Below are 52,823 nucleotides of genomic sequence, written 5' to 3' on the forward strand. Positions count from 1 at the left end.
CTGCGCCGCAAGCCGCTGGAGATCATCCCCGTCGGCCAGCCCTGGATGAGTCGCGAGGACTGGGGTCGCTCGTGGAAGCCGTGGCTGCGCGGCACCGCCTTCGGGTTCCCGTTCGGCGCGCTGCCGGCCGGTGGCGCGGAGCTGCCGACCTTCTTGTCCTATGCGACGGAGAAGAAGCTGACCAAGCACCCCGAGGAGTTCGGCAAGGGCGCGATCGAGGGCGTCGCCGGCCCGGAGGCCGCCAACAACGCCTCGGCCGCCGGCACCCTGGTGCCCCTGCTCGCGCTCGGCCTGCCCACCACCGCGACCGCGGCGATCATGCTGGTCGCGCTCCAGGGCTACGGCTTCCAGACCGGCCCGACGCTGATGGACGACCACCCCAACCTGGTCTGGGGCCTGCTCGCCAGCCTGTTCGTCGCCAACGCGCTGCTGCTCGTCCTGAACCTGCCGATGGCCCCGCTGTGGGCGCGACTGCTGCGGATCCCCCGGCCCTACCTGTACGCCGGCATCCTCTTCTTCGCCTCGCTCGGCGCCTACAGCGTGAACTTCCAGGCCTTCGACCTGGCCCTGCTGCTGGCGATCGGCGTGCTCGGCTTCTTCATGCGCCGCTTCGGTGTCCCGGTGCTGCCGCTGATCATCGGCGTCATCCTCGGCCCGAAGCTGGAGGAGCAGCTGACCACCGCACTGAAGATCTCCCAGGGCGACGTCAGCACCCTGTGGAGCGAGCCGGTCGCCGTCGTGGTCTACGTCGTCATGGCCCTGCTGCTGGTCGCGATGGCCGTCACCGGCCTCCGCAGGCCCGCGGACGCCGCCACCGAGGAGAAGGAGCTGGTCGAGCAGTGAGCATCGTGGTCGCCTACAGCGCGGACCGGTACGGCGCGGCCGCCCTCGAGCACGCCGCCGGTCTCGCCCGCAAGGACCGCACCCGGCTGGTCGTCGTCAACGCGACGCTCGGCGCCAGCCTGGTCGACAGCCGGTTCGCGCACGACGCGGACATCGCCGCGCTGCAGGAGCGGCTCGTCGCGGAGGGCGTCGACGTCGTCGTACGGCACGACGTGGTCTCCGATGTCGCGGATGCCGTCGTCGCCGCGGCCGAAGAGGAGCGGGCCACCCTGATCGTGGTCGGCATCCGGCACCGCACGCCGGTCGGCAAGCTGCTGCTCGGCAGCGTCGCCCAGCGGATCATCCTCGAGGCGCACTGCCCGGTGCTGGCGGTGAAGCCCGCGAGCTGACCGGGCTCACCGCACCGCCGCGACCAGCGTCTCCTGGAGGAAGCCGAGCCACTCGTAGATGTGGTGCGCCTGGGCGCGCGGGTCGTCGTCGGGCAGCTCGTACCAGTAGTCCTCGTCGCCCTCCTCCACCTCGAGGCGGGTGCCGAGGGCGAGGCGAAGGTCGGTGAAGGAGCGCATCCAGACCAGCGCGGTCTCCGGGTCGAGCTCGACGTCGATGGTGAGGTCCTCGCCGGTCGGCTCGGGCGGCAGCCCGGCCTCCTCGAGGACGTCGATGATGCTCACCGCCGCCCGCGCCTTCCCGTCGCGCAGCGCCCCCTCGGTGTAGCGCCGGAACTCGCCGGCCGCCTCGTCGTCGCCCTGGTAGGCGTTCGGGAACAGCCGGCGCAGCACCGGATCCTCGGGCTCGGTGGTCGGCCCGGAGAAGTCGAGCAGCACCTCGAGCGGGTCGCGCTCGGTGGGGGCGACGGCCGACTCGTTGTGCAGCAGCTCGACGAGCTGGCCGGCCAGGGAGCGCAGCAGGTCGGCCTCGAAGACCGAGAAGGTCGCGATGGCGCGCTTGCTCCGGCGGTGCCGGACGAATCCAGAGGTCACTACTCGGCCTTCGAGAGGGTCGCCCACAGGCCGTACTCGTGCATCGCCTGCACGTCGCGCTCCATCTCCTCGCGGGTGCCGCTGCTGACGACGGACCGGCCGTCCTCGTGGACCTCCATCATCAGCTTCTCGGCCTTCTTCTTGCCGTAGCCGAAGTGCTTCTGGAAGACGAAGGTGACGTACGACATCAGGTTCACGGGGTCGTTCCACACCACCGTCACCCAGGGGGTGTCGGCGAGCGTGATCTCGTCCGGGGTGAGGTCCTGCCGGACTCCCGGATCGACCTTCTCCGGGCTCGCGGTCGTCACGGCCCCATCGTGTCACAGGGGGTCAGGAGCACCATTTGTCGGCCAGGGTGGTGACCACGTTGAAGTTCCGGTTGGTGGCCACGACGTTCAGCGTCTTCTCGCACTTGAACGGGTCGACCCCGCCGGCCTGGTAGCCGGGTCCGAGCAGCAGATGCACCGCCCGATGTCGTACGACGGCCGCGTTGGTCTCGTCGCCGCGCGCCTCGAGCTCGGCGACGCGGGTGGGGTCGGGCTCGTCCTTGAGCAGGTAGACGTAGTGCCGCTCCAGGTCGGGGCGGGCGGCCGTCAGCTCGCGCGCGTCGGCGGCGACGACACGCAGCTCGGCGGGCGCGTAGACGATGGTCGGCACCTCGAACCCGGTCCGCTCCCGGTAGGCCGCCTCCAGCGCCGCCTCCACCTTCGCGCGCGAGCGCAGCGACGTCGTCAGCCGGACGTTGCCGGTGTTGATGTGGGTCAGCACGTCGGTGCCGCCGGCCGCCTCGGTCGCGGTGACGATGTCGGCCTTGGCGAACTTGCGAGTGGGACCGAGGTTGATGGCGCGCAGGAAGGCGACGTAGGTCGGCATGGCGCTCATTGTGTCCTGGGTCACCGACGTTCGACTTTTCCATAGGTTTCCTATGTAATAGGCGGCGTGAGCGATGTCGAGGGCCTCAGCAGCGACCTCACCGTGTACGCCGCCCGGCTGGTCCGCCTGGTCCGCCGCGAGTACGCGCCGTCGGCCGGCACCCGGGTGCTCTCGACCCTCGACGAGACCGGGCCGCTCCCCATCACGGCGCTCGCCCAGGTCGACCGCTGCTCGCAGCCGACGATGACCGGCCAGGTCAACCAGCTGGTCGAGGCCGGCTGGGTCACCAAGGACCCCAACCCCGCCGACGCCCGCAGCAGCCTGGTCCGCCTCACCGAGGCCGGCCGGGCCGAGCTGAGGCGGATCCGGCAGCTCAGCGCCGCACTCGTCTCCGAACGGCTCGCGCGTCGCAGCGATCTCTCCACCGACGACCTCGCGACCGCCGTGGCCGTGCTCCAGGCCGTCCTCGAACCCACCACGGAAGGAACATCGTGACCGCCACCGCCGATCCCGGCGCCCACTCCCCCACCCATGCCGCACCGGGCGGCTCGTTCCTGCGTCAGCCGCGCGCGGTGTGGGCGGTCGCCTTCGCCTGCGTCATCGCCTTCATGGGCATCGGCCTGGTCGACCCGATCCTCAAGGAGATCGCGGCCAAGCTCGAGGCGACGCCCAGCCAGGTCTCCCTGCTGTTCACCAGCTACATGGCGGTGATGGGCGTCGCGATGCTGGTCACCGGCGTCGTCTCCACCCGGATCGGCGCCAAGAAGACGCTGCTCACCGGTCTGGTGCTGATCATCGTGTTCGCCGGCCTGGCCGGCATGTCCGGCTCGGTCGGTGCCGTGATCGGCTTCCGCGCCGGCTGGGGCCTCGGCAATGCGCTGTTCATCGCGACCGCCCTCTCCACCATCGTGAGCGCCTCGAAGGGCTCGCTGGCCCAGGCGATCATCCTGTTCGAGGCGGCCCTGGGACTCGGCATCGCGTCCGGCCCACTGGTGGGCGGCCTGCTCGGCGAGCGGTCCTGGCGCGGACCCTTCTTCGGCGTCTCGGTGCTGATGACGATCGCGCTGATCGCGACCGCGGTGTTCCTGCCCGCCACCCCGCCGGCCGCCCGTCGTACGACGCTCGCGGACCCGTTCAAGGCGCTCGCCTACCCCGCGCTCGCCGTGATGGCGGCGGTCGCCGTCTGCTACAACCTGGGCTTCTTCTCGCTGCTCGCCGCCGGCCCGTTCGCGCTGCCGGACGCCGGGATCATGCAGATCGGCTGGATCTTCTTCGGCTGGGGCGTGCTGCTCGCCATCGCGTCGGTCGCGCTCGCGCCGTGGGTCCAGCGCACGGTCGGCACCGTCCCCGCGCTGATCGGCGCGCTCGCCCTCTTCGCCGTCGACCTCGTCGCGATGGCGGTGGGCGCCGACACGAGCACCGTGGTCGTCGTCGGCATCATCGTCGCCGGCGCCTTCCTCGGCGTCATCAACACCCTGGTCACCGAGGCCGTCATGGGCGCGGCCCCGGTCGAGCGGCCGGTCGCCTCGGCGGCGTACTCCTTCGTCCGCTTCACCGGCGGCGCCGTCGGCCCCTACGTCGCCCTCAAGCTCGCCGAGCACCAGGGCTCCGCGGCGCCGTTCTGGTTCGGCGGGATCGCGGTGACGATCGGCGTCGTGGTCCTCGTGGTCGGCGCGCGCACGATCCACACCGCCCTGCACGGCGAGCCCGCCCCGGCCCCGCACTCCCCCGCCGAGGCCGAGGCCGAGGCGCTGGGGGATCTCGCCTGACCGACCCGGCTCAAAAGGACCCTCCAGGCACGCCGACCCGGCGCAAAGCGAACTGCTCCGGAAGTTCGCTTTGCGCCGGGTCGGCGTTGGTTGAACGCTCGGCTGCGCGAGGTGTTCCTCGGCGTACGCCGCTTCGCCGACATCCGCCGGCACGCCGGCATCCCCCGCCAGGTGCTCACCGACCGGCTCGGCACGCTGGTCGAGCAGGGCATCCTGCGCAAGGGGCCCTACCGCGAGGACGGCGCCCGCACCCGCCACGAGTATCGGCTCACCGAGAAGGGCCTCGAGCTCCAGCCCGTCCTGCTCGCGATCAGCCATGGGGGCGACCGGCACCTCGCCGACCCCGGGGGCCCGCCGACCGTGTTCGTCCACCGCGGGTGCGAGGAGCCGGTCCACGTCGAGATCCGCTGCGGCGCCGGCCACCAGGTCGACGACCCGCGCCGGGGCGCCACCCGGCCCGGGCCAGGGGTCCGGCCGCTTCAGGCGCGCGAGCGGGCCAGCAGATAGACGAAGTACGGCGCGCCGATCAGCGCCACGATCAGTCCGGCCGGGATCTGTGCCGGTGCGATGACGGTACGGCCGACCAGGTCGGCCAACCCGAGCAGCACCGCGCCGACGAGCACCGCGACCGGGACCGAGCGGGCGTGCCGGCCGCCGACCAGGGCCCGGGCCAGGTGCGGCGCGACCAAGCCGACGAAGCCGACCACGCCGACCGCGGCCACACTGGTCGCGGCGAGCAGCGCGGCACTCAGCAGGACGACGAGGCGCACCGTCTCCAGACGGACGCCGACCAGTCGCGGCGTGTCCTCGTCGAGCGCGAGCAGGTCGAGCTCGCGGCGCACCAACCAGGCGAGCGGCAGGGCCACGACGAGAACCACCGCGACGGGCAGGACCTGCTCGAAGGTGCGGCCGTAGGTCGTCCCGGACATCCAGGTGTAGATCCGCGGGGTGTCCCAGGGGTTCGAGCGGACGAGCAGGAAGGTGGTGAGCGCGCCGGCGCCGTACCAGGTGCCGATGCCGATGAGCAGCAGCCGGTCGGCGTTCAGTCCCTGCCGCCAGGACAGGCCGTAGACGAGGGCGAAGGAGACCAGCGCGCCGATGACCGCGCCGAGGAGGATCGCGCCGTTGTCGGCGGCCTGCGTGACGCCCACGCCGGTCACGACGACGACCGCGCCGACGCCGGCGCCGCCGGTGATGCCGAGGATCCCGGGCTCGGCGAGGGGGTTGCGGCAGGTCGCCTGGACCAGCGCGCCGGAGAGCGCGAGCGCCGCCCCGCCGAGGACGGCGGCGGCGACCCGCGGCGCCCGCTCGTCGAGCGCGAACTGGATGAGCGGCGCGGCCCGGCCGTCGAGCCACAGGCCCACGTCGCCGGCTTTGAGCCAGGTGTCGCCGGCCAGCAGGCCGAGCAGGGTGACCGCCACGGCCGCCACGCCGACCACGACGAGGACGACGACGAAGCGCAGTCGGGTGCCGACCCGGACCCGCGCCGCCGCCGGCTGCCGAGTCGGTCCCGAGTCGCGGCCGCGCCGGGCGAGCACGATCATCACGAGCGCGCCCATCAGGGTGGTGGTGATGCCGGTCGGGATGGCGATCGCCTTGTCGGCGCCCAGCACGGCCCGGATCAGCGCGTCGGCGAGCACGACGACCACGGCGCCGGTCAGGCCCGCAGCCGGGATCAGCACGGCGTGCCGGTTCAGCGCCGGCGCCATCCGGCCGCACAGCCGCACGATCACGGGCGCGAACAGGCCGACGAAGCCGATCGGGCCGGCGAGGGTCACCGACGCCGCGGTCAGCAGCACGGCGAGCACCGTGCCGGCGGCCCGCGTCGACCGGACGGGTACGCCGAGCACCGCGGCACTGTCGTCGCCGAGGCCCAGCAGGTCGAGCCGGCGGGCCAGGAGCAGCGCCGCGACCGTGCAGACGACCACGACCGGCGCGGCCTGCTGGAACGCGCGCAGCCCGAGCTGGCTCAGTGAGCCGCTCCCCCACGCGAACAGGCTGGTGGTCTCCTCCTGGAACAAGATGAGCAGCGTCGAGGTGGCTGCCTGCAGGGCGAGAGCCACGGCGGAGCCGGCGAGCACGAGCCGGGTCGTCGCCGTACCAGCGCCGCCGGCCAGGCCGAGGACGAGGAGGGCGGCGAGCGAGCCGCCGACGAACGCGGTCAGCCCCGAGGCCCAGATCGGGACGGTGACACCGAACGCGGCGACGACCGTCACCGCGAGGTAGGCGCCGCCGGTGACCGCGAGGGTGTCGGGCGAGGCGAGGGCATTGCGGGCCAGCGACTGGAACAGCGCGCCGGCGACGCCGAGGGCGAAGCCGACCGCGATGCCGGCGGCCAGCCGCGGCACCCGGGAGCCGAGGAGGACGTCGCCCGGGTCGGCGCCGGACCCCGATGTGTCGCGATCGCCGAGCAGCCAGCGCACCAGGTCGCCCGCGCCGACGGAGGAGGTGCCCTGGGTGAGATGCCAGGCGGACACCCCGAGCAGGACGGCGACGAGCAGCAGCAGCGCACTGGTGGCGGTCATGACACCGGCGCGGCCGAGCCGTGGCGTGGGCCCGGGCGGCGCGGCGGTGGTGCGCTGCTGCTGCTCGACGGTCATGGGTGCGCGGCTGCTACCTGGTCAGCAGGTCGACGTACGCGTCGACGACCTGCTCGGCCGAGCGCGGACCGCCGAAGGTCCAGATGCCGGCGGGGAAGGCGAAGGTGCGACCGTCGGCGACGGCGGGGATCTTCTGCCACACGGCGTTCTCGGCGAGCGCGGCGTTGATGTCGCCGTCGGGGTCGACGGTGCCGGTGTGGAAGAAGGTGGCGTCACCGAGCTCGCTCATGCCCTCGATATCGGTCTGGCCCAGGCCGTAGGCCTCGTCGACCTCGCCCGTCCAAGCGTTCTCGAGGCCGAGCTCCTCACCGAGCTCACCCACGAGGGAGCCCTGGCCGAAGGGACGGATCGCGACGTTGCCGCCCTGGATCCAGCCGTCGTAGTAGACGAACCGGCCGGCCGCGTCGGCGACCTGCTCCTTGGCGTCGGCCAGGTGGTCGTTGAAGTCGTCGACGACGACCTTCGCGCGCTCCTCGCGGCCGGTCGCCTGGGCGATCAGGTCGAAGGTGTCGATCATGTTGGCGATCGGGTCCTTCGCGTCGGCGCCCTTGGTGGCGAGCACCGGGACGTCGTACTTCGCGAGCTGCTTGAGGATCTCGTCGTCGGGCGTGTAGGCCTCGACGATGACCAGGTCGGGGTTGGCCCCGAAGAGCGTCTCGAGGTTGGGCTCGCCGCGGGTGCCGACGTCGGTGATGCCGTCGGGCAGCCTCTCGGCCGTGTCCCAGGTGGCGTAGCCCTCGGCGTCGGCGACCGCGACGGGCGTCAGGCACAGCGTCAGCACGTCCTCGACCTGCTGCCACTCGAGGACGGCGACCCGCTCGGCGGGCTTGTCCAGCTCGACGGTGCGGCCGTAGCTGTCGGTCAGCTGCACGGGACCGGTGGCGGTGCTCGTCTCGTCGGCCGAGCAGTCGGCCGAGGCGTTCGCCTTCGGCGCGGCCTTGTCGTCGGCGCCGGTGGCGGTCGTGCCGCAGGCGGCCAGGAGCAGCGGCAGCACCGCCACGGGAGCCAGGGCAGCGATCGGTCGGGTCTTCATCGGGTTCCTCACTGATGGGTGGTCGGACGCTGCCGTCAGCGGCGTCGCTGGTGGTGCCTGCCCTGGGCCTCTACCCGCACCGCGCCCGTGTCCGGGTCGACGAGGCAGCGGATGGGCAGTCCGTACACGGCGGAGAGGTGCTCGGCGGTGAGTACGTCGGCGGGTGCGCCGACAGCATGGACCGTGCCCCGGCACAGCAGCACGACCCGGTCGGCCACGGTGGCGGCATGGTTCAGGTCGTGGAGGACGACGCCGAGCGCCGTACCGTGCCGGTCCGCGAGGTCGCGGACCAGGTCGAGGGTCTCGACCTGGTAGCGCAGGTCGAGGTGGTTGGTGGGCTCGTCGAGGAGGACGACGCCGGTGTCCTGCGCCAGGCAGGTGGCCAGCCAGACCCGCTGGAGCTCACCGCCGGAGAGCTGGTCGACCGGCCGATCGGCCATCTCGGCGATGCCGGTGACGCTCATCGCGTGCTCGATCGCGGCCCGGTCGGCGTCGGTCGTGCCCGCGAACCGGCCCCGGTGGGGGTGACGGCCGAAGGCGACCACGTCGTGGACCTCGAGACCGGACGGGTGCGGTCGCGACTGCGAGAGCAGGGTGACCCGCCGCGCGAACTCCCTCGCGCTCAGCGGCGCCGCGTCGGCCTGGTCGAGCGTGATCCGCCCCTCGGCCACGGGGTGCAGCCGGGCCAGCGAGCGCAGCACGGTCGACTTGCCGCTGCCGTTGGGACCGATCAGCGCGGTCACCTCGCCGGGCGCGAGCCGCACGGAGACACCATGCACCACCGTGCTGCGCTGGTAGCCCAGCACCAGGTCGCGTCCTTCGAGCACCGTCGTCACGGGCAGGTATCCTACCCTAAGTTAGGCCAGCCTTCCCTATTGGCCGGAGTCGACAGAAGTGCATGGATCCCCGGACGTCCGGGGATTCATGCAGCCGGCCCCCGTCACGAGGTCTTGCGGACCGCCCACTCCCGGATCCGCTCGATCCGCTTCTGCAGCTGGTCGGCGCTGGCGACTGCGGCGGCCGGCCCGCCGCACTCCTTGCGCAGCGCGGCGTGGGTGATGCCGTGCGCCTGGCCGGTGCGGTGGTGCCACGACGCGACCAGCGAGTTGAGCTCGCGGCGCAGCAGGCCGAGGTGCTCGTGGGTGGTGACCTCGGCGACGGTGTCGGCCGACCGCTCCTCGACCGCCTCCGGGCGACGGGTACGACGCCGGTCGGCCTGCCGCTGCTGGAGCAGCGCGCTCACCTGGTCGGGCTCGAGCAGGCCGGGGATGCCGAGGAAGTCCATCTCCTCGTCGGAGCCGACGTGGACCTCGCCCTCGTGCCCGAACTGCGCGCCGTCGTACAGCGCATGGTCGAAGCGGGCCTCGGAGCCGAGCGCCTCGAAAGGACCCAGCTCGAGCTCCTCCGAGGCCGACTCGGAGGCGTTGGCCTGGTTCATCAGGTCCTCCTCGGCCGCGAAGATGTCGCCGTCGTCACTGACCTTGCGCTTGAGCACGTGGTCGCGCTGCGCCTCGAGCTCGGCCGCGAAGGACAGCAGGTTGGGCACCGACGGCAAGAAGACCGACGCAATCTCGCCGCGCTTGCGGGCCCGCACGAAGCGGCCGACGGCCTGGGCGAAGAACAGCGGGGTGGAGGTGGTGGTCGCCCAGACGCCGACCGCGAGGCGTGGCACGTCGACGCCCTCGGACACCATCCGGACCGCGACCATCCAGCGCGCGTCGTTCTCGCCGAACGCCGAGATCTTCTTCGAGGACGCCTTCTCGTCGGACAGGACGACGGTCGCGGACTCGCCGCTGATCTGCTTGAGCAGCTTGGCGTAGGCCCGCGCGCTGTCCTGGTCGGACGCGATGACCAGGCCGCCCGCGTCGGGCACGTGGCGGCGCACCTCGGAGAGGCGCTTGTCGGCGGCCGCGAGCACCGACGGCATCCACGAGCCGTTGGGGTCGAGCGCGGTGCGCAGCGCCTGCGAGGTCATGTCCTTGGTGAGCGGCTCCCCCAGCGAGGCGGCGACCTCGTCGCCGGCTCGGGTGCGCCAGCTCATCTGGCCGGAGTAGGCCAGGAACAGCACCGGCCGCACGACGTGGTCGGACAGCGCCTCGGCGTAGCCGTAGGTGTAGTCGGCCACCGAGGTCGGCACACCGTCCGCCCCGGGGGCGTAGGTGACGAACGGGATCGGGTTGATGTCGGAGCGGAACGGCGTACCGGTCAGCGCCAGGCGGCGCGCGGCCGGCTCGAACGCCTCGCGCACCCCCTCACCCCAGGTCAGCGAGTCGCCGGCGTGGTGGATCTCGTCGAGGACGACCAGGGTCTTGAACCGCTCGGTGCGGATCCGCATGGCGAGTGGGTTCACGCCGACCCCGGCGTAGGTGACCGCGACGCCGACGTAGTCGCTGGAGATCTTGCCCGAGCCCGCGGAGTACGTCGGGTCGATCGGGATGCCCGCGCGCGCCGCCGCCTCGGCCCACTGCAGCTTGAGGTGCTCGGTGGGCGCGACGATGATCAGCCGGTCGACCATCCGCCGTCCGAGCAGCTCCGCGGCGACGGTGAGCGCGAAGGTGGTCTTGCCGGCGCCCGGCGTCGCGACGGCCAGGAAGTCACGCGGGTTGCGGGCGAGGTAGTCGGTGAGCGCAGCGGACTGCCAGGCGCGCAGCGACGGCGCCGTGCCCCAGGCTGCCCGCTCCGGCCACGCCGGACCGAGCGAGGTCATGCGTCGGGACCGGATCCTTCCGGGCCCTTGTCGTCCGACAGGCCCTCCCAGATCTCCTTGCAGTCCGGGCAGACCGGGAACTTCTCCGGCGCCCGGCTGGGCACCCAGACCTTCCCGCACAGGGCCACCACCGGCGTACCCATGACCATCGCCTCGGTCAGCTTGTCCTTCTCCACGTAGTGGGAGAAGCGCTCGTGGTCGCCCTCGTCGGTCGGGACGGTACGGCGGTCCTCCCGGACGTCCGTGTCTGTCGAGAATCCGATCGTGGTCACGGGTGCAGTCTAGTGCCCTCCGGAGACATCGACGTTCTCCGGGAGCTCGCGCCACACCAGGACCGCGACCAGCAGCGTGAGCACGGCCCCGGCGAGACCGACCATCCCGAACGCCTCGGTGTACGACGCCAGCGCGGCCGGCTCCACGGCGGTGCCGAGCGCGCCGCCCACCGACTCCACCGCCGCGTCGGGGGCGCCGGACGGGAGCCCGTGGCGGTACACGACGCCGGCGAGGCTGCCGAGCAGGGCGATGCCGAGCACGCCGCCGACCTCGTAGGACATCTCCTCGACTGCGGCTGCCGAGCCGGCCTGGTGGGTGGGCGCGGCGCCCATGATCAGCGCGGACGCCAGGCCCAGGGCCGCCGTGCCGAAGCCGACGAGGAGCAGGGCGAGCGCGATGCCGGCGTACGGCATCGGGTGCGGCAGCAGCCACAGCGTGCCGAGGCCCGCGGCCAGGACGAGCAGGCCGGCGACGACGACATTGCGCGCGCCCAGCCGGGCGGCGACCGATGGCGCCAGCGGCGGGCCGACCAGGCCGCCCAGAGCCATCGGCAACAGGGCGACACCGGCCTTCAGCGGGCTCCAGCCCTGGACCAGCTGCAGCCACTGCGAGCCGACGAACAGCAGCGCCATCATCGCGGTGCTGCTGGCCAGCGCGGTGACCACGCCGGAGCGGAAGACCGGGTTCGCGAAGAGCCGCACGGCGAGCATCGGCTCGTCCTGGCGCAGGCAGCGCCGCACGAAGAGCGCCAGCATCGCGAGGCCGGCGAGGAGCACGACCAGGGTGGCGGCCTCGACGTCGCCCTTGCCGAGGTGCTTGACGCCGTACACCGCCGCCACCATGCCGCCGACCGAGAGCAGCACGCCGACCGCATCGACCCGACCGGGCTGCTCCGAGCGACTCTCCGGCAGGAGCAGGACGCCCGCGGCGAGCGCGACGACCATCAGCGGCACGTTGACCAGGAAGGCGGCATGCCAGCTGAACGCGCTGAGCAGCGCACCGCCGACGATCGGCCCGACCGCGCCACCGACAGCCGCGGTCGCGGCCCACAGGCCGAGCGCGAACGCCCGCTCGCGGGCGTCGGGGAACAGCGCCCGGATCAGCGAGAGCGTGGCCGGCATGATCATCGCGCCGCCGACGCCGAGCAGCGCGCGGACGGCGATCACGTCGCCCGGGCTGCGCGCGATCAGCGCCGCCAGCGAGGCGACGGCGAAGATCGTGAATCCGGTGAGCAGCATCCGGCGCCGGCCCCAGCGGTCGGCGAGCGCCGCGACCGGGACGAGCAGGCCGGCGAGGACCAGCGAGTAGACGTCGACGATCCACAGCTGGGCGAGGGCACCGGCGTGGAGGTCCTCGGTGAGGTCGGGCAGCGCGACGTTCAGGACCGTCATGTCCATCACGACGACGAGCAGGCTGGCCGCGAGCACGGCCAGGCCGCCCCAGCGGCGACGGTCCCGCGCCGCGGCCGCCTGGGGCGCGGAGAGCGTGGTCATCGCACGGCACCGCCGTCGAGGAAGGTGGACCGGACCAGGTCCTGCGCGGCCTTGCGGGCGATGTCGCCGTCGACGAGGGCGTCGCGCGCGGCGACGAGCAGCCCGTAGACGCTGTGGCCCAGCCAGCGGGCGGGCACGTCGGAGCGGAGTACGCCGGCGGCCTGCGCGGCGGCGTACAGCGCGACCTCCTCGTCGAACAGCGCCTGGGCGCGCTCGCGCAGGTCGGGGGCGTTCAGGACGGTAGGGTCGGTCAGCGCGATGCCGAGCTCGTCGGCGTCGATCACGAACTGGCCGAGGATCTCGTCGAGGCAGGCCCGGATCCGCTCCGGGTCGGCGGAGGCGGCCACGTCGGCCACCTCAGCGTCGACGAGCGTCGCGGCCCAGCGCTCGAGCGAGCGGCGGCCGATCTCGTGGAGCAGGTCCTCGCGGCTGGCGAAGTGACGGTGGACGGTCGCGCGGCCCACGCCGGCGGCGGTGGCGATCTGCGCCATCGACGCGGTCGGGTCCGTGGTGAGCAGGCGCTGAGCGGCAGCCAGCACCGTGTCTCGGGTGGTCATGACTCCTCCTAGTTGAGACATTAATGTCTCACATGAGACGATGATGTCTCTATTCGAGGAGGGTGAGTCAGTTGAGCTCCGGGTCCGCCGGGCGGGTGGCATGGAAGGCGAGCTCGCCGGGCTGACGGCGCAGCACCTCGCGCCGCAGGTCGCGGGTGTCGCCGAGGAAGACGTCGTCGACCCGGCTGGGAACGACGTACCAGCTGCCGTCGGCGATCTCGGCCTGGAGCTGGCCGGCGCCCCAGCCGGCGTATCCGGCGAAGATCCGCAGCCGGTCGACGGTGCCGTCGACGAGCTCGCGCGGGGTGTCGAGGTCGAGCAGGCCGACCCGGTCCCACAGCGGCCGGAAGCCGGCGGCCTGCTCGCCACCGGGTGCGGCGAGGGCGACGGCGAGAGCACCGTCGGTGGCGACCGGGCCGCCCTGGAAGAGCACCTCGGGCTCCTCGACCACCTCTCCCCACTCCCCCAGCACCTCGGAGACGGGCAGCGCCGTGGGCCGATTGAGGACGACGCCGAGCGCCCCCTCGTCGTTGACGTCGAGCAGCAGCACGACGGTGTCGACGAAGTTGGGGTCGAGCAGGTCGGGTGACGCCAGCAGCAGGCGTCCGGCGCTCAGCTCGGTCGACATGGCCCCATCATCCCCCCTGCGGACGCAAGGCGACCCCGAGCCCGACGCGAGGCGGGGAGGGAGGACGCGTCGGGCCCGGGGGGCACTCGGGAGGGAACGGGGTCAGGCGGCGACCACGGCGCGCAGCCGCTCGAGGAGGGAGCCACGCACCTCGGGCTCGGCGTACGCCGCGTCGGGGGTGATCACCGGCGTGCCCCGGTGGACCAGACGCGCCCGCTCCTCGAGCTCGGCGCCGATCCGGCTCGCCGCCTCGTCGCCGATGCCGGTGCGGCCGGCCATCACGGCCAGCAGGTGGTGCTCCTTGAAGGAGGCGGCCGCCATGGCCGAGGCCATCGCGTCGTCGAGGGGGTGGGCCCGGTAGTGGTCGATGATCATCCGCACGCCGGGCAGCTCGTGGGCGGTGTTGCTCCACGCGATCTCGACGGCCTCGGCGAGGTCCATCGGCTGGTGGGCGAGCATCCGCTCGATCTGGCCGGACAGCCGGGTGTGCCACTTCAGGGTGAGGGCGGCGAGCAGGTCGAGCTCGTCGTGGAACGCGGCGGACACGCCGTCGACGTCCATGGGCAGCAGGCCGTCGCGGCGCACCGCGGAGGTCGCGATGACGGAGCGGAGGGTCTCGCCCCGGTTGTGAAAGGCCGTCCAGGTCATGGTCAGCACTCCTGTATCGATCGGTGGTCGTCCGGAAACCCGGAGTATCCGACATACCGCTGGTACGTACTATGAGTATGGAGCCGACCATCGGTATGCCCAAGGGCACGACACCGTGATCCCGCCCACCCACCGCAGTGACGGGTGTCACTGCGCGCCTATGCTGAAGCGGTGGCGAAGGCATCGGTGTCGAAACTCGTCCCCAAGGTCCCCGTCCCCGGCGTCCCCGGGGCGTCTCGCCGGGCGGCGTACTCCGCCTCCACCAAGCGGGCCCTGGTCGACGTCGCCGAGCAGCTCTTCGGCGAGTTGGGGTACGCCGCGACCTCGCTCGACGCGATCGTGTCCGGCGCGCGGGTCACCAAGGGCGCGCTCTACCACCACTTCTCGGGCAAGCAGGCGCTCTTCGAGTCGGTCTTCGAGCGGGTCGAGCAGGAGGCCGCGAAGCGGATCCAGAAGTCGCTGCGTGGTCAGAAGGACCCGTGGCGCAAGGCGACCGAGGGGCTGCGCTCCTTCCTCGACGTGGTCCAGGAGGCGTCGTACCGCCGGATCGTGATCCAGGACGGGCCGGCCGTGCTCGGCTACGAGCGCTACCGCGAGCAGGAGGAGCGCTCGACGTTCGCCAATATCGTCGAGATCGTCCGCGCGACCCTCGACGCGGGCTCGTGGGACCTCGAGGAGGACATGCTGCAGACCTTCGCCCGGATCTTCTTCGGCGCGATGTCGTCGGCCGGCGAGTCGGTCGCCACCGCGGCCGACCCCGAGGCGGCCGCCCGCCGCGTCGAGACCGCCATCGGCTTCCTGCTGGCCGGCGTGCAGAGCCTGGTCGAGCAGGGCATCGCGATGCCGAGCGCGCCCGGCCACCACGCCGACACGACGGCCGGCCAGGACTGAGCTGACCGGCCGGTCGCCTCGCAGGTCAGTTGTAGGTGACCGATCCGGTCGACGCGGCGCCCTTGCCGGGCACCAGCTCGAGCCAGGTCTTGCCGGCCGGGACCTCGATCTCGTTGCCGGCGGCGTCCCTGAAGGTCAGCTCCGCCCCCTCGTCGGCCTTCTCCCAGGTGACCTCGACGGCCTGGCCGCCGTGGAAGATGACCGCCTTGCCCTTGCCCTCGAAGTGCGAGACCGGGACCGGGTTGCCGGCCGGGTCGGAGTACGGCGCCAGGCTGGTGCGCACCGTCGCCGCGATCACGGTGTCGGGCTTGAAGACGTCGCCGTCGGCCATGTAGCCGTTCTGCAGCACGTACTTCGAGCCGTCGTAGGTCCAGCGCGAGGTGCGTCCCGCGGAGAGCTTGACGTCGAGCGTGGTCGCGGGCGCGCCCACCGGGAGCGGGGTGTCGCCGAACGGCAGGTAGTCGTCGGGCCGGGTGGCGGTGCCGCGCGCCGAGGCGCCGATCTTCTTCAGGTCGGCCATCACGCTGTGCAGCGAGTCGTGGACGCCGTCGCGAACCCGGACCACGTTGGGGTTGTTCATGTCGAGGAACTTGATGCCGGCCTTGCGCAGGCCGTTGAGCGTCACCGGCGCCGCGCCCGAGGTGATGATGGTGGCGCCCAGCGGCTTGGCGATGCCGACATCGGTGAGCCGCATCGAGCGCACCGGCCCGGCCTGCTCGGGCAGCTTCTGGTAGAAGAACACCGCGAGCCGGGTGATGCCGCCCTCGACCAGCTCCTCGACGACCAGGTCGGCCTTGCCGACGCCGATCTGCGGGTCGCTGGCCGAGGAGTTGTCGATCTTGACGATGTACGCCGGGTGCTTGCGCGCCGGGTCCGCCCCGCCCCGGGTCAGCTCACCGGTCAGCGGCCACGTGGCCGGCGGCGCCGGGGTCTCGCTGGCCGTCGGCGGGGTCTCGCCCCCGCCACTCGACTTCTTCTCGCCGTCGTCACCGCCCCCGCAGCCGGCGAGCGCGAGGCTCAGCACGACGAGCGAGGCGGGCAGGGCACGGCGGAGGATCGAAGGACGCACGCCGCAAGTCTGACCCACCCGCGACCCAGACGACGGAGCCGCCCCCGCGTGTCGCGGGGGCGGCTCGGTCGGGGACGATCAGGTGCCGAGGCTGATGCCGCCGTCGACGTAGAGCGTCTGACCGGTGATGTACGACGCCTCGTCACTCGACAAGAAGGTCACCGCGGCCGCGATGTCCGAGGGGAAGCCGACCCGCTTGACCGGGTTGGCCTCGGCGTTGAGCCGACGGAACTCCTCCACGTCCAGCTTGAGCCGCGCCGCGGTCGCATCGGTCATCTCGGTCGCGATGAACCCCGGAGCGACCGCGTTCACGTTGATCCCGAACGGCCCCAGCTCGATGCCCAGGGTCCGGGTGAAGCCCTGAACCCCCATCTTCGCCGCCGAGTAGTTCGCCTGACCCCGGTTACCGAGTGCGGAGATCGAGGAGATGTTCACGACCTTGCCGTACTTCTGCTCCACGAAGTGCCTCTGCGCGGCCTTGGTCATCAAGAACGCACCCTTCAGATGCACCCCCATGACCAGGTCCCAGTCGTCCTCGGTCATCTTGAACAGCAGATTGTCGCGCGTGATGCCCGCGTTGTTGACCAGGATGTGGATCCCACCCAGCTCGGACACGACCCGCTCCACGGCAGCCTCGACCGAGGCGCCGTCGGACACGTTCGCGCCCACGCCGACGGCCTTCGCGCCCTCGACCAACGACAGCTTCGCCGCCGCCTCCGCAGCGGCAGCCTCGTCGAGGTCGACGATCGCGACCGAGGCACCCTCCTCCGCGTACCGGCTCGCGGTGCCGAACCCGATCCCTCGCGCGGCTCCGGTGATGACGGCGACTCGCCCGTCGAAACGACCCATGGGTGCTGACCTCTCAACTCGGGTAGACGATCGGCCGCAGCCTACGACGCCAGCACGGCGCGCAGGCGGGCGGCATACTCCGCGGACTCCCCCGCGGCGTACTTCGTGCGTGGCCAGAAGAAGCCGCGCAGCCCGTCGCCCTTGGTCCGGGGGACGACGTGCAGGTGCAGGTGCGGCACCGACTGGCTGACCACGTTGTTCATCGCCACGAAGCTGCCCTGCGCGCCGAGACCCGCGACCACCGCGGTCGCGAGACGCTGCGCGGCGCCCAGGAAGCCGTCTCGCTGCCCGGCCGGGAGGTCGGGCAGCGTGACGACGTGGGTCCGGGGCACGAGCAGGACGTGACCCTTGAACACCGGGCGCCGGTCGAGGAACGCGAGCAGGTCGGGCTCGTCGAGGACGACGTCGGCGGCGGTGTCGCCGCCGACGATGGAGCAGAAGACGCAGTCCGCCACGACGCTCACCTCGCGAGCAGGAGGATGCCGCCGACGAGAAGGCCGACGACCTTGACGACCTCGGCGCCGACGTACCACAGGTGGGCCCGTGAGCCCGGCCCGTCGACGCCCTCGGGCGCCGCCAGGACCGCGTCGGAGCGGCGGGTCAGCGCGGGCCGGACGAGCACCAGCTGGACGAGGAGCACCGCGACGGCCAGGCCCAGCGCGAGGCCCGCGCCGCGGCCGGGATCGCCGACGAGCAGCGCGATCACCAGCGCCACGGCGAGGACCAGCTCACAGGCGTTGAGCGCGCGGAACACCAGCCGGCCGATGCCCAGCCCGACCTTGAGCGTCACGCCCGGCGCCCGGAACTTCACCGGCGCCTCGATGAACGAGATCGCCAGCACCATGCCGAGCCAGACGAATGTGACGGCGGCGGCGGTGTCGTGCGAGGCAGGCATGACTGCATCATCCCCCACCCTCCGTTCGGGGGTACGCCGCACCTGCGGCCCCGGGGAGAATGGCCCGGTGGCGTACTGGCACCGAACCGCACCGCACACCCTCACCCCGACCGTGCATGTCGGCGGCGCCTGGGACCGCACGACCCAGCACATCGCCCCCGCGCTCGGCATCCTCGCCCACGAGGTCGAGCGCGACCGTGACGCCCGGCGCTCCGACGGGCTGGTGGTGAGCCGGCTGTCGTACGACATCCTCGGCACGGTGCCGATCGAGCCCCTCGACATCGCCGTGGAGGTGCTCCGGCCGGGGCGCACCATCGAGCTGGTGCAGGCCACGGCGTCGTACGCCGGCCGGTCGGTGGTCGTGCTGCGGGCCTGGCTGGTCGAGCCGCACGACACCACTCCACTCGCCGGCACCGACCTCCCGTCGATCCCCGGTCCGCACGAGATGGAGCCGTGGGACATGGCGGGGCTGTGGCCGGGCGGGTTCATCGCCTCGATCGAGGTGCGGCGCAAGGAACTCGGCCCGGGGCGATCGATGGTCTGGGTCCGCACGCCGCACGAGCTGGTCGCCGACGAGCCGGTCAGCCGGCTGGCCGCGGTCGCCGGGCTGATCGACGTCACCAACGGGATCGCCGTACGCACCGACCCCGCCAAGGTCGCCTTCCCCAACCTCGACCTGACCGCCCACTTCCTGCACGCCCCGGCCGACGGGTGGCTCGGGCTCGACACCACCCAGTCCTACGGTGCCGGCGGGATCGGCGTCACCAGCTCGAAGATGCACGACGAGGACGGCCCGCTCGGCACCATCGCCCAGACCTTGACGGTGCGCCCGTAGATTGCGCCCGTAGATTGGGGGCATGCGCGTCCCCGTCGCCGCCGCGGTCACCGCCGCGGCGAACGCCTGACCCGACAGGACGAGGCGGACCGCGCCTGCAGGTGTGCAGGCGCGGTCCGCCTCGTGAAGGTGGAGCTGCGGGGAATCGAACCCCGGTCCTCGAGCGCCGAGCCAGGTCTTCTCCGGGTGCAGTCCGTGGTGGCGTGTTCTCGGCCCCGACGCTCGCACGAACACGTCGTCGACAGGCCCAGTCAGGTTTGAGTCCCGATCAGCCACCCTGACGGCAGCTGAGCAGCAAGTCTCCTAGATGACGCCTGGGTCCGGGACGGAGACGGATGCCCGGTCAGACGCTTCGATCACCGCTCAGGCGGCGAGAGCGAAGGAACTGCGCTTAGCGTTGGCAGTTATAGGTTTCCAGCGATCGTTTACGAGATGACGCTGGCTTCTCGACCCGCTTCCCCTGGAACAAACGTCCCAAGTCGAAACCGATCAGCCCCTTTTGAGTTGTGTGGGCCCAACACTACCGACACCGGCCGACATTCCCCACCCGGTTTCTCGGAGCCGGGCGGATCAGGGGGTTCGACGTCGCCACCATGACCACCGATCCGGGGGTAGCGGAATCGAGCGCCGGGTGCAGGTTTCCCAAGGGATGCAGAGCTGTCGACGCTTCCCCGTCCAAATTTGAACGGGGAAGCGTCGGTTCTCCTGCATCCCTTGGGAAACCTGCACCCCGGAGCATCACGTCAGGAGCCCGTGAACAAGCCGCTCACCCAGCGGGTGGCGGCGGACCGAGCAGCCGCACGGCGTTGTGCCAGCACACGTCGCGCAGCCAGTCGTCGCCGAGGTCGAGGCGGGCGAGTCCCTCGAGCTGGTGGTGGTAGGGGTACGGGATGGTCGGGAAGTCCGAGCCGAGCAGCACCTTGGGCCGCAGGTCGCGCAGCCGCGGCAGCAGGACGGTCGGGTAGGCGCCGTCGCGGTCGAAGAAGTCGGTGAAGATCATCGTGGTGTCGAGGTGGACGTTCTCGTAGCGCTCGGCGAGCGCGAGGAAGTCCTCGTACTCCGGCGCGCCCAGATGGGCGATGACCAGCCGTAGCCGCGGGAAGCGGCGCAGCAGCCGGGCCACCGAGTCGGGGCCGGTGAACTCGTTTCCGACCGGGCCCGAGCCGGCGTGGACGGTCACCGGCGTGCCGGCATCCTCGAGGACGCCCCAGACCGGGTCCAGCACCGGGTCGTCGGCGACGAACTCGCCCACCTGGAGGTGGATCTTGAAGATCCGTACGCCGTCGGCCACCAGCTCCGCGACGTACGACGCCGCCTCCGGCTCGGGATAGAACGTCGCCGAGCGCAGCACCTCGGGCACACCGGCGGCGAACTCGCGCGACCACTCGTTGAGGTACGACGCGACGCCCGGCTTGTGAGCATAGGGATGGGTCGGGAAGGCCCGGACCCCGAAGTCGCGCAGCAGGGCGACCCGCTCCTGCGGCGAGTGCCGGTACCGGATCGGCCAAGGCCGCCCGATCTTCGGCCCCGCCTCGTCGAACACCGCCCACACGGCGCGCTGGATGTTGGGCGGCAGGAAGTGGGTGTGGACGTCGAACAGTCCGGGCAGCCCGAGCGGCTCCCAGAACGCCCGCACCGCGCCGGCGTCCGCCGCCCGGTCGTCAGTCACTCATCCCCTTGAGCCGGCGACCGATCGCCTCCTGCTTCTCGCGGTCGGCCGTGCGCTCGGCGATCGCCTGCCGCTTGTCCCAGGACTTCTTGCCCTTGGCCAGGCCGATCTCGATCTTGGCCCGGCCCTTGACGAAGTAGAGCGACAGTGGGATGACGGTGTGCCCCTTCTCACTGACCTTGCGCTCGATCTTGTCGATCTCGACGCGGTTGAGGAGCAGCTTGCGCTTGCGGCGCGCGGCGTGGTTGGTCCAGGTGCCCTGGGCGTACTCGGGGATGTGGACACCGTGCAGCCAGGCCTCACCTCCCTCGATGTCGACGAAGCCGTCGACCAGGCTGGCGCGGCCCATCCGCAGCGACTTCACCTCGGTGCCCTGGAGCACCATGCCGGCCTCGAAGGTGTCCTCGATGTGGTAGTCGTGGCGCGCCTTCTTGTTGGACGCGACGAGCTTGCGCCCGTTCGCGTCCTCCTGCTTCGCACCCGACTTCTTGGCCATGCCCCGATTCTCTCAGTACGCCGCAACGGGGTTTGTCAGAGGTAGCCCATCGGGTCGACGGTGTCGCCGTTGCGCATCACGATGAAGTGCAGGTGGCAGCCCGTGGACCAGCCGGTGGAGCCGGAGTACCCGACGACCTGGCCGCGGGCGACCTTCGCGCCCTGCTTCACGGCGTACTTGCTCATGTGGTTGTAGACCAGCACGATGTCGGCGCCGTTGACCTTGCCGATGGCCAGGTAGAGGCGGTTGCCGTAGATCTCGTCGTAGTGCTCATCGATCACGGTGCCGGACTCGCCGGCCCACAGCGCGGCACCGCAGCCGGTGCCGAAGTCGGTGCCGTTGTGCAGGCCCCAGTAGCCGTAGATCGGGTGGATCCGGTAGCCGTACGGCGAGGTGACCGGCCCCGGGCCGGGACGGGCGAGCAGGCCGGCGGTGGCGCCGTTGTAGCTGCCGCCCTGCTTCTTCGACAGCTCGATGATCTTCTGCCGGATCCTCGCCTCGCGCTTCTCCAGACGGCGCAGCGCCTTGCGGTCGGCCTCGCGGGCGGCGACGACCTCCTTGCGCAGGCCCTTGTTGTGGGTGACCAGGTTCGCGACCTCGGTCTCCGTGGCGGCGGCCTGGTCGACCAGGGCCCGCACGGTCGCGACGTTGTCGTCGGCGGCCGACTTGGCGGCCGCGACCTGGTCGCGGGCGGCTCGTACGGCGGCGCGCTGCTCGCGCATCGCGTCCTCGGCGGCGACCAGCGCCACCAGCGCGTCGTGCTGGCGGCCCATGACCAGGTCGTTGGCGGTCTCGCCCATCAGCACGTCCTCGATGTCGCCCGCGTCGGCGTACGCCGAGAGCAGGGCCAGCCGGGTGTCGCCCGCGGTCGCGACGCCGATCACGGTGTCGCGGCTGGCGATGCGCTGGGCGGCGACGTCGGCGCGGGCCTGGGCGAGCGCTGCCCGGGCCGTGGTGAGCTGGGTCTGGGCATCGGCCAGCTGGGTGGCCAGGGTCGCGGCCTGGGCCTGGGCGTCGGCCAGATCGGCCTGAACCGAGGCGAGCCGGGCGCGCGCGCTGCCCAGCCGGGCCTTGGCCTTCTCGAGCCGCTTCGCGATCTTCGCGACCTGCTGGCTGGCCTCGTGGATGTCGCCCTTGACGCTGGCGATCTCACCCTTGACGTGGTTCTGCTTGTCCTTGAGGTCGTCGCGGTCGTCGGCGTGGGCCAGCGGGACGGCCAGCCCGGCCACGGCGACGAGGGTGGCGACGGCGGTCACCAACCACTGGGGATGAGCCCACACGGGCAGCCTGTCGAGGGCACGGCGCAGCCAGGGGGCGCTGGGGAAGAAGCGCACAGTCAGACCAATCAGCGTTCGGGGAAGTGAACTCCTCGACCGTATCCGCCGCGGATCAGACTTTGACGTATTTGCGGGTCAGCAGGAGTGTCGGGATCAGGGTCAGGGCCGGACCGAGCAGCACGATGCCCGGCGGGAACAGCCCGATCAGCGCCTGCGTGTAGTCGTTCCAGTCGACCCACGGCAGGAACGAGACATGGTCGGACAGCGCCTGGTCGACGCCCCAGTGCTGGAACGCCGCCAGGACGCCGGCCGCCAGGGCGACGCCGACGATCGCGGCCACCAGCGACTCGAGCAGGAACGGCAGCGCGATGTAGAGCGTCGAAGCGCCCACCAGCCGCATGATCGCGATCTCGCGGCGCCGGGCCAGGGCCGCCAGCCGGATCGTGTTGGTGACCTGCAGCAGGGCCGCGAACAGCAGGAACCCGGCGCCGATCCACGAGCCGTACTTGAGGACCGTCATGATCCCGAAGATCTGGCCCAGCGCCTTGCGCTGGTCCTTGATGCCGGAGACGCCGTCGAGACCCGCGAGGGCGCTGATGATGCCGTCGGCGCGCTCCGGTGTCTTCAGGGTCACCCAGTACGCCGCCGGCCAGCCCTCGGCCGTCACGATCGGGTCGGGTCCGGTGTACGTCGACTCCGGGAGGGTCTTCTTCGCCTTCTCGAAGCCCTCCTCCTTCGACTGGTAGGCGAAGGAGCGGACCTCGTCGTTGTCGTCGATCTCCTCCTCGATGCGCTGCTGCTGGTCGGCGGTCACCTCACCGCTCGCGCAGTTCGGGCTGTGGGACGGGTCGTCGTCGGTACACAGGTTGACCAGGATCTTGAGCTCGTCGCCGAGGCTGTCGCGGGCGACGGTGGCCTCGCGCTGGACGAGGATGCCGATGCCGGCGAGCGAGAGGGACACGAAGAGCGTGAGGATGACCGCGAGGTGCATCGACAGGTTGCGCCGCAGGCCGGTGCGGAGCTCGGTGAAGACATAGCGAAGCTGCATGAGGAAGGCTCTCTGGATCGGTCCGGATCAGTGCTGGAAGCCGTAGCTGCCGGACGCCTCGTCGCGCACGACCTTGCCGTGGTCGAGCTCGATCACGCGCTTGGTGAACTGGTCGACGATGCCGTGGTCGTGGGTGGCCATCACGACCGTCGTACCGGTCTGGTTGATGTCGCCGAGCAGGTTCATGATGCCGACCGAGGTGGCCGGGTCGAGGTTGCCGGTCGGCTCGTCGGCGATGAGGATCATCGGCCGGTTGACGAAGGCGCGGGCGATGGCCACGCGCTGCTGCTCGCCGCCGGACAGCTCGTCGGGCATCCGGTCGCCCTTGTCCTTGAGCCCGACCAGCTCGAGCGTCTCGGGCACGACCTTGCCGATCTCGCGGCGCGACTTGCCGATCACCTGCTGGGCGAAGGCGACATTCTCGGCGACGGTCTTGTTCGGCAGCAGTCGGAAGTCCTGGAACACGGTCCCGATCTGGCGCCGCAGCCGCGGCACCTTCCAGCCGGCCATCCGGTTGATCTCCTTGCCGGCCACGTGGACCCGGCCGGTGGTCGGGCGCAGCTCGCGCAGCACCAACCGCAGCGCGGTCGACTTGCCGGACCCCGACGTGCCGACGAGGTAGACGAACTCGCCCTTGTCGATGTCGAGGGTGACCTGGTCGAGCGCCGGCCGGCCGGGGCCGGGATAGCGCTTGGTGACCTTCTCGAAGCGAATCACCGACCAGACGGTACGCCACGGCCGAAGCCGACCGGTGGACCCGTCGCCGGTGGGTCGCCCGGGTGTCCGACACGTCACGTCGCGGCATCTGAACACCCCGTCGGTAGGGTGACGTCCGTGCCGACGGTCCTGCGTGCGCTGCTCCTCTCAGCGCTGATCACGGCCGGAACCGTCGCCGTCGGCGTGGCCAGGTCCGGCGACGTGACGCTGACCCGCGAGCCCGCTCCCTACCAGGGCACCCCGCTGGCCGACTTCGACAGTGCGAAGGCCGTCGTACAGCGCGCGCCGTTCTGCGACCTGGTGCCCGCGGCGGCGGTGACGAAGGCGCTCGGCGCGGAGGCGACGCTGGCGGCGTACGACAACGGGGAGCAGTCGGAGGCCTTCCCGGGCGGCGACGTCGCCCACGAGTACGGCTGCCGCTTCTCCCCCGCCGACGCCGGCGTCGTCGGCGAGGCCCGAGGCTGGGTCTTCGCCCCGCCGATCACCGCCGATGCGGCGCAGGCGATGGCCACGGCGTCGGTGACCAGGACCTGCACCGCCCTGCCCGCCGCGCCGGCGTACGGCGCGCCCTCGTCCGGCACGCTCTGTCCCGGTGACGGCGTGCAGACGGTGTCCTTCCGGGGCCTGTTCGGCGACGCGTGGCTGGCCTGCAGCCTCACCCTGCCCGCCGACGTCGCCCAGGACGACCTGGTCGACCGGGCGGGGCGCTGGTGCGTGGCCGTCGCGCAGGCGGCGTCGGTCCCGCTCACCTGAGCGGCCGGGACGATCGTCCCGACCTGACGGCGACCCTTCAGACCCCTGCCCGCGGGAGCCGATGGGGCCCTCATGCAGCACCTCCTGCGCGCGGCGACCGGCCTCGCCGGGCTGGCCCTTGCCGCCGGTGTGCTCGCCCTGCCGCAGGCCGCTGCCGACACCGGTCCCGGCAGGCTGGATCCCTCCCTCGACGTGGCGAGCGACGGCACCCTGTTCGCCGTCGACGCGTGGCAGCCGCCAGCCGCTTCGGCGCCTGCCGCCGAGAGCACCGAGCCCGCGGTCGCCGAGGCCCTCGCCGCCACCGCGGGCGTCGACACCTTCGCCCTGCACAGCCGGCCCGGCGCGGCACGCACCATCTACCTCGACTTCGACGGCGGCAGCCTGCTCGCCACGAACTCCTGGCTCCTCAACGGGCTCAACAGCCTGCTCTTCGGCGGCTGGTCCCTGGACGCGCTGGCCCTGCTGTTCTCCGACGCCGAGCAGACCGTGATCCGCGAGGTCTGGGCCCGGGTCGCCGAGGACTTCGCTCCCTGGGACGTCGACGTCACCACCCAGGAGCCGCGGTACGGCGGCCTGTTCCGCAGCTGGAGCGGCGACCCGACGTACGGCGCTCGGGTGGCGTTCACCAACGACGGCGGCGTGCAGGCCCGGCTGTGCGGCGGCGCGTGCGGCGGCATCGCCTGGATCGGCACCTACGACGAGATCGCCTCCGGCGAGGTCCACAGCCCTGCCTGGGTGTTCCCCTCGGCCCTGGGCCAGAAGGCGAAGTACATGGCCGACGCGGCCGCGCACGAGGCCGGGCACACCCTGGGCCTCACGCACGACGGCACGGTCGGCAGCGGCTACTACACGGGAACGGCGCTGTGGGGACCGATCATGGGCAGTCCCTACTCCTCGGCGGTCACGCAGTGGTCGAAGGGCGACTACGCCGGCGCCGACAACCACGAGGACGACCTGGCGGTGATCGGCGCGCACGGGCTGTCGCTGCGCACCGACGAGGCCGGCAGCACGCCGGCGACGGCCGCCGATCCGACCACGCTGCCCGACGACGGCGGCATCATCTCCAGCCCGGCGGACAGCGACTGGTACGCCCTCACCGACTGCCTCGGCATGCTCAGCGCCACCGCCTCTCCCGCCGCCATCGGGCCGAACCTCGACATCGTCCTCGAGCTGCGCGACGCCACCGGCGCCCTCCTGGCCGCCGGCGCTCCCCAGACCGGCCGCACCACGTCGGGCACGCCCACCGGGATGGGCGCCTCCCTCACCGTCCCCCTCGTCGGCGGCCCGTACTACCTGGCGGTGTCCGGCGGCGGCTCCGATGCCGGAGGGGCCACCGGCTGGTCCACCGGCGGGTACGACGACTACGGCAGCCTGGGCCGCTACCGGGTCTTGATGGCCGGCTGCGCCGGCGGCACCGGAGTGCCCGTCCCACCGGACACCGAGGTCGCCCTCGAGCCGGCCGACGTCGTCCCGTTCCCGGCGTCGCTCGCGCTGCCCATCTCCCGGCCCGGCAGGCCGCACGCGCCCTCGGTGCGCAAGGGCGCCCGCGGCGGCCGGATCACCGTCGGCGCGCGCTGGACCCCGCCCGCCAGCGGCGAGACCATCACCGGCTACGTCCTGCGGGCCCTCCGACTCGACGCCCGCGGCCGGGTCGTCGCGCGCACCAGGACCGCCACCCTGCCCGGTGACACGACCGCCGCCGAGATCCGACTGCCCCGCGCCGGGCGGTGGGTGGTGCGGGTCAAGGCCCGCAACGAGGCCGGGTGGGGTGCGTTCAGCCCGCGCTCGGCGCCGGCCAGGGGACGCTGAGGGCCGGCGCGGCCCGGGTCACGGGAGTCAGCCGACGTCGGCACCCTCAGCGCCGCGGCGCCAGCGGATCCCGGCCTCGAGGAAGCCGTCGATCTCGCCGTCGAAGACGGGCTGGGGGTTGCCGGTCTCGTAGCCGGTACGCAGGTCCTTGACGATCTGGTACGGATTGAGGACGTAGTTGCGCATCTGGTCGCCCCAGCTCGCGGCGACGTCGCCCTTGAGGTCCTTCTTGAGCGCCGCCTCCTCCGCCTTCTTCTTCGCGAGGAGCTTGGCCTTGAGGACGATCATCGCGGCGGCCTTGTTCTGCAGCTGCGACTTCTCGTTCTGGCAGGAGACCACGATGCCGGTGGGGATGTGGGTGAGACGGACCGCGGAGTCGGTCGTGTTGACCGACTGGCCGCCCGGTCCGCCGGAACGGAAGACGTCGGTGCGGATGTCGTTCTCGTCGACCTCGATCTCGTCGGTCTGCTCGAGCTGGGGCACGACCTCGACGGCGGCGAACGACGTCTGGCGACGGCCCTGGTTGTCGAAGGGGCTGATCCGGACCAGGCGGTGGGTGCCGACCTCGACGGAGAGGGTGCCGTAGGCGTACGGCGCGTGGATCGCGAACTCGGCCGACTTGATGCCGGCCTCCTCGGCGTAGGAGACGTCGTAGACCTCGACGGGGTACTTGTTGCGCTCGGCCCAGCGGGTGTACATCCGCATCAGCATCTCGGCGAAGTCCGCGGCGTCGACACCGCCGGCACCCGAGCGGATGGTGACGATGGCCTCGCGCTCGTCGTACTCGCCCGAGAGCAGGGTGCGGACCTCGAGGCCCTCGACGGCGGTCTTGACCCGGCCCAGCTCGGCGTCGGACTCGGCCAGGGTCTCGGCGTCGCCCTCCTCGGCGGCGAGCTCGGCGAGGATGCCGAGGTCCTCGATGCGCTGCTGGAGGCCGCGGAACCGCTCGACCTGGCCCTGCAGCGAGGAGAGCCGGCCGGTGACCCGGGTGGCGTTGGCCTGGTCGTCCCACAGGTCGGGGGCCGCCACCTGCTCACCGAGGTCGGCGATCTCGCGCTCCATCTTGGGCAGGTCGAGAACCTGCTCGATGGTGTGCATCGTCGCAGTCAGCTGCTTGATCTCGGCGTCGTAGTCGGGGCCTGCCACAAGGAGCAAGGTTACGGCGCGGCGCCCGAATCACCGAGCCGGGGCCCCTCAGCCCTTGACGTCGATGGTGGCGAACATCCGCTCGAACATGACATCCGCCTCGGGGTCGTCGCGCGGGAGGGTGAAGTCGACGGTGAAGTAGCGCTCGCCGACGACCGCGCCGATCACGTAGCGGCGGTCGCCGTCGAGGTGGCCCTCGAACACGAAGCAGGTCACGCCGTCGACCACCCGGTCGGCGACCCGCTCGGTCTGGATCCGGTCGTGGGTCCGGTTCCTCGCGAACGTCTCGGCCTCCGCCTCGGTGTCGCTTCCCAGGGGCGCCAGGATGTCGGAGACGAGCACGGACAGGACGCCGCCGGAGGGCAGCCGGCGGATCGCGCCGAGCGTCGTACCGAACGTGGAGAGCTTCCAGTCCGGCGCGTCGACCAGGCGCATGCTGACCCCCTCGACGCCGAGCTCCTGGCCGGTCGCCGGGGTGACCGAGGGGGTCTCCGGGACCGGCGACGGGGCATCGGAGGAGGCATCGGTCGTGCCGGTCGCGCTCGCGGTGGGCGTGCTCCCGCCGGTCGTCGGGTCGTCGTCCGAGCAGCCCGCCAGCGTCAGCACCAGCGCGGCCGCGAGCACGGTCACCGGCACCGGTCGCAGCACCCGAGAGATCATCCCCCACCCTCCAGAACAGGATCGGAGGAACCAGTGTGACATCGTCGTTTGCATCGTCACGTCGCTGGGTAGCCGGTACCCGTCGACCGCTCCTCGGGACCTCGAAGGACTCACCATGACTTTCGGACCATCCGTCATCCCCCTCGTGCCACCCGTGCTCTTCAACCCGGCCTTCCTGGCCGGCATGGAGGCCCTCGAGCTGATCATCGTCGAGGCGCAGGTCACCGCGGTCTACAACACCCTCGACGAGCAGATCAAGGAGCTCCAGGGCGTCACGTTCACCAAGGACGGCGCCGTCCCGGCGACGGCCTACGGCCAGGGGCAGGAGTCGAGCCTCCTCGCGGGCGAGCATGCCCGCGCCCACGGCGTGATCGTCGACTCCCTCGTCGAGATGCGCGACGACCTCGGCGTCTTCCAGGACGCCGTCCTGGCCGCGAAGAACGTGATCGTGGGCGCCGACGAGCAGGCCCAGACCGACCTGCAGAACGCGCTGCTGCGCGCCCAGGGCCTCGACCTCGGCGTCGACAGCGACCCGGATCCCCAGCCCACCGGCAGCACCGGCACCGACGGGGGTGACATCTGATGGCCGGGCAGCATCTCAACGACCTGCTCCGCCGTACCCACGGCATGTCGAGCGACGACGTCCTGACGGCGCAGATCGCCTGGCAGGGCACGTCCGAGGCGCTCGCCAAGATCGGCAGTGCGCTCAACACCGCGAGCCTGGCGATCCCCGAGGGCATCGGCGGCGACGAGACCCGCAACAAGGTGAAGGAGTCCTTCACCCTGGCCGCCGCGCGGGTCGATGAGCGGCAGGCCCAGCTCGCCGACGTCTCGACGGCGCTCACCCATGCGTCCACCGCGATGTACGCCGCCGAGCAGGAGGCCAAGAACCCGCCCGGCGAGCCGGGTGACGCGCCGACGGCCCCCGAGCTGACCAACGACCCCGACAAGGACGCCGAGAACCTGGCGACGTATGCCGACGACCGGTCGATCTACAACGACAAGGTCACCGCCTACGGCGACGCGGACGAGCGGGCCCGCAAGAAGATCAAGACCCTCCTCGAGAAGTACGAGGCCGCGGTCACCGCGTTCCAGAAGATCGAGGGTGAGCCGAAGGGGAAGGGCCCCGGTCCTGGTCCCGGGACCGGGCCCGGGGGCCCCCGCTACCACCTGCCGCCCCGCTCGACGCCGGTCGGCACCTGGATCGGGACCAACCCGGGCGACCCGCCCGGCCCCGACATCGACATCCCGGGTGACCCCGGCGACGAGTGGCCGGGGCCCGGTCACCCCGGCACCGGGCCGGCGTACAACCCGCCGCCGATCGACACGCTCACCCCCGACCTCCCGCCGCTCGACCCCGGTCCGGGCGGGTCCGGCGGCGTCGGCGACCACGGCTTCACGGTCGGTCCCGCCGTTCTCGGCGGCGCGGCTGCCGGCGTCTTCGGCGCTCCCGGCCTGGTCCGCGGCCTGCGCGGCCTGGTCGGCGGTCGCGGTCTCAGCGGCAGCAGCGTCGGCTCGATCGGTGCCAGCACCCGCGCGGGCGGGCCCGGCTCGCTGGGCCGGACCGGCGCCGGCACGCCGGGCAGCCCGGTCGGACGCGGCACCGGCCGCGGCGGCGCGGGTCGGGGTGGGCGCGGTGGCGCCGGCGGCCGCGGCAGCGGTGCGGCGGGTGCGGCCGGCGGTCGCGGCCGGCGCCGCGAGGACGGCAAGGACGGTCAGGACCGCGACCTGTTCGACGACGGCGAGGACTGGATCGACGACGAGGGCGCTGCTCCCGGCGTCCTCGACTGATCCCCGGCATCGCGACGACGGGACGCCCCGGCCCGCCATCGGCGGTCTGGGCCGCGCGCGCCGCGAGGCACGCACTCTGGTGGCGGCTCAACGAATCCGGTCCGTCCAGGTCACTCGGCCTCCGGATCGACCACCGCGGACCCGACCGCGCGCACGGACGCGGTCGCCGGAGCACCGGGGAGGTGCAGCGGCAGCTCGATCGTGGCCACCAGCTCCACGACCAGCCGGTCGCCGTCGACCCGGACCGTCGCCCGGAGCCCCGGATGATGGGCCGCCGCGCCGCTGGCGCGCAGGTAGGACCGGACCGCGGCCTCGGCCTCGGGCCTCGAGATCGCCAGGTCTGCGGTGCCCAGGCCGCCGGCGTACGCGTCGGCGCCCTGGGCCCCCAGGTCGGCCCCCTGGAGCGCGGCGCCGTCGGCGAGGGCGTCGAGGCGCTGGCGGGCGAGGTAGGCGGCGCTGGCATCCACGACGGCGGCGACGAGCAGCAGCACGATCGCCGCGAACCCGAGGACGAGCGGGGTGGAGCTGCCGCGGCTCATCGCCGGGCCACCTCCTGGTAGCGCCCGATGGGGACGCTCTCCTCGGCGTCGAGCGCGAACCGCGGCCGGCCCAGACCGAACAGGTCGGGCAGCAGCGGGAGGTCGACCGCCGAGGAGACCCGGACCGTGATGACCGACGTAGCGGTGTGACAGGTCCTGGGGCGTGGCGTGCAGGTGATCGTCACGTCCACGGGTACGTCGACCAGGCCCTGGTCGGCGAGTGCCTGCCGCGCGACCGCGCCGGCCCGCTGCTCGCCGGCAGCGTCGGTGGGCGCCAGCGCATACGCACGGGCCGCTGCGCGGGCGGCGCCGCTGACCCCGAACGAGCCGCGCTGCACCTCCGAGACCGCGAGCACCACCCACAGCAGCGGCAGCAGGAGCACCAGGCCCGACCACACCAGCTCGACCAGCCCGCTGCCCCGCTGGTCGCCACCCGGTCGGCTCACCGCGGGTCCTCCTCGACGGCCCGGCCGGTGACGGTCAGCCCGACCGCCGGCCCACCGAGGCCCAGCGCCGGCACCTCGGCACGGACCACGATCTCGATGCCCGGAGCACCGTCGAGGAGGACCCGGTGGGCCTCGACGTCCTCGGCGTACCGCGCCGCCAGGGCGTCCGCGATCTGCGCACGGGTCCGGGCGACCCCGTCACCCGGCTCCCGGTCGGCGGTCGCCGCCAGCCGGGCGCCCTCGGACGCCGCGGCGGCAAGGGTCGCCCGGACGTGGAGCACGAGCGCCACCTGGAGGAGCCCGAGCACGAGCGGCACCAGCACCAGGGTCACCAGGGTGACGTCGACCAGGGCCGAGCCGCGGCCCTCAGCACCGCGGGTCACCTGACCGAGTCGAGCGCCGACTGCAGGATCCCGACCAGCTGCGGCTGGGCGATGCCCCACAGGGCCACGCCGATCGAGATCGTCATGATCGTGATCAGCACCCAGCCGGGGACGTCGCCCCGTTGGTGGTGTGGTCGTCTCGTCACGTGCTTCCTTCCGAGATGAGGTGGCGTCAGTAGCTCAGGGACAGCCCGATCAGGCCGGGCCAGAACGCGAAGAGCACCGTCGTGGGCAAGATGAGGAAGACGACCGGGGTCAATATTTACTTGATACTCTCCTGACATGAGCGAGTCAGGCGTCGTCGCGGCGATCTACGGCCGGCAGTCGCACGGCAAGAAGGCCTCCATCGAGCAGCAGTTCGACGCCGCTCGCGCGCTTTGCGCAGAGGAGGGCTGGATCATCGGCCGGACCTACCAGGACGGCACCTCGGCGTCGCGGTTCAGCACGAAGGCCCGCGAGGGCTGGGACCAGCTCCTGGCTGACCTGGCCGCGCGGCGCTGCCAGATCCTCATCCTGTGGGAGTCGTCGCGAGGTGACCGCCGCCTGTCGACCTGGGCCGCGATGCTCGAGCTCGCCCGAGACGTCGGCGTGCGGATCCACGTCGTCTCGCACGAGCGGCTCTACAACCTGGGCAACGCCCGGGACTGGAAGGCGCTGGCCGAGGACGGTACCGACTCTGCATACGAGAGCGAGAAGACCTCGCTGCGCTCGAAGCGCAACACCGACGCTCTCGCCAGGTCGGGCCGGCCGCACGGCATGGTCGCCTACGGCTACCGGCGCGTGCGCGAGTTCGACGAGCACGGACGCATGGTCGACAGCCGCGACGAGATCGTGCCCGCGGAGGCCGACCTCATCCGCGAGGTGGCACGGCGGCTCCTGCGCGGCGAGTCCCTGCGGTCCGTCACCCGGTCCCTGAACGAGGCGGGGAAGGTGTCGCCGAAGGGGCATCCGTGGTCGAGCACCCAGCTGCGCCAGGTCATGCTCCGCGATCGCAACGCCGGCCTGCGCACCCACCGCGGCAAGCCGATCGGGAAGGGCACGTGGGAGCCGATCTACGACGAGGGGACGCACGACCGTGTCGTCGCCACCCTCACCGACCCGAGCCGGCGGATCGGCTCCGGCGACAAGGGCGCCACGCGCAAGCACCTGCTCTCGGGCATCGCGAGGTGCGGGCTGTGCGGCGGCCCGATGCGGTCGATCGTCGCGACCGAGCACAAGGGCAAGCACATGCCCCGGCGCTACCAGTGCCAGCCGTGCATGCGGGTCGCGCGCAAGCAGGATCGGCTCGACCGCCTAGTGACTGGCGCCGTGATTGCCCGCCTTGAAGAGCCGGACGCGCTGCGCTTCTTGGCGACCGGCGACCCTGACCGAGCCGAGGAACTGTGTCGACTGCTCGACGAGGCCGAGGCTCAGATGGCGCGCGCCGTCGACAAGATGATGGACGGCGCGTGGACCGAGGCTCAGGTCGACCGCCTGAACGCCCGGCTGCTCCCCCAGACCCAGGAATGGAAGGCCGAGAGGGCGGCGTGCGCACCTCGCGACGGCCTACTCGACCTGCTTGGGCCTGAGGCTCAACAGAGATGGGACGAGGCTCCGCTCGAGGTGAAGCGGTCGGTCCTTGAGTTGCTGATGGTCATCACCGTGCTGCCGGCGGGCACAGGCAGGCGGTTCAACCCCGACGCCGTGTCGGTCACGGAGTCCGGAATCGAGTGGAGCGACATGCTCCGGATCGAGTGGAGGGCAACAGGCTGACGCAGTCCGACGCTCAGGCCCCCCACTCGCCGACCGCGCCGACGACGTACTGGTCGATCACGACTCGCTCGTCGTCGTGAAGGGTGTCGAGCCGCGTCCGGTAGAGGCCCAAGGTCACGTTGAGCTCGCGGGCGGCGTGGCCGTCGGTGCAGGTGACCACAATAGTTCGTGCGAGCTCGTCGAGGTCGGGCAGCAGGAGCCGGGCCGTGAACTCGTCGGCCCGGAGTTCGCGGCGGTAGTCGTAGAGGCCGCCCTCAGCGCCGCACACGTCTCCGAAGACGATGTGTGCGAGCTCGTGGGCCAGGCTGCAGCGGGCCTTGAGACGACGGAGCCTCTTGTCGATCGCGATGACCTGCTGGTCAGGAAACCAGCGGGCGCGGCGGCCCTGCAGCACTTCGGGGTTGTCGGTCCAGTGCAGGTGGACTTCCGGCATAGCTGCCAGCAGCAGATACGGACTGCTCACGCCTCTCCCGGGTCCTCGTCACCTTCGTGGTCCTCGCGCTCTGGTTCTGCGACGGACCGCTGACCGATCAAGTCAGCGTCGGTGACGGTACGGCCAGGGCCCGACGGAACTGGGAACGCAACGACGTTCGTGGGCGCCGAGTGCTGGGCGAGCGCGTCAGCCACCAGTCGAACAATCGCCGGCATCACCTGAGCGCGCTCCTCCTCGGCGAGGCGCTGCAGCAAAGGCGTGATGGTCTTGACGAACGTCTTCACGTCCGGCTCGGCGACCAAGCCGTCTACGACTCCCAGGGCGTCGAGGACGCGCTGAAGGACCTTCTTCTGCCCTGTGGTGTCGCCACGCTCGATCGAGCCGACCGTCCGGCGCGAGGTGGCAGCTCGCCGTGCGAGCTCGTCCTGACTCCAGCCGCGGCCCTCCCGTGCCGCGCGGATCAGCGGGCCCAACGTGGCCCTTTCGCGGATGTCCATGGAACGAAACTGTCCACGGTTCTTTCCCATTTGGCAAGGCAAGGGGGAAAAATCCGACCACACGACTTCCCATGTGGGAAGAAACGATCTACGTTTCTTCCCATGACAGCAACGCAGCAAACCGGGGCGGCGATCCGGGCCCTTCGCATCGCGGCTGGCATGACCCTGGAGGACGTCGCGGAGGCGGCCGGCATCAGCCCGTCCTACCTCTCCCGGGCGGAGAACGACCTGGTCACGCCGACCGCCAACTGGATCCAGCTCGTCGCGCTCGCGATCGGCAACCACCTCGCAGCATCGGTGCCGGCGTGATGCCGACGGAGATGAACGCCGACTACTTCCGGCGTCTCGTCGCGACGGCTCCCAGGCTCACCGATGACCAGGCCCGGCGCCTCGCTGCACTGTTAGCGCCTCCCGGCCGCCGGCCATTCACCGCAGCCACGCCCGTGCGCACCGAGAAGAGCGCGGCGTGAGCACCGCGGTCGCCGTCGTCCTGGCCTCCGTCAGCGGCCTCAGCGTGCTGGCGATCGTCACGGCCGTCGTGATCGCGCTCGCCCGGGCCAGACGCACCTAGCGGCCCGGCAGAACCCCCAGAAATAGCCAGCGGGTCCGGCTCATCGCCTGGCAGCGACCGGACCCACCAACGAAAGGAAGTGTCTCACGTGGCACACGGAATCACGCTCGATCTGCGGCGCGTCAAGGCGCCTGCGCCGGAGTTCATCCACCGGCACCCGGCGCCTGTGAAGGTCGGCGGCCACCGCGCCCGCAAGGCGGCGAACCGGTGACCGCCCCGGTCACACGCCGGATCCAGGCGGGCGACTCGGTCCGCATCGTCCTCGGCATGCACGGCGGGCGCATAGGCAAGGTGACGCACACCGGCGTCACCGCGCTGTACGTCGAGTTCAAGGCGCCTGTGCTCATCACCGAACCGGACGGGACAGCGAAGACCGTCACCCTGCCATTCTCCCGGCGCGAGCTGGTCCTGATCGATGAGCCGAAGCACATCCTCCACCGAACGGTGCCGCCCTTCACCCGCACCGACCCAGCCCCTGATTACTTCCGCCCGAAGCACTGCGCCGGCTCGCTGGACCAGCCGTCGAGCTGCCTGCATCTGCACCCCGGTGACGAGGCGTGCGGCTGCGGCCAGGCGGCGCTCCCCGTGGACAGCGACGCGATCGTGCTGCAGGTCCGCCCGCACAACGTCGGGGCCACCGCTCCGGCGCCGTTCATCCGCCACAGCCGCGAGCTGTGCCATGAGGTGAGCCCCGGGCTCGTCGCTGCCGGAGCCACGGCGTGAACGGGCCGGAGCACTACCGCGAGGCGGAGCGCCTGCTGGCCCTCGTCGACGACGTGGCCGTGGTCGAGGTTCCTCGTGCGATCTCTGCCAAGGAGGCCGAGGAGATCAAGACGCGGTTCGCCGAGAGGGTAGGCCTCAGGCCGGTCGTCGTCGCCCAGAGCACCCACGTTGACCTCAGCCCGGTGCTCATCGCGGCCCAGGTACACGCGACGCTCGCTCAGGCCGACGCCACCGCTCAGCTCGCACAGGCGGCCCAGTCGCTGCCGACCTACGAAGGCATGCTCGCGGTCTACAACTTCGGCGGCGCGAAGTGAACCCCGACCAGTGGGCCGGCCTCGCCTGCCTGGTCTTCCTCGCCTCGATCGGCCTCGGCCTGTGGCTGCTGCTCGACCTGCTCACCGGCAGGGCGCGCCCATGAGCACCCCGCGCTGCCCCGAGTGCACCAACGGCAAGCACGTCAACTGCGACGGGCGCGCCCTCGACCCGACCACCGACGAGGTCGTCCGCTGCGCCTGCACGAACGCCCTCTGCACCACTCCAACCGACTCCGCAGGGAGGAACCCCGCATGACCAGCAAGACCCGCATCGCCGCCATCGCCGCGGCCGGAGCACTCGCCGTCGCCGGCCTGGCCGCGTGCTCCGACGACGCCGAGATCGTCAACCAGAACCTTGACAAGTCCGCGAGGAACTTCGAGGTCAACCGCCGGGTGGTCGCCGTCAACACCCAGACCGACGCCTACCTGCTGTCCATCGAGGGCCGGTGCGACATCACGCCGAAGTCCGGTCGCGTGCTCGTCACCTGCAAGGTCGCCGACGGCAACGGCGCGGACGCGTACAAGCGCCACCAGATCTACACCAACGGCAACCGCGTCGCCGTCGTGGTCGAGCAGCTGGAGCCGGTGAAGGCCGACGCCTACCACTACCGGCTGACCTTCAAGCCGGAGCAGATCATCCCGGACATCGACCTGCGCACGAGCGGAGACGACCAGTGAGCGCCCAGCCGATCCCCCAGCCCGCCGTCGACCAGGGCAGCGAGGCCGAGCCGGCGCCGTTCGCCGTTGTCCCCGGCCCGGAGGACCGCCTGGCCTCGCTCCACGCGCAGTACGCCGACGCCAAGGCCGCAAAGGACGCCGCCGACGAGCACTACAAGGCGATCACCGACGGCATCAAGGCCGAGATGCTGGCCATCGCCGCCGCCAGCGACCCGGCGAACCTGCGCGTCGAGCTGCGCAGCCCGTACGGCCCGCCCCTCCGCGCGACGAACTCCCGGCCTTGGCGCGTCGACTCCAAGCGCCTCAAGGCCGAGCAGCCCTACATCTACGCGGCGTACGCCGTGCAGGGCGACTCCTGGTCGCTGCGCGTGGTCCCGGGCGGTGGTGAGTGATGAGCAGCGAGATCAAGACCTGGCTCGTCGTGTCCCGATTCGACGCTCCGCTCGACCTCGACGACGACTCGCTACTCAACGCGATCGTCTCTGCGATTGAGGCCGCTGGCGGCGACGCCGAGGACTCGATCATCGGGAACCTCGCGGGCGAAGCGAACGGCTCGCTAGACGACGCGTACGACGCCGCTCGCGGCTACCTGCAGGCGGCCAAGCGATGAGCCGCCGCACTGCCACCGACCCGCAGCCCGGTATGGCCGCGTCGTTCCCGAGCGACTGCCCGCGGTGCCCGGCCGGGATCAAGGTCGGCGACCGCATCGTGTTCCGCCGCGGCGTGGCGCTGCACGTCGGCTGCGCGACCGGGCAGGACGACGCCCGATGACCGGCCAGGCGAAGGCCGCCGAGGCCACGGCGTACCTGCAGGTCGAGCTCAAGCGCCGGCTGTCGTACACAGCCTCGGAGGCCCGCGTGGTCCGAGCGACCCAGCGCAAGCCGGAGCAGGCCGCGCCCGGCTGCATCGTCGTCAAGGTCAAGCTCAGGATCCCGGTCGAGGGCTGGGACGCCTTCGAGCCCGAGGCCGTGATCGACGTGCCGGCCGACCTTGTCCAGCACCCGATCGAGGTAGTGGTCGAGGGCGCAGCTGGCGGTGACCAGTGAGCACCCAGGACGGTCGGGTCCTGCGCGCCTACCTGGCCGCGCCGTACGCCGCTCGGGGGCTGGTCAGGAAGTACGCCGAGGACCTCGTGCGCATCGGGCTCGACGTCACGGCGTCCTGGCTCGACGAGGAGCACGCCATCGGTCCCGCGTCGCTCGGCTCGGCGCCGGGCCTGGACCCAGCCGAGGTCGCCCGGCACGCGGCCACCGACCTCGACGACATCGAGCGGTGCGACGTGCTGGTCCTGTTCACCGCGGCCTCGCTCGGCATGTCGGTGGCGGACGCGGCGTCTGGGGGGCGTCACGTCGAGACCGGCTACGCGCTGGCCAAGGGCATCCCGGTCATCGTCGTGGGCGAGCCGGAGAACGTCTTCCACCGGCTCGATCACGCCGGCCCCGACGGCGCCACGGGCTGCTCGTGGGTGCAGGTCTGCGGGTCGTGGATGGAGACGCTCGGAGAGCTGAAGCTGCGCCTCGACGCGGCGAAGGCGTGGTCGGCGTGAGCGGCTTTCGGATGCCTCAGCACCAGGTCGACCAGGTCACGGCTGCCGTCCGAGACGCAGGCGCCGGCCCGGACGTGCTGGATCTCATCGCCGCCTCGTTCAGCGGGGTCGCCGAGGGGTGTGACCAGACTGCGCAGACCTTCCCCGGATGCCGGCTGACGCTGTCCGAGGTCGCGTCGATGATGCGCGCTCAGCGCGACGCCTACCAGCAGGTGGCGGACGAGATGCGCAAGGACGGCCAGCCGTGACGCAGCCGACCGTCTACGCCGACCCGATCTCGCCCGGGGAGTTCATGGCCAGCGCGGCGAAGTCGTCGCCATCGGGGTCGAGCGCCTGGGCCTCGACGTACGCCATCGAGCTGAAGCGCGTCTTCCTCGACCACGCGGCCCGGGCGCCCCGGACGCTGCAGCAGCACCTCGGCCCGTCCGAGCTCGGCGTCTCGTGCGACCGGCAGGTCGTCGGGAAGATGGCCGCGCTGCCGGCGACCAACCACGTCAGCGACCCGTGGCCCTCCATCGTCGGCACCGCCTGCCACGCCTGGGCCGAAGAGGCGTTCACGGCCGACAACACCCGACGCGGCGTACTGCGCTGGCTGGCCGAGCAGAAGGTAGCGCCGCACCCCGATCACCCCGGAACCGCGGACCTCTACGACGCCCAGGAGCAGGCGGTCGTCGACCACAAGTTCCTCGGCGCGACGTCGATGAACAAGGTCCGCAAGGCGCCGCCGCGCAAGTACCGCCGCCAGCTCCTGCTCTACGGGCTCGGCTACCTGCGCCTGGGCCTGCCGGTGCGCCGGGTCGCGCTCGCGGCGTACCCCCGAACCGCGGCAAGTCTCGACGGGCTCTACGTCTGGGAGCGCGAGGTCACCAGCGACGGCATGACGCTGCTGCCCGCAATCCTCGCCGAGCTGGAGGACACCTTCGCCGAGACCGCGCGGCGCCACGCCCTGGCCGACCAGGTCATCGCGGGCCAGCTGCGGTTCATCGACACCCCGAAGGACCCCGACGGCGACGAATGCTTCTTCTGTCCGTTCTACCGGCCCCAGGTCGACCAGGACGAGGGCTCGTGGTGCGCAGGACCGGGACGGGTCCGATGAACGCCGATCCGATTCGCGAGAGCGCCACGCACATCTGGCGGATCCGCCGCACCCGCGGTTTCACGATGAGCCATCCCGTCATCGCGACTGCCCCCGGCTGCCCCGACGAGCGCCACCCGACCCGTGACTGCGGGTGCCGGGTCTTCCGGACCGAGGCCTCAGCGCAGGCCTACGTCGACTCCGTCACCACCGACTCCCCCTCGCCCTCAGCGGGTGCGGGGTCCGCCGGCTCTACCGCGTAGCGCGGGCCGGCACCAGCAACACCGCGAAGCACCCATCACACCTTCACGCGAAACGAGAGACCGATGTCCCAGCAGCAGTACTACTACCCCCAGCAGCCCGTGCAGCAGCCCTACCCCCCTCAGCCGGCCATGCCGCTCGCGCCGGCCCAGCCGGGCTACCCCGGTGCCTTCCCCCAGCAGGGGTACGCGCCGCAGATGCCCGCACAGGGCCCGCCGCAGCCGGCCGTGCCGCTCGCGGACGGCAGCCTCGACGCGTTCTACAGCCAGCCCTCGCTCGGCGGCGGCCCCGGCATCTCGTGGAAGGGCAAGCCCGACGGGTACACCGTCCAGGGCGTCGTCCCCCGCGACGTGACCCACGCCGACGTCTCGCAGGAGGTTGGCGCGCCGAACACCCGTGACGCGGGCATCCCGCAGTTCTACCGCGACGGTCGGCCGAAGTTCGTGCTGGCCGTCCCGCTCCAGGTCCCGGTCTCGGCCGAGTACCCGGAGGGCGAGGCCCGGCTCTACGTCCGTGGGCAGCTCCGCGACGAGCTCACCCGCGCGATGACCGAGGCGGGCGTCCCGGGCGCCGGTACGGCAGAGGCCCAGATCACGGGCGGGTCTGTCATCACCGTCACGCTGGTCCAGCGCAAGCAGGGTCGCGGCACGATCCCGCAGAACATCTTCCACATCGTCTACACCCCGGCCGGAGGGCAGCCGCCTGCTCCCCCGGCCGTCCCGCAGGCTCAGCCGCCCGTCCAGCCGCAGTACGCCGCTCAGGCTCCCGTCCCCCAGGCGCAGCAGCCCTACGCCCCGCAGCAGCAGTTCGTGCCCCAGGGCCAGCCCGTGGCACAGGCGGCTCCGGTCGCTCAGGCTCCCGTCCAGCAGGTTCCGCAGGCCGTCCCCGGTCAGCCGGTCCAGGCCGGCGGGCTGCCCGTTCCGGAGACCCTGAGCCCCGCGCAGCAGCAGCTGTTCGCTCAGATCGCCGGACAGCAGCAGCAGCAGGCCGCTCAGCCGGCCCCGCAGGTTCAGGGCTGATCCACCTTGCTCGGCATCCACGCTGAGCTGGTCGCCGGCAGCGATCGGGAGATGTTCCTGATCGCTGCCGGTCCCGACCACGAGGTTGCTGTGGCGGCCAAGCACCTCGAGCTCCTCACCCCGCTCTTCTCCAAGTCCGACCCGCCTGGCGGTCTCGTCACGCCCGTGAGCTGGAGCACCGTCCTCCAGCTCGCCGCGACGTTCGGCGCTGCCTGGGCGCCGGGCCCGCGCCTGTCCGCGTGGATCCGCGGCCAGCAGGTCGCTCGGGCCGGCGCCGTCGGCGACCGCCTGGCCTACGTCCCGCCCGAGGGCCTGACCCCGCGGCCCTACCAGGTCGCCGGCGCGCTGGAGATCGCCCGCACCGGCCGCGCGCTGATCTTCGACGAGCCGCGCACCGGCAAGACCATCACCACGATCCTCGGTCTGCTGGAGCTGTGGGCCCGGCTCGCGGACGGCCACGACGCCAGCCCGCCCTCACCGGCCCTGGTGATCGCCCCGGCCTCCGTCGTCGACCCCTGGGTCGAGGCCTGGCGCACCTGGGCCCCGCACCTGAGCACCGTCGCCTGGCGCGGACCCAAGAGGCGTGACCTGCTCGGCACCGCGGACGTCTACGTGACGTCGTACGACACCGCCCGCATGGACGCCGGGCCGGTCACTGACAATGGCCGGAAGTCGCTGCGCCCGCTGGTCGACCTGGGCGCCGCGGCGTTGGTGGTCGACGAGTGCCACTACATCAAGAACGCGACGGCCGCCCGCTCGAAGGCTGTGCGCCGGCTGGCCGAGATCACCTACGAGCTCGACGGCGCCTTCGTCGGGCTGTCCGGCACCCCGATCACGCACCACCCTGGCGACCTGTTCCCGGTGATCTCCTGCCTCGACCCAGGCGGCCAGCCGTCCAAGGAGCGCTGGACGAACCGCTATTGCCTGATGCTCCCGGGCGACTACTCCGGCGACATCCTCGGCCTGCACCCCGCCACCGAGCCGGAGTTCCGCCTCACGATCCTCGGCCAGCACCGCCGGGTCGCCCGTGCCGACGTCATGGCCGACCTCCCGCCCAAGGTCTACAGCGTCCGCACCGTCGAGCTGCCGGCCGCCTGGCGCAAGGTCTACGACGACTTCGAGAGCCAGATGCTCGCCGAGCTGCCCGACGGCTCCGAGATCTCGGTCATGGACGTGCAGACCCAGTACAACCACCTGACCCGGCTGGCCAGCGCGGCGGCCGATGTCGAGATCACCTACGGCCCCGACCTCGACGCGCAGACCGGCGAGCCGAAGCGGCACATGCACCTGCACCTCAAGGCGCCGTCGTGGAAGGTCGAGGCGTTGCTGGAGATCCTCGAGGAGCGCTGCGGTCCCGGCGTACCTCCCGAGAGCCGCGACGCCGTCGTGTGCTTCGCGCCGTCGAAGCAGCTCGTCGAGATCGCGGGGGCCGCGGCTGAGAAGGCCGGCTACCGGGTCGGCTACATCGTCGGCGGCCAGAGCCAGGCCGAGCGCACCGCAGTGCGGACCGCGTTCCAGGCCGGTGAGCTCGACCTGGTCTGTGCGACCACCGGAGCCGGCGGCACGGGCATCACCCTCTCGCGCGCCGGGACGCTGGTCTTCCTGGCCCGGCCCTGGTCGCTGGTCGAGTCCCTGCAGGCCGAGGACCGCGGCGAAGGCGACATGAACGCCACCCGCGGCACCGAGATCATCGACGTGATCGCCTCGAACACCATCGACACCCGGGTGCGCGCCGTGCTCCGGGAGCGAGCCGGCCAGCTCGCCGACCTGGTCCAGGACCCGCGCATCGTGGCCGAGCTGCTCGGCGGCCGCCGCATCGATGAGTTGGAGCGTGCGTCGTGACCCTCGCAGGCTTCAAGTCCAGCAACCACCCGCAGCAGACAGCCAAGCGCGGCGCTCGTGACGATGTGGACGACCGAGGCACCGACCCGTTGTTCATCGCGAGTCTCGAGCAGCGGTTCGGAGCGTTTCAGCTCGATGTCGCGGCAGCCGAGCACAACGCCAAGGCACCTCTGTTCTACACACGCGAGGACGACGGGCTGGCACGGCACTGGCAGCGGCCCCGTAGCCACGTCGGCCCCTGGAATGTGTGGTGCAACCCGCCGTACTCCGACTGTGGCGCGTGGGTGCGGATGGCATGGTCGCAGTGGTTGATCTTTCCGGAAGATCTGGACCGCCGCGAGCACCATCCAGCGATGTACCGCGCTCGCCCCTCCAAGAGCCCCGACCTCATCGCCATGCTGCTGCCCGCCAACCGTGTCGAGCAGGCGTGGTGGCAGGACTTGGTCGAGCCCTTCCGCGACCGGCCCGGATCTCCACTGCGGGTCGAGTTCCTGCGTGGCCGGATGCGCTTCGAGCGGCCCGGCTGGACGCCTGGCCCCAAGGGCGATCGACCGCCGTTCGGCTGCGCCCTGCTGATCTGGCAGGAGCGTGCGGCATGAGGCTCCGTCGTCGGTGCGCCGAGCCGAACTGCCGCCACGCTCCCCGCGCGCACGGCGCCGGCGGGTGCTCGCTGTGCTCGTGCTCAGCCTGGGCCGACCGGCGTACCCACGTCTGGCGCGACGACGTCACCGAGGCGTGGCAGATGGCCACCGAGGCCTGGCTGCGCGCCCGGGAGGCGGCCGCCGTCGGCTACGAGGCCGAGCAGGCCGACTTCGAGCACAACCACCCACGCCCCCGGCTGGCCGACTTCATGCGCGCCATGTCGCCGGGCGTCCCACCCGAGGAGCTCGCCGAGCTCACCAAGCCACCGGTCTGCAGCGCCTGCTGCGGCACCGGTCACCGCCTGAAGGAGGCGTCGTGAACCCCCGGATCCCCTGTTCTCCCGCAGCGGGCACCTGCGAGACGACCGAGCTGCAGTACGCCATCGAAGCCGACCCCGGCCGGCTCACCGCCTCGTTCCCGGTCGGAACCCGCGAAGAGATGGAGCGCCGCCGCGGCTTCCTCCGAGGCAAGGGCGTCCCCGAGGGGATGGCCCCGGACTGGCCGCGGATCCTCGTGCGCCGTGCGTGCGAGCACGGTCGTGACAGCTGGCAGGTGTCGGCGTGAGCACCGAGACCGAGGTCGAGACGCGTCAGTGCTCGATGTGCGACAAGGTCAAGCCGCTCAAGACCGAGTTCTACAAGCACCCGGCCGGCCGAGACGGGTACGCCGCGGCCTGCGTCGCGTGCGTCAACACCCCGCGGACGCCGTCGGTCAACCGGCTCGTGCGCAGCCGTGCGCGCGGTCGCGCCTACCAGCTGCTCGCCGAGCGGCACCGCGAGGAGTTCACCGCGCTGCTGGAGGAGCAGACCGTCATCGCCGCGGCCGAGCACGAGCAGGTCGCCGCCAAGGCGCGCGAGGCCGGCAACCCCGACGCCGAGGTGGCGCGGATCAAGCGGGGCCCGAAGCGCCAGCACGAGGCCAGCAAGCTGGACCGAGTCGACGTCGCGCGGTGCCCGTCGTGCCACACCCACCACGACGCCAAGCACGAGTGCCCGTCGTGCGGCACCGAGACGCCAGCCCAGCCGCAGAACCCGACGCTGGCCGGCCGGCCCGTGAAGCCCTGGCAGATCAGGGAGTGGGCCTACGTCCAGGGCGTCGACTGCCCGCCGCGCGGGCCGGTCCCCCGCCGGGTCGTTGAGGCGTTCGCCCGGGCGCATCGGATGGTGCCGAACCGATCGGCGGCGTCATGACGCGCATCTATCTGGGAGTCGACCCGGGCCCGATTCCCGGCATCGTCGTGCTGCAGGTCGACGGCGCCAGCGTCACGAGCCACGCGCTGCAGTGCTCGGCGGGCATCGCCGCGGCTGTGGTCGACCACCTGCTCGCGGACGCCGTCGAGGCCACCGAAGACCCCGCCCGTGTGACCCTCGCCGTCGAGAAGTTCGTCGTCGGCAAGGCGTCGATGCGCGCAGGCCGTGACGGCGCGATCACCCGCGACCTGGTCGGCCAGCTGCAGCGCGTCGCAAGCCTGCACGGCGTCCGGTACGTCGAGCGCTCGGCCAGCCAGGTGAAGCCCTGGGCCACCGACGACCGGCTGGCCGGCGCCCGGCTCCTCGAACCGACCAAGGGCATGCGGCACGCCAGAGACGCCGCCCGCCACGCCCTATTCGCGGCGGTGCATGACGGGGCTCTGCCGGACCCCCTCAGCAGGAGGGCGGCGCGATGAGCGACCACTGCCCGGCCCTCGACGAGTGCCGCTACGGCGGCGCCAGCACCGGACCGATCTGCGGCACCTACTGCGGCGACCAGCACGGAGACATCTGGAGCGAGGTCTGCGACATGGACCTCAGCTGGCCCGAGAAGAACGCGCTGTTCGAGCAGCGCCAACGCGACGAGCTGATCCCGCTCACCACCTACCGAGAGGACCCCCGCATGATCACCATCCCGAGCCCCGCCCAGTTCCTCACCGACCCGACGTATGCCGGAGACGACTTCGAAGAGCCGGAGGTGGCCACCCCGCTCGAGCGGCTCGCCGACCTCGAGCGCCGCCTGCACGCGATCGAGTGCGGGCCAATCATCGACATGATCAGCCCTCCTCCCGCCGAGGTGCAGCTCGCCACCGCCTCCGACCCCGCCGAGGTCGAGTACCTCCGCCAGGCCCAGCACGGCATGACCGAGGAGGCCGCCGACCAGCGAGACCGCGCCGAGCAGGCCGAAGTCCTGATCACGCAGATCGAGGGCATCGTCAAGAAGTCCACGAGCAAGGTGTCGCTCGACGTGAAGGCCGCCATTGAGGCGTGGCGCTCCCCCGAGTTGCCTGAGAGCGACCCCGCACCTGAGGGCACGCCCGCGCCGGAGGTGCCGGTGGAGGGCTCCCACACACGCACCACGACCGAGGGCGGCCCGGACTTCTGCCGCGAGTGCAGCGAAGCGATCAGCGACTGGGTGCAGTGGCCCTGCCCCGCGCAGCCCGTCGAGGAGTGGCGCGCGTACGCCCGCGGCCTCGGCTACAACGGGCCCGACGTCGACACCATGAACCGGTCGATGATCCGCACGATGCTGGGGATCGAACAGCCCGTCCCCGAGGCGACTGCCCAGGCGGGTGCGTAATGGCTATCGAAGAACTGCAGATCCACACGTGCGACCGCTGTGCGTCCACGCGCCAGCAGCCGATCCGGCAGGGCTTCCCGAGGGACTGGAGCCGCGTCAGCCAGCAGCAGGTGCAGGGTGGCGCACGCGAGACCTGGGACCTCTGTGCGCCGTGCTCCGCCTCCTTCGATACGTGGCTGAAGGGTCAGGCGTCGTGACCGCCGGATGTCTGCTGGGCCATGAGCGCGTCCAGCTCGTACGCCAGGACGAGGAGCTGTTCGGTGAAGGTCGCCACGTCGAGGGCCATCTCCGCGCTGATCGGGGTGAGCTCGTGGTTGGCGTCGTTGCCGACGTCCTTGATTCGGTCGACCCATGGCCGCATCTTCTTCGTGATGAGGCCCTCGCTCTCGAGGTGTTCGACCGCCTCGTAGAAGGACGGAGCCCGGTCGTTCTTCCCCTTCGGCGGCAGTCCGTGCGCCACGGCAATGTGGAAGAGGAGCTTTCGACAGAGCATCACCGTCGCAGCGTTCGCTCCCGATCCCAAGCAGGTGCGCACCTCAGTCCAAATCTGAAGATCGATCGGAGGCAGGCCGGCGGGGGTGCGCAAGGGCTTCGACGAAGGACTGATAAAGGATCCGTTGCGTACGGCGCCCAGGTGACAGGTGACGCACCTCAACCACGAGATGTTCGGTTCCACGTAGCCGACTTCCAGGGCCTGCGTTCCTCCGCAGTGCGGGCACGTGGAGTCGAGCCAGCTGCTTCGGAGATCACGCACGGCCGACGTCGAGTAGCTCAGGGTCACGAGTCCGTCGGTAGGCGAGGGCATGTCGTGACCGTACCGGCGACCTCCGACGCAACGCAGGGGAACCGGCCATGACGTTCACGGCGTCCTACGCCGGCACCTGCATGGCCTGCGGCGATCTCGAGGAGGTCGTCCGCCAGATGCCGAACGGCGACCAGATCGAGATCGTCGAAATCAACCTCGGGCTGAGCCGGCCATGACCACGCGCGAGGGCCCCGACACCGGCTGCCCCACCGGCAAGGTCACCTACCTGTCCGAGTACCTCGCGAGCAACGCCGCTGTGCTGCATACCTTCCTGCACCCCGACTGCACCGACGTGAGGCCGTTCCCGTGCCCGGCGTCGGTGCGCGGTGGAGGGGACCGGCATTGGCACATCGACCACAAGCACAAGGACGCCGGCGCGCGCTGCAAGGCCGCTGCCAGCGCAAGCACCGCACGACCCCCGTGTACATCCGAAGGAGCAGCGTGACCCGCGGATCAGGACCAGGACTGCCGACGTACCGCGACGTAGGTGTTGCCCTTGTGCTGCTTGAACTCGATCGCAAACCGAGCGGAGCAGGTCTCGCACCAGCCAGCCAGCGACATGGTGTGCCGACGGCCCAGCTCCCCCTCGGGGATGGGCAGGTTGACGGTCTCGTCGTCATGCACACGGCCGCCGAGGTCGACGTGGACCGGGACAACAGGGCCGTCTTCCCGAGGCCGGCCAGCCACGAATGCGTCGTCGATGTGGACGTTCGCCTCCCCACATCCCGGGCAGAGCAGGCGGTCGTCTTCATCGAAGTTCACCACGGCTCGCGCGCGATCAGTCATGCGTACAGCTCCCATTCATCAGTGTCGCCGGCACCCGCCGGCGAGGTCGTCACCAACCCTACCTACGAGGAGTTCGCAGCGTGAGCGCCCAGTCCGAAGCCCTGCCCCAGACGTACGCCGACAATGTGGCGTCGTACGCCCAGGCGGGCTGGCCCTGCATCTTCCCGGTGCCGGCCGACAGGAAGCACCCGCCGCCGACCGGCTTCACGGGCGCCGAAGGCCGCGACACCGAGCCGATGCAGTTGGTGGCCTGGGCCGGCTCGCACCCGGCCCACAGCATCGCGCTGCGGATGCCCGCCTACCCCGGCCCGGACGGCGGCCCCAACAGTGGGTGGTGCGTGATCGGCATCGACGTCGACGAGTACGAGAAGGCCGGCATCCGCAAGCACGGCGCCCAGACGCTGGCCAACGCCATCGAGCGCTGGGGCGCGCTGCCGCCGACCTGGTCGAGCACCGCGCGCGGCCCGGGCCAGCCCAGCCGCATCCTCCTGTTCCGGGCGCCGGCCGGCCGGTACGCCGCCAACCTCAACGCGGTCGGGCCCGACGTCGAGGTCATCCAGCGCCACCACCGCTACGTCGTCGTCGCACCCTCGCCGAATCCGCAGGCCGGTGGCAGCCCGTACGCCTGGTACCGGCCCGACGGCTCCCCCGCGGCGCCCGGCGAGGTACCCCGGCCCGAGGAGCTGGCCGCGCTGCCGCCCGACTGGGTCCGCGGCCTGGCCGAGGGTGCCACCGAGCAGGGCCCGGCCGCCGCCGACTCCGCGCTGGGCCGCGGGCTGCTCGGCCAACTGCTCGCCGACACCCGCGTCGAGTGCGCCGAGATCACCAGCGTGCGACTCACCGCGCTCGACGAGCTCACCGCGGCCGAGGCCGGCTCGCGTCACGACACCCTGTCCAAGCGGGTCTACCAGCTCGTCCAGCTGGCCGCCGCCGGGCACACCGGCTCGTCGTACGCCATCGAGGAGCTGCGTCAGGCCTGGGGCGTCGCGACGGCCGGCGAGGACCGCGAGCGCGAGTTCCACGACATGCTGACCACCGCGGCCCGCAAGGCCGTGACGCTGGTCGGTGAGCGCCAGGTGCCGCGCGACCCCTGCCTGTTCATCGACGGCTTCGAGATGGCAGGCGCCGCGCCCGAGGGCGTGGTCGACGAGCAGGACGAGCCGGTCGGGCCGATCGAGCCGCCGCGGTGGATGCTGCCGCGCGCGATCATCGGCACCCACAGCTTCGACCCGAAAGGCAACCTCGACCAGCCGCTGGCGCAGTCCGTGCTCGAGCGCGCCTACCCCCTGCTGCGCTACGCCTACGACTCCGGCGGCTGGCTGCTGCGTGGCTACGACCGCTGGGAGCTGCACAAGAGCCTGACCAACCGCGCCGTGACCCTGGTGGCCGGCCTCCTGCCGCTCGGCGACCCGCTGGCGGAGAAGGGCAGCGACGAGGAGGAGCGCGCCAAGCGCCGGGCGCGGTTCAACTCCAACGCCGGTCGCAACGCAATCGCGCAGACCGCGCAGGCGCTGGTCGACGGCGGCATGCACCCATGCACCGTCCGGCTGGCCGACCTCGACGGCGACCCCGAGGTGCTGTGGGCCGGCGGCCTGCCGTGGAACCTCGCCGCGAGCCGCGGCGACGCACCCATGGAGACGTGGCTGGCGCCGATCGACCCGGCGACGCCGCACCTGCAGACCGCGGCGATGATGCCCGAGCTCCGGCCGACACCGCTGTGGGACACCTTCCTCACCACGGTCTGGCCCGACCCGGAGGTCCGGTCCTGGGCGCTGCGCGTGCTCGCGGTGACGCTGACCGGGCGCGCCGACCGAGCGCTCCCGATCTTGCTGGGCGACCAGGGCCGCGGAAAGACGCAGGTGATCAACCTGCTGATGAGCGTGCTCGGGTCCTACGCCCACGCCGCCGACCGGCGCCTGCTCAACAGCAACGGCGAGAGGGCGCACCAGTCGATCGTGTTCGCGCTCAAGGGCCGCCGGCTGTCCTTCATCGACGAGGGCACGAAGGGCGGCCAGTTCGCCGAGGCCCAGCTCAAGCTGCTGACCGGCGGCGGCGAGCTCACCGGCAACCAGATGGGCCAGAACCCCATCACCTTCGCGCCGACTCACACCCTGGTGCTGACCGCCAACGACGAACCGGTGCTCACCGACCCGGCCATCAAGGCACGCGTGCGGCTGATCCCCTGCGACGGCGACCCCGAGCAGGTTCGGGCCGCGCGCGCCGCGATCGGTTCCGTGAGCTCGGCCGCGTGGAGGGCCGAGGCGCCCGGCGTGCTGGCGAAGATGATGTGCGAGGCCGCCGCCTGGCTGACCGACCCGACGACGGGCGGCAACGACGCGGCGCCGGAGGAGGTCCGCGCGCTAGTCGACCGGCTCGTGGTCGAGCAGGACCCGATCCGTTCGTGGCTGCGCGACGAGACCGAGCCGTGGCCCGCCGGTACCTCGAGCCGAGAGCTCTACAGCGCGTTCGTGGCCAGCTGCCAGCAGGCCAACATGCGACGCGACGAGATCCCCTCGGTAGTGGCCTGGAACAAGGCCCTGGAGCGTGACGGACTTCCGTCACACCACACGCGGCAGGGCAAGGTTCGGCTGATCAGGATTCGTCCTCAGGGCCCGTGGGGGTCGCTGGAGCCCGAAATCGGGCCGATTGGTGACGGACGTGACGGACTTGTGACGGACTTTTCGCCTAGTCCGTCACGGGTGTTTTCGCAGGTCAGCCCCACTATTTCTGTTGCTGGTGACGGCGTGACGGACTTTTCGACCATTACGCGCGTACATACACATGACGCGCCCGCGCGCACAGGGGGGGTTAGCAAAAGTCCGTCACGCCGTCACACCCAACAGAACGACACTGCCCCCGCGAAGTCAGCCGAGGCGAAGCGAGAGCAGACCGAGAACGCACGGACGAAGCGCGCGGCGGCCGCCGAGGAGCGGCGCCGAGCGGCCGTGGCGACGGCCTCCGGGCCGACGTACGCCCTGCCCGCCGTGGTCCGGCGTAGCGGCGAGATCCTGCCCGTGACTGCCAAGCAGGCGAGCCAGTTCCTCGCCACCCTGGCCGGCGCCCCGCTCACGGTCGACATCGAGAACACCGGCTACCCGATCGGCCACCGCGACTACCGGCTGCGAACCGTTCAGCTCGGCGACGCGCAGCTCGCGGTGGTGCTCGACCCCGAAGACCCCGACCAGGCCGCGACGATCCGACACGCCGTGGCCACGGCGCCGATCCTGCACGCACACTCCGCGACCGCCGACCTCATCCCGCTCCAGGAGGCCGGGCTGCTCGAGCACGGCCTCGACGAGGCGTGGAGCCGGATGCACGACACCGTGATCCTGGCCAAGCTCGCCGACCCGACCTCGACGAAGTCCGCCGAAGGTCTCAAGCAGCTGGCGCCGGCCGTGCTCGGTGACGCGGCGGTGAGCCCTCGCGCCGAGGAGGCCCGGGCCGCGCTGTTCAAGGCCGGCAAGTGGCTCACCGAGGTGAGGCCGACCAGCGAGCTGGAGCGCTCCGGCTGGGCGCAGAGCGACCCGCACAGCGCGACGATGATCCGCTACGCCGCCGCCGACGTCCTCGACGACGCGGCGATCGCCAGCCAGCTCGAGTACCCCCACGCCAACGTCTGGCGCCGGGAGGTGCTCGCGCAGACGATGACCGCCCGCGTGGCGCACACCGGCCTCGCGCTGGACGGCGACCGCGTGGCGCAGCTGCAGGTCGAGCAGCGGGCAGCGCTGGCGGACGCCGCCGGCCGGCTCGCGGCCTTCGGGATTGACAACCCCGGCAGCGACGCCCAGGTGGCCGCCGCGATCGAGGCGCAGGGCCTCCAGCTCCCGCGCACCCGCACCGGGCGTCCGAGCGTGGCCAAGGGCGCGCTCAACCAGCACACCGAGCTCGATGGCCCGCTCGGCGACCTGATCCGGGCCCGCCTCGACTACCAGAAGGCCGAGAACCGGCTCGGGCTGTTCCTCGACAGCTGGAGCAACGCCCTGACGCACGGCGACGGCCGGGTCCGGCCCACGGTCTACACGCTCGAGGCCAAGACCGGGCGCATGAGCTGCGTGCGGCCCAACCTCCAGCAAGTCCCGCGCGCCGGCGGCTTCCGCGCGTGCATCACCGCCGACCCCGGCCACGTGCTGATCTCGGCCGACTTCGCCCAGGTCGAGCTCCGCGTGGCCGCCGCCCTCAGCCAGGACCACAACCTCATCGCGATCCTCGACGACCCCGAGCGAGACATCCACCGCGAGATCGCTCAGATCGTGTGGGGACCCGGCGCCGGCAAGGCTGAGCGGTACCAGGCCAAGCGCAAGGTCTTCGGCCGGATCTACGGCTCGGGCATCAACGGCCTGGTGACCGCCGACCCGCCCGTGAGCGAGGCGATCGCCCACTCGATCGTCAACGCCATGGATGTGATGACGCCAGGCCTGACGGCCTGGTCCCGCATGGTGGCCAACAGCGTGGAGGCCGGCCACACGCAGTTCCAGTCCCACTCGGGCCGGATCATCCACATGCCCACCAGCGCGTCGTACGCCGCGCCGAACTATTGCATCCAGGGCGAAGCTCGCGAGCTCCTGATCGACGCGCTCGAGCGCTGGCAGCAGACGCCGTGGGGACGCTGTCCGATCCTGCCTGTGCATGACGAGATCGTGGGCATGGTTCCCATCGAGGACGCCCAGACCGCCACCGTCGCGCTGGTCGAGTGCATGGCCACCGAGCTGGCCGGCGTCCGCATCGTGGCCGAAGCCAGCGAACCCAGCACCTTCTGGAGGGACAGCGAGTGACCGCCATGACGACCCGCAGGACGACCGCCCGGCAGCCGAGGTGTACCTGGGACGGCGAGGCCTGGACGAACCCCGACGGCCTGCCGTGCCCCGACGACCACTGCGCGATGCGCGGCCGGTGCCCGAACCACGTGCGGCACGCCGGCGGCCTCATGACGTGCGCCAGCTGCGTGGACCGAGTGCGCCGCGATCTCCAGGCGATCGTGACCCGGTACGCCGTGCTGGCCTACGACGCCCGCAGTGACGGCATCGAGTCCGAGGCGATGAACCTCATCGGCCCGACCGTCCACCCCGACGAGGCCGCCGCCGCGGCCCGGGCCGACGCGCTGCGCGGCTGGTGCGAGTGGCCGCCGCAGCGGGTGCGATCGGGCGACCCGAACCACCCGCTCGAGGTGCTCGGCCACTGGGAGCTCGCGCTGGAGGACGGCGGCTGGCTGACGCGGTCGGATCTCCGCACCACCATCTCCAGCGCAGCCGCGCGCCTGTCTGGCCTGCTCGACACCGCCGCACCGCACGGCTTCCCGCACGGCGACGAGTTCGAGGACTTCGCCCGCGAGGTGGCCGCCTGCCTCGCGCACCTCGAGGCGGTGGACCACGACGAACGCCAGGCCGACCTCGGCCGGCCGTGCCCGACCTGCACGCTCGAGCACGGCCCGGACTACGAGGCACCTCGGCTGCGCAAGCGGTACGCCCGCCACGCCTGGGCCCGGCCCGGGCAACGCTGCGGTGACCCAGCGTGCTCGACCTGCGCCGGCGAGCACGACGCCTGGCACTGCCCCGACTTCCCGGCCCACGCGTGGACGGACGCCGACTACCGCTCGAAGGTGGACGCCGACTACGTGGAGCACGCCACCGCGTTGACCGCTAGCCAGCTGCACAG

General features: G+C 71.8%; 68 protein-coding genes and 1 other RNA gene (2 of these 69 only partly in view). 37 read left to right on the forward strand and 32 right to left on the reverse strand.

Annotated features, from left to right (window positions below):
* On the forward strand, window positions 1–843 hold the 3' portion of the coding sequence (locus tag ACUP6Y_RS16655; RefSeq protein ID WP_462551925.1) for a tripartite tricarboxylate transporter permease. It extends 660 nt beyond the left edge of the window; only the last 843 of its 1,503 coding nucleotides appear in the window; the start codon falls outside the window, past its left edge; its stop codon occupies window positions 841–843.
* Entirely contained in the window at window positions 840–1,232 is a 393-nt protein-coding gene (locus tag ACUP6Y_RS16660) for a universal stress protein (RefSeq protein WP_462551926.1), read from the forward strand. Before ACUP6Y_RS16655 ends, ACUP6Y_RS16660 begins: the two co-directional genes overlap by 4 nt.
* Before the next feature lie 6 nt (window positions 1,233–1,238).
* On the opposite strand, the gene ACUP6Y_RS16665 is transcribed toward ACUP6Y_RS16660, so the two are convergent.
* From ACUP6Y_RS16665 to ACUP6Y_RS16675, 3 genes are read right to left on the reverse strand one after another with little or no spacing between them, the layout of a single operon-like run.
* Window positions 1,239–1,823 carry a DUF2017 domain-containing protein gene (locus ACUP6Y_RS16665; protein ID WP_462551927.1) on the reverse strand — a complete coding sequence of 195 codons (585 nt, stop codon included), beginning with the start codon at window positions 1,821–1,823 and terminating at the stop codon, window positions 1,239–1,241.
* Window positions 1,823–2,131 carry an ATP-dependent Clp protease adapter ClpS gene (gene clpS / locus ACUP6Y_RS16670; protein WP_462551928.1) on the reverse strand — a complete coding sequence of 103 codons (309 nt, stop codon included), beginning with the start codon at window positions 2,129–2,131 and terminating at the stop codon, window positions 1,823–1,825. Before clpS ends, ACUP6Y_RS16665 begins: the two co-directional genes overlap by 1 nt.
* A gap of 22 nt (window positions 2,132–2,153) precedes the next feature.
* On the reverse strand, window positions 2,154–2,696 hold the full coding sequence (locus ACUP6Y_RS16675) for a DUF1697 domain-containing protein (RefSeq protein ID WP_462551929.1): 543 nt from the start codon (window positions 2,694–2,696) through the stop codon (window positions 2,154–2,156).
* 66 nt (window positions 2,697–2,762) lie between these two features.
* Here ACUP6Y_RS16675 and ACUP6Y_RS16680 point away from each other — a divergent pair, with 66 nt between their 5' ends.
* The 3 genes from ACUP6Y_RS16680 (at window position 2,763) to ACUP6Y_RS16690 (ending at window position 4,972) form a co-directional block, all read left to right on the forward strand.
* Window positions 2,763–3,191: a MarR family winged helix-turn-helix transcriptional regulator gene (locus ACUP6Y_RS16680; protein ID WP_462551931.1), complete on the forward strand. Its 429-nt coding sequence runs from the start codon at window positions 2,763–2,765 to the stop codon at window positions 3,189–3,191.
* Entirely contained in the window at window positions 3,188–4,465 is a 1,278-nt protein-coding gene (locus ACUP6Y_RS16685; protein ID WP_462551932.1) for an MFS transporter, read from the forward strand. The genes ACUP6Y_RS16680 and ACUP6Y_RS16685 overlap by 4 nt, the downstream gene beginning before the upstream one ends.
* Before the next feature lie 90 nt (window positions 4,466–4,555).
* Window positions 4,556–4,972, forward strand: coding sequence for a winged helix-turn-helix transcriptional regulator (locus ACUP6Y_RS16690; RefSeq protein WP_462551933.1), 417 nt, complete (start codon window positions 4,556–4,558; stop codon window positions 4,970–4,972).
* Here the strand turns inward: ACUP6Y_RS16690 and ACUP6Y_RS16695 are convergent.
* From ACUP6Y_RS16695 to ACUP6Y_RS16735, 9 genes are all read right to left on the reverse strand, one after another.
* A complete protein-coding gene (locus ACUP6Y_RS16695; RefSeq protein ID WP_462551934.1) occupies window positions 4,945–7,065 on the reverse strand; it encodes an iron ABC transporter permease in 2,121 nt (706 codons plus the stop codon). The genes ACUP6Y_RS16690 and ACUP6Y_RS16695 overlap by 28 nt on opposite strands.
* A 13-nt stretch (window positions 7,066–7,078) precedes the next feature.
* Window positions 7,079–8,098: an ABC transporter substrate-binding protein gene (locus ACUP6Y_RS16700; protein ID WP_462551935.1), complete on the reverse strand. Its 1,020-nt coding sequence runs from the start codon at window positions 8,096–8,098 to the stop codon at window positions 7,079–7,081.
* A gap of 35 nt (window positions 8,099–8,133) precedes the next feature.
* Window positions 8,134–8,934, reverse strand: a complete 801-nt coding sequence (locus ACUP6Y_RS16705) for an ABC transporter ATP-binding protein (protein WP_462551936.1) — start codon at window positions 8,932–8,934, stop codon at window positions 8,134–8,136.
* 104 nt (window positions 8,935–9,038) lie between these two features.
* Complete coding sequence (locus tag ACUP6Y_RS16710; RefSeq protein ID WP_462551937.1) at window positions 9,039–10,805, reverse strand: DEAD/DEAH box helicase; 1,767 nt, start codon at window positions 10,803–10,805, stop codon at window positions 9,039–9,041.
* Window positions 10,802–11,068, reverse strand: coding sequence for a DUF3039 domain-containing protein (locus ACUP6Y_RS16715; RefSeq protein ID WP_273521060.1), 267 nt, complete (start codon window positions 11,066–11,068; stop codon window positions 10,802–10,804). Before ACUP6Y_RS16715 ends, ACUP6Y_RS16710 begins: the two co-directional genes overlap by 4 nt.
* A gap of 18 nt (window positions 11,069–11,086) precedes the next feature.
* On the reverse strand, window positions 11,087–12,571 hold the full coding sequence (locus ACUP6Y_RS16720; RefSeq protein WP_462551938.1) for an MFS transporter: 1,485 nt from the start codon (window positions 12,569–12,571) through the stop codon (window positions 11,087–11,089).
* Window positions 12,568–13,128, reverse strand: a complete 561-nt coding sequence (locus ACUP6Y_RS16725) for a TetR/AcrR family transcriptional regulator (protein WP_462551939.1) — start codon at window positions 13,126–13,128, stop codon at window positions 12,568–12,570. The genes ACUP6Y_RS16720 and ACUP6Y_RS16725 overlap by 4 nt, the downstream gene beginning before the upstream one ends.
* A gap of 67 nt (window positions 13,129–13,195) precedes the next feature.
* Window positions 13,196–13,756: a YqgE/AlgH family protein gene (locus ACUP6Y_RS16730; RefSeq protein WP_462551940.1), complete on the reverse strand. Its 561-nt coding sequence runs from the start codon at window positions 13,754–13,756 to the stop codon at window positions 13,196–13,198.
* 102 nt (window positions 13,757–13,858) lie between these two features.
* Window positions 13,859–14,404, reverse strand: a complete 546-nt coding sequence (locus tag ACUP6Y_RS16735) for a hypothetical protein (protein WP_462551941.1) — start codon at window positions 14,402–14,404, stop codon at window positions 13,859–13,861.
* Window positions 14,405–14,575: 171 nt separating this feature from the next.
* Here ACUP6Y_RS16735 and ACUP6Y_RS16740 point away from each other — a divergent pair, with 171 nt between their 5' ends.
* Window positions 14,576–15,295, forward strand: coding sequence for a TetR/AcrR family transcriptional regulator (locus ACUP6Y_RS16740; RefSeq protein WP_462551942.1), 720 nt, complete (start codon window positions 14,576–14,578; stop codon window positions 15,293–15,295).
* Between the two features lie 25 nt (window positions 15,296–15,320).
* Here ACUP6Y_RS16740 and ACUP6Y_RS16745 read toward each other — a convergent pair whose 3' ends face one another.
* The 4 genes from ACUP6Y_RS16745 to ACUP6Y_RS16760 form a co-directional block, all read right to left on the reverse strand.
* The gene (locus tag ACUP6Y_RS16745; protein WP_462551943.1) at window positions 15,321–16,364 is read right to left on the reverse strand and encodes a DUF3048 domain-containing protein; all 1,044 of its coding nucleotides are present in this window, start codon (window positions 16,362–16,364) and stop codon (window positions 15,321–15,323) included.
* A gap of 78 nt (window positions 16,365–16,442) precedes the next feature.
* Entirely contained in the window at window positions 16,443–17,213 is a 771-nt protein-coding gene (locus ACUP6Y_RS16750; RefSeq protein ID WP_462551944.1) for an SDR family NAD(P)-dependent oxidoreductase, read from the reverse strand.
* 41 nt (window positions 17,214–17,254) lie between these two features.
* Window positions 17,255–17,668: an HIT family protein gene (locus ACUP6Y_RS16755; RefSeq protein WP_462556752.1), complete on the reverse strand. Its 414-nt coding sequence runs from the start codon at window positions 17,666–17,668 to the stop codon at window positions 17,255–17,257.
* Window positions 17,669–17,673: 5 nt separating this feature from the next.
* Complete coding sequence (locus tag ACUP6Y_RS16760; RefSeq protein ID WP_462551945.1) at window positions 17,674–18,108, reverse strand: hypothetical protein; 435 nt, start codon at window positions 18,106–18,108, stop codon at window positions 17,674–17,676.
* 67 nt (window positions 18,109–18,175) lie between these two features.
* Between ACUP6Y_RS16760 and ACUP6Y_RS16765 the strand changes: the two genes are divergently transcribed.
* Complete coding sequence (locus ACUP6Y_RS16765) at window positions 18,176–18,943, forward strand: thioesterase family protein (protein WP_462551946.1); 768 nt, start codon at window positions 18,176–18,178, stop codon at window positions 18,941–18,943.
* Window positions 18,944–19,070: 127 nt separating this feature from the next.
* Here ACUP6Y_RS16765 and ssrA read toward each other — a convergent pair.
* From ssrA to ftsE, 6 genes are all read right to left on the reverse strand, one after another.
* Window positions 19,071–19,440, reverse strand: a transfer-messenger RNA (tmRNA) gene (ssrA, locus tag ACUP6Y_RS16770).
* A 269-nt stretch (window positions 19,441–19,709) separates the two neighbouring features.
* Window positions 19,710–20,612 carry an amidohydrolase family protein gene (locus tag ACUP6Y_RS16775; RefSeq protein ID WP_462551947.1) on the reverse strand — a complete coding sequence of 301 codons (903 nt, stop codon included), beginning with the start codon at window positions 20,610–20,612 and terminating at the stop codon, window positions 19,710–19,712.
* Entirely contained in the window at window positions 20,605–21,108 is a 504-nt protein-coding gene (smpB, locus tag ACUP6Y_RS16780) for an SsrA-binding protein SmpB (protein ID WP_462551948.1), read from the reverse strand. The genes ACUP6Y_RS16775 and smpB overlap by 8 nt, the downstream gene beginning before the upstream one ends.
* 35 nt (window positions 21,109–21,143) lie before the next feature.
* Complete coding sequence (locus ACUP6Y_RS16785) at window positions 21,144–22,442, reverse strand: peptidoglycan DD-metalloendopeptidase family protein (RefSeq protein ID WP_462551949.1); 1,299 nt, start codon at window positions 22,440–22,442, stop codon at window positions 21,144–21,146.
* Window positions 22,443–22,497: 55 nt separating this feature from the next.
* Window positions 22,498–23,433 carry a permease-like cell division protein FtsX gene (gene ftsX / locus ACUP6Y_RS16790; protein ID WP_462551950.1) on the reverse strand — a complete coding sequence of 312 codons (936 nt, stop codon included), beginning with the start codon at window positions 23,431–23,433 and terminating at the stop codon, window positions 22,498–22,500.
* 27 nt (window positions 23,434–23,460) lie between these two features.
* Window positions 23,461–24,150, reverse strand: coding sequence for a cell division ATP-binding protein FtsE (ftsE, locus tag ACUP6Y_RS16795; RefSeq protein ID WP_462551951.1), 690 nt, complete (start codon window positions 24,148–24,150; stop codon window positions 23,461–23,463).
* Window positions 24,151–24,267: 117 nt separating this feature from the next.
* Here ftsE and ACUP6Y_RS16800 point away from each other — a divergent pair, with 117 nt between their 5' ends.
* Complete coding sequence (locus ACUP6Y_RS16800; RefSeq protein ID WP_462551952.1) at window positions 24,268–24,903, forward strand: hypothetical protein; 636 nt, start codon at window positions 24,268–24,270, stop codon at window positions 24,901–24,903.
* A 72-nt stretch (window positions 24,904–24,975) separates the two neighbouring features.
* Window positions 24,976–26,712: a zinc-dependent metalloprotease family protein gene (locus tag ACUP6Y_RS16805; protein WP_462551953.1), complete on the forward strand. Its 1,737-nt coding sequence runs from the start codon at window positions 24,976–24,978 to the stop codon at window positions 26,710–26,712.
* 27 nt (window positions 26,713–26,739) lie between these two features.
* On the opposite strand, the gene prfB is transcribed toward ACUP6Y_RS16805, so the two are convergent.
* Both prfB and ACUP6Y_RS16815 read right to left on the reverse strand, forming a co-directional pair.
* Complete coding sequence (prfB, locus tag ACUP6Y_RS16810) at window positions 26,740–27,858, reverse strand: peptide chain release factor 2 (protein ID WP_462551954.1); 1,119 nt, start codon at window positions 27,856–27,858, stop codon at window positions 26,740–26,742.
* A 48-nt stretch (window positions 27,859–27,906) separates the two neighbouring features.
* A complete protein-coding gene (locus ACUP6Y_RS16815) occupies window positions 27,907–28,518 on the reverse strand; it encodes a hypothetical protein (RefSeq protein ID WP_462551955.1) in 612 nt (203 codons plus the stop codon).
* A 115-nt stretch (window positions 28,519–28,633) separates the two neighbouring features.
* Here ACUP6Y_RS16815 and ACUP6Y_RS16820 point away from each other — a divergent pair, with 115 nt between their 5' ends.
* Window positions 28,634–29,101 (forward strand): hypothetical protein, encoded by a 468-nt coding sequence (locus ACUP6Y_RS16820; RefSeq protein WP_462551956.1) that lies wholly within the window; start codon window positions 28,634–28,636, stop codon window positions 29,099–29,101.
* A complete protein-coding gene (locus tag ACUP6Y_RS16825; RefSeq protein ID WP_462551957.1) occupies window positions 29,101–30,309 on the forward strand; it encodes a hypothetical protein in 1,209 nt (402 codons plus the stop codon). Before ACUP6Y_RS16820 ends, ACUP6Y_RS16825 begins: the two co-directional genes overlap by 1 nt.
* A gap of 110 nt (window positions 30,310–30,419) precedes the next feature.
* On the opposite strand, the gene ACUP6Y_RS16830 is transcribed toward ACUP6Y_RS16825, so the two are convergent.
* The 4 genes from ACUP6Y_RS16830 to ACUP6Y_RS16845 are packed head-to-tail and all read right to left on the reverse strand — an operon-like array spanning window position 30,420 to window position 31,823.
* A complete protein-coding gene (locus tag ACUP6Y_RS16830; RefSeq protein ID WP_462551958.1) occupies window positions 30,420–30,848 on the reverse strand; it encodes a pilus assembly protein TadG-related protein in 429 nt (142 codons plus the stop codon).
* Window positions 30,845–31,294: a hypothetical protein gene (locus tag ACUP6Y_RS16835; RefSeq protein ID WP_462551959.1), complete on the reverse strand. Its 450-nt coding sequence runs from the start codon at window positions 31,292–31,294 to the stop codon at window positions 30,845–30,847. The genes ACUP6Y_RS16830 and ACUP6Y_RS16835 overlap by 4 nt, the downstream gene beginning before the upstream one ends.
* Window positions 31,291–31,677, reverse strand: coding sequence for a TadE/TadG family type IV pilus assembly protein (locus tag ACUP6Y_RS16840; protein ID WP_462551960.1), 387 nt, complete (start codon window positions 31,675–31,677; stop codon window positions 31,291–31,293). The genes ACUP6Y_RS16835 and ACUP6Y_RS16840 overlap by 4 nt, the downstream gene beginning before the upstream one ends.
* On the reverse strand, window positions 31,674–31,823 hold the full coding sequence (locus ACUP6Y_RS16845; RefSeq protein WP_462551961.1) for a hypothetical protein: 150 nt from the start codon (window positions 31,821–31,823) through the stop codon (window positions 31,674–31,676). Before ACUP6Y_RS16845 ends, ACUP6Y_RS16840 begins: the two co-directional genes overlap by 4 nt.
* Before the next feature lie 136 nt (window positions 31,824–31,959).
* On the opposite strand from ACUP6Y_RS16845, the gene ACUP6Y_RS16850 reads away from it, so the two are divergent.
* Complete coding sequence (locus ACUP6Y_RS16850) at window positions 31,960–33,429, forward strand: recombinase family protein (protein WP_462551962.1); 1,470 nt, start codon at window positions 31,960–31,962, stop codon at window positions 33,427–33,429.
* 13 nt (window positions 33,430–33,442) lie between these two features.
* Here ACUP6Y_RS16850 and ACUP6Y_RS16855 read toward each other — a convergent pair whose 3' ends face one another.
* Both ACUP6Y_RS16855 and ACUP6Y_RS16860 read right to left on the reverse strand, forming a co-directional pair.
* Window positions 33,443–33,892, reverse strand: a complete 450-nt coding sequence (locus tag ACUP6Y_RS16855; protein ID WP_462551963.1) for an ImmA/IrrE family metallo-endopeptidase — start codon at window positions 33,890–33,892, stop codon at window positions 33,443–33,445.
* Window positions 33,889–34,359 (reverse strand): helix-turn-helix domain-containing protein, encoded by a 471-nt coding sequence (locus ACUP6Y_RS16860; RefSeq protein WP_462551964.1) that lies wholly within the window; start codon window positions 34,357–34,359, stop codon window positions 33,889–33,891. The genes ACUP6Y_RS16855 and ACUP6Y_RS16860 overlap by 4 nt, the downstream gene beginning before the upstream one ends.
* Before the next feature lie 102 nt (window positions 34,360–34,461).
* On the opposite strand from ACUP6Y_RS16860, the gene ACUP6Y_RS16865 reads away from it, so the two are divergent.
* The 21 genes from ACUP6Y_RS16865 to ACUP6Y_RS16965 all read left to right on the forward strand — a co-directional run bounded on the left by ACUP6Y_RS16865 (window position 34,462) and on the right by ACUP6Y_RS16965 (window position 45,580).
* Window positions 34,462–34,668: a helix-turn-helix domain-containing protein gene (locus ACUP6Y_RS16865; RefSeq protein WP_462551965.1), complete on the forward strand. Its 207-nt coding sequence runs from the start codon at window positions 34,462–34,464 to the stop codon at window positions 34,666–34,668.
* Between the two features lie 350 nt (window positions 34,669–35,018).
* Window positions 35,019–35,141: a hypothetical protein gene (locus ACUP6Y_RS16870; protein WP_462551966.1), complete on the forward strand. Its 123-nt coding sequence runs from the start codon at window positions 35,019–35,021 to the stop codon at window positions 35,139–35,141.
* Complete coding sequence (locus ACUP6Y_RS16875; protein WP_462551967.1) at window positions 35,138–35,653, forward strand: hypothetical protein; 516 nt, start codon at window positions 35,138–35,140, stop codon at window positions 35,651–35,653. The genes ACUP6Y_RS16870 and ACUP6Y_RS16875 overlap by 4 nt, the downstream gene beginning before the upstream one ends.
* Entirely contained in the window at window positions 35,650–35,967 is a 318-nt protein-coding gene (locus ACUP6Y_RS16880) for a hypothetical protein (RefSeq protein WP_462551968.1), read from the forward strand. The genes ACUP6Y_RS16875 and ACUP6Y_RS16880 overlap by 4 nt, the downstream gene beginning before the upstream one ends.
* Window positions 35,968–36,067: 100 nt before the next feature.
* A complete protein-coding gene (locus ACUP6Y_RS16885; RefSeq protein ID WP_462551970.1) occupies window positions 36,068–36,223 on the forward strand; it encodes a hypothetical protein in 156 nt (51 codons plus the stop codon).
* Window positions 36,220–36,645, forward strand: coding sequence for a beta-sandwich lipoprotein (locus tag ACUP6Y_RS16890; protein WP_462551971.1), 426 nt, complete (start codon window positions 36,220–36,222; stop codon window positions 36,643–36,645). Before ACUP6Y_RS16885 ends, ACUP6Y_RS16890 begins: the two co-directional genes overlap by 4 nt.
* Window positions 36,642–37,037: a hypothetical protein gene (locus ACUP6Y_RS16895; RefSeq protein ID WP_462551972.1), complete on the forward strand. Its 396-nt coding sequence runs from the start codon at window positions 36,642–36,644 to the stop codon at window positions 37,035–37,037. Before ACUP6Y_RS16890 ends, ACUP6Y_RS16895 begins: the two co-directional genes overlap by 4 nt.
* Window positions 37,037–37,255, forward strand: coding sequence for a hypothetical protein (locus ACUP6Y_RS16900; RefSeq protein ID WP_462551973.1), 219 nt, complete (start codon window positions 37,037–37,039; stop codon window positions 37,253–37,255). Before ACUP6Y_RS16895 ends, ACUP6Y_RS16900 begins: the two co-directional genes overlap by 1 nt.
* On the forward strand, window positions 37,252–37,416 hold the full coding sequence (locus ACUP6Y_RS16905) for a hypothetical protein (protein WP_462551974.1): 165 nt from the start codon (window positions 37,252–37,254) through the stop codon (window positions 37,414–37,416). Before ACUP6Y_RS16900 ends, ACUP6Y_RS16905 begins: the two co-directional genes overlap by 4 nt.
* A complete protein-coding gene (locus ACUP6Y_RS16910; RefSeq protein WP_462551976.1) occupies window positions 37,413–37,691 on the forward strand; it encodes a hypothetical protein in 279 nt (92 codons plus the stop codon). Before ACUP6Y_RS16905 ends, ACUP6Y_RS16910 begins: the two co-directional genes overlap by 4 nt.
* A complete protein-coding gene (locus ACUP6Y_RS16915) occupies window positions 37,688–38,191 on the forward strand; it encodes a hypothetical protein (RefSeq protein WP_462551977.1) in 504 nt (167 codons plus the stop codon). The genes ACUP6Y_RS16910 and ACUP6Y_RS16915 overlap by 4 nt, the downstream gene beginning before the upstream one ends.
* A gap of 11 nt (window positions 38,192–38,202) precedes the next feature.
* Window positions 38,203–38,439, forward strand: a complete 237-nt coding sequence (locus tag ACUP6Y_RS16920; protein ID WP_462551978.1) for a hypothetical protein — start codon at window positions 38,203–38,205, stop codon at window positions 38,437–38,439.
* Window positions 38,436–39,287 carry a hypothetical protein gene (locus ACUP6Y_RS16925; RefSeq protein ID WP_462551979.1) on the forward strand — a complete coding sequence of 284 codons (852 nt, stop codon included), beginning with the start codon at window positions 38,436–38,438 and terminating at the stop codon, window positions 39,285–39,287. Before ACUP6Y_RS16920 ends, ACUP6Y_RS16925 begins: the two co-directional genes overlap by 4 nt.
* Window positions 39,288–39,592: 305 nt before the next feature.
* Window positions 39,593–40,546 carry a hypothetical protein gene (locus tag ACUP6Y_RS16930; RefSeq protein WP_462551980.1) on the forward strand — a complete coding sequence of 318 codons (954 nt, stop codon included), beginning with the start codon at window positions 39,593–39,595 and terminating at the stop codon, window positions 40,544–40,546.
* A 6-nt stretch (window positions 40,547–40,552) separates the two neighbouring features.
* On the forward strand, window positions 40,553–42,388 hold the full coding sequence (locus ACUP6Y_RS16935) for a DEAD/DEAH box helicase (RefSeq protein WP_462551982.1): 1,836 nt from the start codon (window positions 40,553–40,555) through the stop codon (window positions 42,386–42,388).
* Window positions 42,385–42,987: a DNA N-6-adenine-methyltransferase gene (locus tag ACUP6Y_RS16940; protein WP_462551983.1), complete on the forward strand. Its 603-nt coding sequence runs from the start codon at window positions 42,385–42,387 to the stop codon at window positions 42,985–42,987. Before ACUP6Y_RS16935 ends, ACUP6Y_RS16940 begins: the two co-directional genes overlap by 4 nt.
* Complete coding sequence (locus tag ACUP6Y_RS16945) at window positions 42,984–43,349, forward strand: hypothetical protein (RefSeq protein ID WP_462551984.1); 366 nt, start codon at window positions 42,984–42,986, stop codon at window positions 43,347–43,349. Before ACUP6Y_RS16940 ends, ACUP6Y_RS16945 begins: the two co-directional genes overlap by 4 nt.
* Window positions 43,346–43,594 carry a hypothetical protein gene (locus ACUP6Y_RS16950; protein WP_462551985.1) on the forward strand — a complete coding sequence of 83 codons (249 nt, stop codon included), beginning with the start codon at window positions 43,346–43,348 and terminating at the stop codon, window positions 43,592–43,594. The genes ACUP6Y_RS16945 and ACUP6Y_RS16950 overlap by 4 nt, the downstream gene beginning before the upstream one ends.
* Window positions 43,591–44,220, forward strand: coding sequence for a 50S ribosomal protein L32 (locus tag ACUP6Y_RS16955; RefSeq protein WP_462551986.1), 630 nt, complete (start codon window positions 43,591–43,593; stop codon window positions 44,218–44,220). The genes ACUP6Y_RS16950 and ACUP6Y_RS16955 overlap by 4 nt, the downstream gene beginning before the upstream one ends.
* Window positions 44,217–44,696 carry a hypothetical protein gene (locus tag ACUP6Y_RS16960; protein WP_462551987.1) on the forward strand — a complete coding sequence of 160 codons (480 nt, stop codon included), beginning with the start codon at window positions 44,217–44,219 and terminating at the stop codon, window positions 44,694–44,696. Before ACUP6Y_RS16955 ends, ACUP6Y_RS16960 begins: the two co-directional genes overlap by 4 nt.
* Entirely contained in the window at window positions 44,693–45,580 is an 888-nt protein-coding gene (locus ACUP6Y_RS16965; protein WP_462551988.1) for a hypothetical protein, read from the forward strand. Before ACUP6Y_RS16960 ends, ACUP6Y_RS16965 begins: the two co-directional genes overlap by 4 nt.
* A gap of 184 nt (window positions 45,581–45,764) precedes the next feature.
* On the opposite strand, the gene ACUP6Y_RS16970 is transcribed toward ACUP6Y_RS16965, so the two are convergent.
* A complete protein-coding gene (locus ACUP6Y_RS16970) occupies window positions 45,765–46,385 on the reverse strand; it encodes a DUF4145 domain-containing protein (RefSeq protein ID WP_462551989.1) in 621 nt (206 codons plus the stop codon).
* Between the two features lie 47 nt (window positions 46,386–46,432).
* Here ACUP6Y_RS16970 and ACUP6Y_RS16975 point away from each other — a divergent pair, with 47 nt between their 5' ends.
* Together ACUP6Y_RS16975 and ACUP6Y_RS16980 are read left to right on the forward strand one after the other, a co-directional pair.
* Window positions 46,433–46,561: a hypothetical protein gene (locus ACUP6Y_RS16975; protein ID WP_462551990.1), complete on the forward strand. Its 129-nt coding sequence runs from the start codon at window positions 46,433–46,435 to the stop codon at window positions 46,559–46,561.
* A complete protein-coding gene (locus ACUP6Y_RS16980; protein ID WP_462551991.1) occupies window positions 46,558–46,830 on the forward strand; it encodes a hypothetical protein in 273 nt (90 codons plus the stop codon). Before ACUP6Y_RS16975 ends, ACUP6Y_RS16980 begins: the two co-directional genes overlap by 4 nt.
* A gap of 8 nt (window positions 46,831–46,838) precedes the next feature.
* Here ACUP6Y_RS16980 and ACUP6Y_RS16985 read toward each other — a convergent pair whose 3' ends face one another.
* On the reverse strand, window positions 46,839–47,171 hold the full coding sequence (locus ACUP6Y_RS16985; RefSeq protein WP_462551992.1) for a hypothetical protein: 333 nt from the start codon (window positions 47,169–47,171) through the stop codon (window positions 46,839–46,841).
* 80 nt (window positions 47,172–47,251) lie between these two features.
* Between ACUP6Y_RS16985 and ACUP6Y_RS16990 the strand changes: the two genes are divergently transcribed.
* Together ACUP6Y_RS16990 and ACUP6Y_RS16995 are read left to right on the forward strand one after the other, a co-directional pair.
* A complete protein-coding gene (locus ACUP6Y_RS16990) occupies window positions 47,252–51,943 on the forward strand; it encodes a DNA polymerase (protein WP_462551993.1) in 4,692 nt (1,563 codons plus the stop codon).
* A gap of 5 nt (window positions 51,944–51,948) precedes the next feature.
* Window positions 51,949–52,823: the 5' portion of a MerR family transcriptional regulator gene (locus tag ACUP6Y_RS16995; RefSeq protein ID WP_462551994.1), read on the forward strand. Its footprint extends 145 nt past the window's final position; only the first 875 of its 1,020 coding nucleotides appear in the window; the start codon lies at window positions 51,949–51,951; the stop codon falls past the right edge of the window.

Source organism: Nocardioides sp. S5-5, assembly GCF_054954065.1.

Excerpts from the sequence above, each read along its gene's own strand:
- ACUP6Y_RS16675 (WP_462551929.1), bottom strand. The coding sequence starts at position 2,696 with ATGCCGACCTACGTCGCCTTCCTGCGCGCCATCAACCTCGGTCCCACT.
- ACUP6Y_RS16695 (WP_462551934.1), bottom strand. The coding sequence starts at position 7,065 with ATGACCGTCGAGCAGCAGCAGCGCACCACCGCCGCGCCGCCCGGGCCC.
- ACUP6Y_RS16700 (WP_462551935.1), bottom strand. The coding sequence starts at position 8,098 with ATGAAGACCCGACCGATCGCTGCCCTGGCTCCCGTGGCGGTGCTGCCG.
- ACUP6Y_RS16710 (WP_462551937.1), bottom strand. The coding sequence starts at position 10,805 with ATGACCTCGCTCGGTCCGGCGTGGCCGGAGCGGGCAGCCTGGGGCACG.
- ACUP6Y_RS16720 (WP_462551938.1), bottom strand. The coding sequence starts at position 12,571 with ATGACCACGCTCTCCGCGCCCCAGGCGGCCGCGGCGCGGGACCGTCGC.
- ACUP6Y_RS16725 (WP_462551939.1), bottom strand. The coding sequence starts at position 13,128 with ATGACCACCCGAGACACGGTGCTGGCTGCCGCTCAGCGCCTGCTCACC.
- ACUP6Y_RS16730 (WP_462551940.1), bottom strand. The coding sequence starts at position 13,756 with ATGTCGACCGAGCTGAGCGCCGGACGCCTGCTGCTGGCGTCACCCGAC.
- ACUP6Y_RS16735 (WP_462551941.1), bottom strand. The coding sequence starts at position 14,404 with ATGACCTGGACGGCCTTTCACAACCGGGGCGAGACCCTCCGCTCCGTC.
- ACUP6Y_RS16750 (WP_462551944.1), bottom strand. The coding sequence starts at position 17,213 with ATGGGTCGTTTCGACGGGCGAGTCGCCGTCATCACCGGAGCCGCGCGA.
- ACUP6Y_RS16760 (WP_462551945.1), bottom strand. The coding sequence starts at position 18,108 with ATGCCTGCCTCGCACGACACCGCCGCCGCCGTCACATTCGTCTGGCTC.
- smpB (WP_462551948.1), bottom strand. The coding sequence starts at position 21,108 with ATGGCCAAGAAGTCGGGTGCGAAGCAGGAGGACGCGAACGGGCGCAAG.
- ftsX (WP_462551950.1), bottom strand. The coding sequence starts at position 23,433 with ATGCAGCTTCGCTATGTCTTCACCGAGCTCCGCACCGGCCTGCGGCGC.
- ACUP6Y_RS16805 (WP_462551953.1), top strand. The coding sequence starts at position 24,976 with ATGCAGCACCTCCTGCGCGCGGCGACCGGCCTCGCCGGGCTGGCCCTT.
- ACUP6Y_RS16815 (WP_462551955.1), bottom strand. The coding sequence starts at position 28,518 with ATGATCTCTCGGGTGCTGCGACCGGTGCCGGTGACCGTGCTCGCGGCC.
- ACUP6Y_RS16820 (WP_462551956.1), top strand. The coding sequence starts at position 28,634 with ATGACTTTCGGACCATCCGTCATCCCCCTCGTGCCACCCGTGCTCTTC.
- ACUP6Y_RS16825 (WP_462551957.1), top strand. The coding sequence starts at position 29,101 with ATGGCCGGGCAGCATCTCAACGACCTGCTCCGCCGTACCCACGGCATG.
- ACUP6Y_RS16830 (WP_462551958.1), bottom strand. The coding sequence starts at position 30,848 with ATGAGCCGCGGCAGCTCCACCCCGCTCGTCCTCGGGTTCGCGGCGATC.
- ACUP6Y_RS16850 (WP_462551962.1), top strand. The coding sequence starts at position 31,960 with ATGAGCGAGTCAGGCGTCGTCGCGGCGATCTACGGCCGGCAGTCGCAC.
- ACUP6Y_RS16860 (WP_462551964.1), bottom strand. The coding sequence starts at position 34,359 with ATGGACATCCGCGAAAGGGCCACGTTGGGCCCGCTGATCCGCGCGGCA.
- ACUP6Y_RS16865 (WP_462551965.1), top strand. The coding sequence starts at position 34,462 with ATGACAGCAACGCAGCAAACCGGGGCGGCGATCCGGGCCCTTCGCATC.
- ACUP6Y_RS16885 (WP_462551970.1), top strand. The coding sequence starts at position 36,068 with ATGAGCACCCCGCGCTGCCCCGAGTGCACCAACGGCAAGCACGTCAAC.
- ACUP6Y_RS16890 (WP_462551971.1), top strand. The coding sequence starts at position 36,220 with ATGACCAGCAAGACCCGCATCGCCGCCATCGCCGCGGCCGGAGCACTC.
- ACUP6Y_RS16900 (WP_462551973.1), top strand. The coding sequence starts at position 37,037 with ATGAGCAGCGAGATCAAGACCTGGCTCGTCGTGTCCCGATTCGACGCT.
- ACUP6Y_RS16905 (WP_462551974.1), top strand. The coding sequence starts at position 37,252 with ATGAGCCGCCGCACTGCCACCGACCCGCAGCCCGGTATGGCCGCGTCG.
- ACUP6Y_RS16910 (WP_462551976.1), top strand. The coding sequence starts at position 37,413 with ATGACCGGCCAGGCGAAGGCCGCCGAGGCCACGGCGTACCTGCAGGTC.
- ACUP6Y_RS16920 (WP_462551978.1), top strand. The coding sequence starts at position 38,203 with ATGCCTCAGCACCAGGTCGACCAGGTCACGGCTGCCGTCCGAGACGCA.
- ACUP6Y_RS16930 (WP_462551980.1), top strand. The coding sequence starts at position 39,593 with ATGTCCCAGCAGCAGTACTACTACCCCCAGCAGCCCGTGCAGCAGCCC.
- ACUP6Y_RS16945 (WP_462551984.1), top strand. The coding sequence starts at position 42,984 with ATGAGGCTCCGTCGTCGGTGCGCCGAGCCGAACTGCCGCCACGCTCCC.
- ACUP6Y_RS16960 (WP_462551987.1), top strand. The coding sequence starts at position 44,217 with ATGACGCGCATCTATCTGGGAGTCGACCCGGGCCCGATTCCCGGCATC.
- ACUP6Y_RS16965 (WP_462551988.1), top strand. The coding sequence starts at position 44,693 with ATGAGCGACCACTGCCCGGCCCTCGACGAGTGCCGCTACGGCGGCGCC.
- ACUP6Y_RS16970 (WP_462551989.1), bottom strand. The coding sequence starts at position 46,385 with ATGCCCTCGCCTACCGACGGACTCGTGACCCTGAGCTACTCGACGTCG.
- ACUP6Y_RS16975 (WP_462551990.1), top strand. The coding sequence starts at position 46,433 with ATGACGTTCACGGCGTCCTACGCCGGCACCTGCATGGCCTGCGGCGAT.
- ACUP6Y_RS16980 (WP_462551991.1), top strand. The coding sequence starts at position 46,558 with ATGACCACGCGCGAGGGCCCCGACACCGGCTGCCCCACCGGCAAGGTC.
- ACUP6Y_RS16985 (WP_462551992.1), bottom strand. The coding sequence starts at position 47,171 with ATGACTGATCGCGCGCGAGCCGTGGTGAACTTCGATGAAGACGACCGC.